The following is a 53,843-nucleotide window of genomic DNA, read 5'->3' as shown; positions in this document are numbered from 1 at the left end:
TAGACGCCATAATCTTCCGTCTGCGTATCACCCGGATCGTAGAAATTGGACGGATCGTCAAAGGCGGCCGGATAGCCGGGATAGACCGGATCATAAGCGTTAAATGAGCCGATACCGCCCGCATAGATGTAGCGGCTGCCGGTGGTCACGTCCTGATAGGCTACCCCGGCAAAGACTTCGTGTTCCAGCTGACCGGTGGAGAAGGTGTAACGCGCGCGAATATCGAGTGCCGATTGTTCGGAGGAGGCCTCGTTTCTGTAGAAGGTGCGCGTGCCGTTGCCGTCCGCGTCGATGCGCGGCGTCCCTGCGCCAAGGAAATCCAAATAGGACTGCCAGTAGTCGGCTTCACCGTCCTTATAACGGAAGATCCCGTCGACCGAGAAATTCGGTGTGAATTCATGGGAGCCAAGCAGGCTGACCAGAATTGAGTCGGTATTGTAGCGGTTGAAGCCGGGTTCCCCATGATAGGTCGAGGTATCGATTTCCTGGCCGTTTGCATTTGCGCAGACAATCTCAGGCGTGATGGTCACATCGCCGCTGACACAGCCGGTGCCTGTAAGCGGCAGGAACTGGGAGGAGGTGTCGCTGTCCCGGTCGGAATATTCCACCATGGCTGTCAGGCGGGTGGTGCCATTGTCATAGCTGATGGAAGGCATCAGGATCGTGGCGTCGTCATTGACCCGGTCGACCTGGGTGCCGCTCTCCCGGTAGACGCCGACAAGGCGGAAGAAGACATTCTCGGCAAGCTGCGCATTGAAATCGCCCGCGGCCTGGTAACGGTCATTGGTGCCGACGTCGAAGACGACTTCGTTGGACTTGTCGGGCCCTGCGAGTTTCGACACGGCGTTGACGATACCGCCCGGTGTGCCCTTGCCATAGAGGACCGAGGCCGGGCCCTTGAGGATCTCGACCTGTTCGAGGACATAAATATCCGTACGCGTGTTATTGTAATAACCGAACAGGACCTGCTGGCCATCCCGGTATTCAGCGGCGTCAAATCCCCGGACGCTTGCAAAATCCCCGCGTGTGGCCGGTCCATAAGTGCCGGCATCCACGCCAGCTGCATAATCGAAGGATGCAGCGAGGGTCAGCGCGCCCTTGTCGCGAAACTGCTCTTCGGTTTCGATGGAGATGGACCGCGCCGTCTCCAGAATCGGTGTTGTCGTCTTGGTCGCGCCGAAGTCCGATAGCTGGCCCGTGACCCGGATGGTTTCGAGCCGTTGTTCGTCGGGATTTTCGTCACTCATATCCTGGGCATAGGCTGCCCCCGCCGTCAGCATCGCTGCCGCCAGCACACTTCCAAATTTCCGCATTTCAGACCCCTTTTGAGATTGCGAGTGAGTCGCATTTACGGGATTGGGTCTGAGATGTAAATGATAATCGTTCGCAAATAGAGGCTTTGCTGCAGTCATCCGGTCAATGGCTGTCGCCGTTTGGGGGGAGGGCGGCGCTTTGCGTCGCGGACGGAGGTCTGGCTGAAGAGACGTGTCTTTGAGCCACAGGTGTCGGAAACGGGCAGAGGCCGGCTGCAGTCACCCGCAGCCGGCCCCCATCCGGAAGGAACAGGACTTACCAGACCATGTTCACACCGAACATCAGCTGCTGAGCGTCATAGTTCGGCGAGTTGTACTGGCCCCTGTATTCCAGTTCGAGGCCAATCCGGTCGTTCACCTTGCGACGGGCGCTGAACCCGTAATTGTAGGTGTCGAGACCGCGGTCGGTGGATTGCGTTTGCCAGACGGCGTCACCCAGCCAGACCTTCCGCTCTACGGTCGGATCGTTGCCGAGGTCACGGGTCCAGTCGGCGAACACGGCCAGGTCTGTCCCGGCAAATTTGCGGGTGACTTCCGCGCCGAGTTTTGACTGAAGCGTATCGCGGCCTTCACCTTCCAGGGTCAGACGCGTCTCGAGGGCTGTGCCTTCCTCAGCGTACTTGTGAACGTTGAGGGTCGCCGCGCGCAGGCCGCCGATGGCATAGACGCTGGTCTCTCCGAAGGTGACTGTTTTGTAGCGGGCTTCAAGCTGGGCATGCGTCATCGAGACCGGCTTGTCCGATTTCGAATAGGTGACGGCATTCGGGAACACCGTTGTACGGTTGGTTTTCACCGCGGCCTGCGTGTGGCCGACAAGACCGGACAGGGTCAAGCGCGTTGTCACCGCACGGCTGCCATAGAGGTAGGCAGACATCATCTGGCTGGTCGCACCGTTCGCCGTATCATTATAGATCTCGGCGGTCTTGTAGCTGCCGGCAACGCCGAGGCGCAGGTCATGACGGTTGATGAAGGTCGCGCCGATGGTGATGCCGTACACGTCTTCATCAAAACCCATACCAGCTGCATCCGGATCATAGCTGGCGCCACGCGCTTCGGCACGCGACCAGAGATGAATGCCGTTCTTCAGTTCGGTATCGACGCCGCCGATACCGGTATCGCCTTTAGCGGCAGACAGGATCATGCTGTCGGATCCACCGATGACGGATTCCATGCTTTCCAGAACATGGGCATGGATATCACCCGACAGGGACGCCAGGGCCGAATTGACCTGCGAGGCCGTCATGCCGTTGAAGTCCGAGAACAGGCTGGTGAGGACACCGTCGGTCGATTGACCATATGCCGTAGCCAGATCGAGCTCCGTCGCTGCAGCAACAGCGTTCGACCGCAGGCCACCTTCCTGGGCCAGAATACCGAGACTTTGTGCCACGAGTGCAAGCTGGATGGAGTTCTGATTGTAGATCAGGTTGAACCGGGTATTTTCCGGAATGCCCGCAGTCGGCTGGTCGATCATGTCGAACGCGCCAGCTATATTGTCGGCCACGACAACCGTGAACACGTCACCGATTACAGCATCGAAATCATTGTTTGCGTCACCCGAAATGCCCCGAAGGACCGGATTGATCGTACCGTTGGCCGTGAAGGTCACGCCCTCACCTGTCAGAACGAGCCGGTCGTACGATCCCGCCCCGCCAGCCGCGGAATAGGTGCGGCCGTCGATTTCTGTGTAGAAGAGCGACCCGTCATTGAGCGTGACATCGCCGGACACGAAGAGGGTGCCAGGTGAATTGCCGGGCTTCAGCATGCCGCCGGGCAGGACCACAACACTGCCGTCCACACCGCCCGTGCCGAGCAGGGAAGCGCCATCGACAACGGTCAGCAGGTTCGTGCCGAACATGCCGTTGACGTCCAGTGCACCGCCTTCGATATAGCTGTTGCCGCCAAGCCGGGAAATACCGGCAATCCGAAGGACGCCATCACCGAACTTGCGCAGGCCGCCAGATCCGTCGAGGGCGCCATCGAACGTTCCATCAGTAGACTGATTGAACTCGATCATGCCATTGTTCAGGATCTGGCCCTGAAGCGAGTTCGTTGAGCCGACGAGGGTGCCTTCCATGATGTTGGTACCGCCCGTGTAGGAATTGGCACCGTTCAGGATGAGACGGCCGGCACCTGCGAAGTTCAGCGCGCCGGTTCCGGAAATTTCACCTCCCCAGGTCAGCGCGCCCTGATATACGTCCACCGTGGAGTTGGTGTCGGCCAGAATCATCTGACGCGTCGAGCTCATGTCATTCCCGGTGACGAAGGCAGCATTTCCGATGGTCAGGGCACCTGTTCCCAGAGCGCCGTCACCGGTCACGAGCAATGAGCCGCCCTTGATGTGGGTGCCGCCTGTATATGTGTTGGTGCCCGATAGGAGGAGCCGACCAGACCCCAGCACGTTGAGTGTGCCATCGCCCGAAATTCCGCCTTGCCATTCAACGTCATGGTCCTGAACGTCTAAGCGGGAGTTGGAATGCTCCACGATCATCTGACGCGCAGACATCATGCTTGCACCCGACTGGAAGGTGGCATTTCCGATTGTCAGCGGACCGCCACCAAGGTTTTGGTCGTGCGATGCCCGCAGGGTGCCTTCCTCGATGGTGAAGCCGCCCTGATTGGTGTTCGTTCCGGACAGGATCAGCGTGCCGTTGCCGGTTTTCCTCATGTTGCCGACACCTGTGAAACCGCCGGTGACCGAAACCATGTTGCCTTCGGTGTCCATGGTGCCGCCCTGGGACTGGACGGTGAAGTCCGCACCAACGAACGTATCCATGTTGAACTGCAGCGTTCCGCCGACGAAATTCGGGTTCACCTGCGATGCGCCAAGCTGCGCAGCGGTGTAATAGGTGCTGCCGGTGTCAATGTCCGGGATGGCAGGGGGCTGGGCAGAAGGATTTTCCAGTCCGCTGCCGTCCACGACGGAAGAACCGGCCGGCACGCTGTTAAGCGCCACCGAAGAAAATGTCAGGTATCCGCCAACGCCGAAATACTCGCCATTGCCGGTCGCAATTACCGTGACCTTGTTGAAGAAGTTGGTGTCGTTGATCGCACCGATAAAATGTTCCGTACCGCCGATGCTGTTCGAGATGCCGCCGAGGAGGAGTGGGCTTGAGGTGCCGAAACGTAGGTAGACCTCTGAGGCGTTCGCCGTGCCGCCATCGGGCGTCGGGTTGCTGGACGTACAGCAGGTGCCCCAGTCATTCACCATCGTACCGAGCGCGTTCATGGAGAACGGAGTCGTGCCGTCGGACTCGAAGAACTGGTACGTGTAGCCAAGTGCCTCTGCACCGGCAAACGTTCCATCATGGCTGTTGCTCCAGTTGGTGAAACCGTCGCTGCCATTGTCGCCGTTCTGGTTATTGACGGCGGGGCTACCATTCCGGGTCGTCTTTACCGTGACGGATGGAGCGCCACCTGAACCGATCACCAGGAACGTGTCTCCTGTCGTGTTCAGAATGTCGAACTCATAGATATGGGACGTCTGCGTGGATCCTGGATTGTCCGCATTGTAGGCATTGTCGGCCGCGGTGATCGTGTCTTCGAACGTCTGAATACCGGCAGCCACATCGTCATTGAAATAGACAGCGGGGTCCGCTGCAGCGGTGCCTGAATAGAGCAACGCGGCGGCGATAGCGGTGAGGGATGCTGCTGTGAAAGAGCGTGCAAGCATCCGGTTGCGCCTGCCGAAGCTGGGCGCACTTATGGTGTATTTTTGCATGGATTAACTCCGGAAAAACTCAACCTTGAGGGGCATATTTGTTGTGTTTTCCATCATACCTTTAGGTAGAAGGAGTACGCCCGCATGGTGAATGACAGGTTACGGATTATCCACTTTGGCGTTCAGAAGGTTACGTGAAAAGTCTTCAAATTTAACGGGTAAATGAAGTCCAAACAAAATATCGGTGTGCCAGGCGTCATATGCGCGCTGCTTGTATCTGCAATAAAATATACGGTGTTGGGGGCGCAGCTCGGTGGCCTCTCAGGATCGCAGGTTGATGCGTCGGCTTGCCCCAAGGGCGCCATACTGCTTTACGGGATGTCCTGAACTATACATACCGCATCGCCATCTCCGCAACCAAAGGGAGGCGCGTGCGTGCGGGTCTGGGTAATGCTCAGAAAAGGTCTGTTTACAGATAATTACCGGGTCGGGACCGGTGCATCACCCGAATAGTCATAGAAGCCTTTGCCGACCTTGCGGCCGACCCAGCCAGCCTCGACATATTTCACGAGCAGGGGGCAGGGACGGTATTTCGTGTCGGCAAGGCCATCATGCAGAACCTGCATGATCGACAGGCAGGTATCGAGGCCGATGAAGTCCGCCAGGGTCAGCGGGCCCATCGGGTGGTTGGCACCGAGCCGCATCGCCGTGTCGATGCTTTCCACCGTGCCGACGCCTTCATAGAGCGTATAGACCGCTTCGTTGATCATGGGGACGAGAATGCGGTTCACGATAAACGCCGGATAGTCTTCGGCGTTTGTCGTCGTCTTTTCCAGCCGGTTCGCGAAGCCGATCGCCGTCTCATAAGTCTCCTGGCTGGTCGCCAGGCCCCGGATCACTTCCATCAGTTTCATCAGCGGCACCGGGTTCATGAAGTGCATGCCGATGAACATTTCCGGCCGGTCGGTGGTCGACGCCAAGCGCGTGATGGAAATGGAGGAGGTGTTGGTCGCCAGGTAGGTGCGGGGCGGAACGATTTCGCAGATGGAACGGAAAATCTGTTCCTTGACTTCACGCTTCTCGGTGGCTGCTTCGATGACCAGATCGTCGTTTTCGTGCGACTTGATCGAGGTGGACGTCTTGATGCGGGCCAGGGCCGCTTTCATTTCATCCATGCTGAACTGCTCGCGGGCGACCTGGCGAGCCATGTTCTTCTCGATGGACTCCATGCCGTGTTTCAGCGCGTCTTCCGAGATGTCCGTCATCACGACATCATAGCCGGCAAGAGCGCTGACATGTGCAATGCCGTTGCCCATCTGGCCTGCGCCAATCACGCCAATGGTCTGAAGCTCAATCATCCGCTCTCGCCCTGAGTCTTTTCGTCAATTGTCTGACATATCCTGTTTGTGCAGTGCGTCAAAGATCAAGTCAGCACATCAGATGAGCGGGGGCGGCGATGGCGAACTCGATGGAGATGTTGTTTCCGGACAACAAAAAGCCCGGCACAGGCCGGGCTTTTCGCTTATTGGGTGATCGCGGTTCGCCTAGAGCGCGTTCGTCAGTTCCGGAACGGCGACGAACAGGTCTGCAACCAGGCCATAGTCGGAGACCTGGAAGATCGGCGCTTCTTCATCCTTGTTGATGGCGACGATGACTTTGGAGTCTTTCATGCCAGCAAGGTGCTGGATCGCACCGGAAATGCCGATGGCGATGTAGAGTTCAGGCGCGACGATCTTGCCGGTCTGGCCGACCTGATAGTCGTTCGGAGCGTAGCCCGCATCCACAGCCGCACGCGATGCGCCGACAGCGGCGCCGAGCTTGTCGGCGAGCGGGAACATCAGCTCCTGGAACTTCTCTGCGGAGCCGAGGGCACGGCCGCCGGAGACGACGCGCTTGGCGCCAGCCAGTTCCGGGCGATCCGACTTGACCATTTCTTCCGAAACGAATTCCGACTTGAACGGGCCCGCCGGGGCGTCGATCGTTTCAACCGAAGCCGAGCCGTCATTGCCGGCTGCGTCGAAAGACGTGCCGCGCACGGTGATGACCTTCTTCGCGTCGGAAGATTTGACGGTCATGATCGCGTTGCCGGCATAGATCGGGCGCTCGAAGGTCTCTGCATCGATCACGGCGGTGATCTCGGAGATCTGCATCACGTCGAGTTTGGCAGCGATGCGCGGGGCGATGTTCTTGCCCGTGGTGGTCGCAGCGATGAAGACCGCGTCATAATTCGCCATCAGCGGCACAACGAGGGCTTCCATGGCTTCGGCCGTCTGCTTGCGCAGCGTCTCGCCTTCAGCCTGGAGCACCTTGCGGACACCGGAGACCTTGGCGGCTTCCGGAGCGACGGCAGCGGCGTTCTCACCGGCGACCAGCAGGTCGACGTCGCCCCCGAACTTGGCAGCGGCGGTCACGACCTTGTGGGTCGCGTCCGACAGGCCGCCATGATGATGTTCTGCAATAACGAGCACAGCCATATCAGACGACTCCTGCGGTTTTCAGTTTCGACACGAGGGTGGCGACATCCTCGACCTTTTCACCCGCCTGGCGTACCGGCGGTTCGGTGACCTGCACGACCGTCAGGCGCGGCGCAATATCGACGCCATAGTCGGCCGGAGCCTTCTCGTCGATCGGCTTCTTCTTTGCCTTCATGATGTTCGGCAGGGAAGCGTAACGCGGCTCGTTGAGGCGCAGGTCAACCGTCACAACGGCCGGCAGGGCCAGTTTCACGGTTTGAAGGCCGCCATCGACTTCGCGGGTCACGGTCAGCGCATCGCCGTCCTTTTCCAGCTTGTAGGCGAAGGTGCCTTGCGGCCAGTCGAGCAGGGCGGCCAGCATCTGGCCGGTCTGGTTGGAATCGTCGTCGATCGCCTGCTTGCCGACGATCACGAGATCGGGCTTTTCTTCCTCGACCACTTTGGCCAGCAGCTTGGCAACGCCCAGCGGCTCAACCGTTTCGTCGGTCTTGATCAGGATGCCGCGGTCACCGCCCATGGCGAGAGCCGTCCGGATGGTTTCCTGTGCCTGTTGCGGACCGATGGAAACAATGACGACTTCCGTGGCGGTGCCGGCTTCTTTCAGGCGGACAGCCTCTTCGACGGAAATTTCGTCGAACGGGTTCATCGACATCTTCACATTGGCGAGATCGACCCCGGTCTTGTCCGGCTTGACGCGGACTTTCACGTTGTAATCGATCACGCGTTTGACGGGCACGAGGACCTTCATGAGCAGCGCTCCACACGTTTCGAGGGATTGGACTTAATAGATGGGCGTTGCCTACAGGCACTGAAAAGCTTTCGCAAGTTTGACGTTGACGTAAGTGTCAATTTGGCGCGCAAAAATAAGTGATTTCTGGCCTTATGCGGTGCGATTCCTGCAATATGATACCCCAATGACGCGATCCGGACTGCTCCTGAGCCTACTTTTTGCCTTTGCGTCGCCCCTCGTGGTGGCTGCAGAAGGCATCTCTGCGCTGGATCCCGGCCTTTATGCGGTGAACACCGAAATTGAGACCAGCCTGCAGGATCCGGGGACCGGCACGCTTCTGGATACCTGGACTGAGCCTTTTGGCGGGGCGGCCTGCCTGGAAGGGGAGGAAGCCCGCCGCATTCGGCCTGACACTTTCATCGATGAGCGCTGCTACGTTTCGAATGTCCATGCAGATCCTTACGGAGAAGCATTCGATGTGGCTTGCACATTCCCCGAGGGCCTGCTGACCGGGACCGGGATCCTTCAGGTCGATCCAACGCGGCCCACCGAATTCCTGCAGCGGTTCACCTTGCGCAGCCCAGGCCCGGTGGCCTCCCAGCGCGTGACGATAAAGGGCCGCCTGGTCGGCGCCTGCCTGCCGGACGATCTGGCCGCGGGCCCCTAGAGCGCAGCGTCTACGTAGAATCCGCAATTGGCAATTTCGCCAGCCGGTCTGACATGGCAATAAGACGCGGCATTTTAACGGAGGACATCCATGTCGAACACGCCCCACGAACTTTCTGCAGAATTCCCGGATCTTGCCGACAAGATCCATGCGCTGAAAACCAGCGATGCGCATTTTGCGAAGCTTGCCGATGAGTATCACGAGCTGAACCGCCAGATTCACCGCATCGAAACGGACGTGGAGCCTGCCAGCGACGAGCACCAGACCGAGCTGCGCAAGCAGCGTATGGCTCTGAAGGACGAACTCTACGCCATGCTCAAGGCCTGAGGCCTTTCCGGCGAAGGCCATGGTGCACGGGTTTAGGTAGAATCCCGAATGGGGCGGCGAGTGTCCATCTGTCAGAAACGGCAGTGTAAAGGACGTAGCTAACCCGGGAGGAGGTGCCCGATGACCCAATTGCCCCATGGTCTCGTCGGAGACTTTCCGGACGCTATCGACCGTATTCTGGAACTGGAATCCGAGGCGGAGGATTTTGTCCGCCTGGCCGAGGCCTATGAGGCCGTCACCGCGGAATTGCAGGATATCGAATGCGGCATCGAGCCGGCTTGCCGGGCCTACATGGCCCAGCTGCGCCGCCAGCGCGATGCATTACGTCAAACCCTGTTTGCCCGTCTGAACGCCTGATCAGCGCCACAGCTTCGGCTGCGCTTCCTTCACCGTATCGCGGCATCCCTTGTCCCAGGGAAAAAGCCCGTCCAGCAGGCCGGGCCAGACGATCTGCACCAGTGCCGGATGCCCGCCCTGTCCGTTGCGTGCCCATAGCCAGTCGGCCAGCACAGCGTATTTCTCAAACGCATCGGCGTGGGAGACTTTGCGCGCCACGCAATCGAAATCCTCGTGCAGGCCTTTCCAGACCTGATTGTCTTCCAGTTTCCGGCCTGTCTTGATCTGGTCGTACACATTGGCCAGCATGTCGTACATCACGTCGCGGTGCAGACCGAAAACAATGAACTCCGGCGCGTTCAGCGTCTGCGAAAAGCCGACCGTGTACGTGTAGTTCGGGGTCTCCAGTTCCGGGTCGTAGCGATGAACGGCATACCAGCCATGGGCTTCAATGCTGCCCAGGATCCGCTTTTCTTCCTCGATCACGATACCGCCCGCCATGTCTGAATGACGCGCTGTGCCGGGCCTCGGGTCAAGCTGTTAATCTTCAGATGACGGAGATTTAAGCATGACAGGAAGTTCATGTGGGCAGGGGAGGAGGCGGCTCCGAAAAATCCCGCTTGCCGGAAACGCGGTTCCGGCGTAAATCGCGCGCCGCCGCCGACCGCTGCGACAGGCACAAACGGGTGGCTGGAGCCATTCTGCACCTCACATGTCCAATCCGTCGTTTGACTGCGTGTCCTGCGGCGCCTGCTGTTTCAGCAGGAATCCGCGTTATCTGCAGCTTTTGCCCTGGGACACTTCCCGCAACCTGCCCCCTGAGAGCCTCTTTACCGAAGACGGCCGCACCTATGTAAAGTTCGATTGCGGTCATTGCGTCCACCTCGACCTGTCGAACGGGAAGGCGGTCTGCCAGGTCTATGAAGCCCGGCCAGAAGCGTGCCGGGCTTTCCGGGCGGGCAGCTTCGAATGCATCAAGGCCCGCCGCGCCAACGGCATTATGGGCGCCAATGTGAGGGACCGGGAAGGGGCGCCAGCCTAGTCGTAGAAACATTTCTCCGTGCCGTCGCCCTGATCGTAGCAGTCGCGGCGGTTTGAAGGCGGAGCATTTGGTATCTGGTTCTGCGACTGGTTGATCATGTTGTTATAGGCCGCATCGGCAGCCTGCTGGCGATCCCGTTGCTCTGCAGCCTGTTTGGCGCGCTTTTCTGCGGCAATGGCGGCGCGTGCTTCCGCGCCGTCCTCATAGGCTTTCTGGAACATTTTGTTGCCGCGAACGGCGGCCTCGTACTGGCGTCGTTTTTCTTCCGCGACAGCGCGCGCAAACTCGGCGGCTTCGGCGCCGGCCTCATTGTCATTCAAAGCGAATTCATACGCCACGGCGGGGACGTACCCGCAAGCCTTGTCGTACCGGAACTCCAGCTGGGCCTTGCCCCAGCGATTGGTCGCCCAATCCGCCGTACCATAGTGTTCAACGTCCGGGCTGGCGGCGGCCGAGTTGCAGAATTCGGCCGTGAAGTCACCGCGCACCAGGCCGATCTCTTCGAAGTCGATACCCGCGCTGCGTTCGCCGAAACAGTCTCCGTAAAGCGTAATGGCTGCCACCATCGCGTCGTGTGGCGGATATTCCGGCACACGGTCCAGCGGTAGCGGTTTGTACTTCTTGATGGCTCGCTCCATCTTCTTGTCATAGGCGACGCCATACTCGTTCGTTTCGCCTTGCCTGACTTTCTTGGACGTGCGGGTCCATGGGCCGAAGGCTTGGGCGCCCCAGTCAGTACCCACGCGGCGCGTGATCATGGGAAGTTCCTGTTTGCCCTTCAGGGCCCACCACGCGATCACGGCGAGTGTGTTGTCCCTGTCGGAGAATGCCTGCGGGTTTTCCAGCTGTTCCGGCGTGAGATTGCAGGCGGAGACAGGAGCGGGGGGCGCCATGGATTGCTGCGAAACAGGTTGCGGCGACGGCGGCGCGGCCGCCATGATTTGCGGAGCCGGGACAGGGGCTGGAGCGGGCGGAGGCGCGTTGCGCTCTGCCCGCGTCGGCCCGGTCGTGCAGCCAAGGCGCTGTTCCGCCCATTTCAGCATGGCGGGCGGCGGCGCGTCGAAACCGGCATAGACCGGCTGCTTGTCGGAATAGCCGTTCTCGAGTTTGAATGTGTCGCTGTAATATTGCTTGTAAGCGGCGACTTCGGGGAAGTCTTCCCCGCCCGTATTGCAGAGGCCTTTGCGGCATTCGCTGAGCGAGGTGTAGATCTTGCCGAGATGATCGACCGCGCTGGCGCCGGTGTCCTGCCAGTAGAGGATCGCGCGGGCGCGCGTGTCGTTGGAGCTGGAATAGTCCTTCTCGAACGCGGCGTAGAGCGCGTCGCCCGTCGGGCAAGTCTGAGCGATGGCAGGCACAGACAGCCCACCAGCGGCAATGGCCGCGCAGGCGGCGAGTTTTCTGAAATGTCCCATAAGGTTGAGATACAGGGGATCGCCCAGCGTGCAAATTGTTTTGCGGGCGGGTGTCTATTCCTCTGCGTCTTCCGGCAGGAATGCGACCGTTGTGGCGCGCACTTTCCATGCCCCATCCACGCGCACGAGATAGTCCGTCCCGGCATAGCGCACCGTCCGCGGCGTGCCGTCGGCTTCCATCAGGGCTTCGGTGGCATTGAAGCGGGCAAGCGCCGTGTCGCCGAGCACTGCAATATCAGCGAATTCGGCCTCATAGCTGACGACTCGGGCGCCGCCGTCGATATAGTCCCGCACGAGTTGCATGTGCGGGATCTTGGCGCGGGGTTCGGCCTGACCGGCAAACCAGACCGTCCAGTCGTCGTGATACTCTGACGCCCACGCCTCGAAATCCGTTTCGATTCCCATCGGCCCGTTGGAGAGAAGGTCGGCAATGGCCTGCTGGTCGGCGGACCAGTCCTGCTCGCTGGCGAGGGCGGGCAGGGACGCGGCGCAAAGGGTGAAGAGGGCGGCGAGGCTGGCGGACCTGAAGGCGCGTTTCATGATTTAGTTCCTCGACGGATAAATGCCTTGCGCCACGATGCATTGCTTCAGGGCGAGATAAGGCTGCGGGTCGTCGCTGGCGTGGGCGCTGTTCCTGTTATTGTCAGGCAGGGCCCCGCTGGTGCCTTTCTGGCCAATCGCATAGTTCGGAAGGCCCGGGCCCTGGCCGGCGCCGATGATGGTGCGCCCCCGCAGGTCCGGCAAGGCGAAGGTCGTCCGGCCGTCTCCGCCATACTGGGTGCCGAGGAGAGAGAAGAGGGCGGTGTTCTCGCTGATCTGCAGCAGCCGCCCATCCGCCTCCAGCGTCCCCCTCGGACAGAAGTTGAACCCGACCGTGATGATCTCGCCGAGATACTCATCCGGCCCGGCATGCGCCGCAGGCGCCGCCGCCATGAGCGCGCCGGTGAGCGCTGCCGTGATCGCAAGTTTCCGAACCATCGCGTGTCCTCCCTTTTTGTACGGACGACCCTAGACCCTGGGGCCGGGGAGGCAAGGGCAGACGGTGCGCAGCGGAGCCGGGCGCGAACTTCAAAGACCGAAATGTTTGACTTGGCGCGGCTTCGCGCGGACAGTCGATTCCAAGGATCAGGGAGGACGAGAAAATGACAATCTTTAAATTGGGACTATTGGGCGCCGCCGCCATGACGCTGGCGGGCTGCGTTGTGGTCGACGAAAGGGCGGCGTCCGTGCCAGTGGCCGACGTGTCGCCGCCGACCGCAATGATGGCGGAAGAGGCCCGCGCCATTGTCGAGGTCCGCAATGACGATTTCGAGCGGCTGTTTGCGGCGGGCGAGACGATGGAACTCGCCTCGGATCTCTACACGATCGATGGCCGCATCGTGCCGCCCGACGCGCCGGACCAGGTGGGCGCCGAGGCGATTGGCGCCTATTGGACGGCGGCCCGTGCTGCGGTCGGATCGGTGGACCTCCAGACGGTCGAGGCCGTGCCGGTGGGCGAGGGCCATATCGCCGAGCGCACCCACGTCACCCTGTTCGCGCCGGACGGCACAACCATCGGCGGCGGCAAGGCCGTGATTCTCTGGACGCTCGAAGACGGCGTCTGGAAGATGCAATGGGACAGCTGGAACGACGGCCCGGTGGACTAGTCCCTTCGGGCGGCGGTAGAAAGGTCTAGTAATGCGGCGGGGGCGAGTTCGCCGGGGCCGCTTCGCTCACTGCCTGTTCGGTTTCGGCGACCCGTTCGCCCAGCCGCGCGACCTGACGCTCCAGCCGGTCGATCAGCTTCCATTGCGCCGTGATGGCCGCGTTCAGATCCTCAATCGTCTGGTCCTGATGGACCACACGCATTTCAAGCTCGTCGAGGCGAGCAGAGTCCGGTGAAGTGCTGTCAGTCATGATGGAGGGATTAGCGCTGCTGGTGGAGCGACGCAATGGCCTCGAAACGTTGAAACGTTGCGGGTGTCAGATCTTATTTTGTGGGTCAAGGATGAAACCCTCCGCACGCGAAACGCCCTTGACCCGCAAAATCAGCAATGTGCGGGGGATAACAGTTGCTAAGCTTGCTAGTCAATCGCCTTGCGTTTCTCACCGTTCTCCGAGAGATAAATCTCTCCGCCTTTGTCCATGAACTCCTTGCTCTTTTCCGCCATGCCCGCTCTTGCGGCGGCGGCTTGATTCTCGAGGTCGGCGCGTTCGTTGTCGGACATGCCAGCGGCGTATTCGCGGACTTCGGCGGTGATCTTCATGCTGCAGAATTTGGGGCCGCACATGGAGCAGAAGTGGGCGACTTTGTGGGCTTCCTTGGGAAGAGTCTGGTCGTGGAAGTCACGGGCGGTTTCGGGGTCGAGCGACAGGTTGAACTGGTCTTCCCAGCGGAATTCGAACCTTGCCCTTGAGAGCGCGTCGTCGCGCACCTGCGCGGCAGGGTGGCCCTTGGCGAGGTCTGCCGCGTGGGCGGCGAGGCGGTAGGTGACGACGCCGACTTTCACATCGTCCCGGTCCGGCAGGCCCAGATGCTCCTTGGGCGTCACATAGCAGAGCATCGCCGTACCATACCAGCCGATCATTGCCGCGCCGATGCCGGACGTAATGTGGTCGTATCCCGGAGCAATATCCGTGGTGAGCGGCCCCAGCGTGTAGAAGGGGGCCTCGCCGCATTCGTGCAGCTGCTTCTCCATGTTCACCTTGATTTTATGCATCGGTACATGGCCGGGCCCTTCGATCATCACCTGGCAACCTTTGGCCCAGGCGATCTTCGTCAGTTCCCCGAGCGTTTCCAGCTCTGCGAACTGGGCGGCGTCATTGGCGTCCGCAATCGCGCCGGGGCGTAGGCCATCGCCGAGGCTGAACGAGACGTCATAGGCGCGCATGATGTCGCAGATTTCTTCGAAATGCGTGTAGAGGAAGCTTTCCGTGTGGTGGGCCAGCATCCATTTCGCCATGATCGAGCCACCACGGCTGACGATGCCGCAGACGCGGTCCGCGGTCAGGTGGATATAGGCGAGGCGCACGCCGGCATGGATAGTGAAATAGTCGACGCCCTGTTCGGCCTGTTCGATCAGTGTGTCGCGGAAGACTTCCCAGGTAAGGTCTTCGGCGACGCCGTTCACTTTTTCCAGCGCCTGATAGATCGGTACCGTGCCGATGGGCACCGGCGAATTGCGGATGATCCATTCGCGCGTGTTGTGGATGTTGCGGCCTGTGGAGAGATCCATGACGTTATCCGCGCCCCAGCGGATCGCCCACACCATCTTGTCGACTTCTTCCTCAACAGAGGAGGCGACGGCGGAGTTGCCGATATTGGCATTGATCTTCACAAGGAAGTTACGGCCGATGATCTGCGGTTCCAGTTCGGCGTGGTTTATGTTGGCCGGGATGATGGCGCGCCCGGCGGCGATCTCGTCCCGCACGAATTCCGGCGTGATGTATTCCGGAATGTGCGCGCCGAAGCTTTCGCCTTGTTCGATCCGCTCTGCGGCGCCCTCGACGGCGGCGCGGCGGCCAAGGTTCTCGCGCGTCGCTACATAGATCATTTCCTTGGTGACGATGCCGGCCTTGGCGTATTCATACTGGGTGACGAGGGGCTGGCCGCGGTCATTCAGTGGCGGATCCATATCCATCGAGCAGGGGGAGGAGGTGACCTCCGTCTTCTCGATTCGCGCCATGCCGCGCAGCGGGCGGTGCTTCACCGGGAATTCGCGGGCGAGGTGTTTGCCGCTGGCACCACCATTGTCTTCCGGCTTTACATCGCGGCCATCATATTCCTCGACGCCGCCGCGTTCCAGTACCCAGTCACGCCGCGTGCGTGCGAGACCTTTTTCCACGTCGATGGTGACCGACGGGTCAGTGTACGGACCGGACGTGTCATAGACCGGTACCGGCGGCTCATTGGCGCTCGGGTGAAGGTCGATCTCGCGGTGCGGCACGGCGAGGTCGGGCAGGGGGTGGGTGTAGACCTTGCGGCTCGCGGGCAGCGGCCCGGTGGTGACCTGCGGCGTGGCGAATTCGGACTGGTTGGAAGGCTTGTTCATTGTGCAGGCTTTCTCTGGTGGTAGGTCAGCGCCATGGCAATGCAGTGGCGGATTGGGTCTTTGGGAAGCGGCTGGCCGAGCGGTAGGCGGATCTCGCGATTGCCGACAAGGTCAAGCACGCCGCTATAAAGGCTGCGCCACTCGTCTAGCAGCGTGGTCTGGCAATTAACGAATATGCCCGCCGTTTCGGGGCGTTTCGGTGACCAGGCAAGGCGGATCGTCGTGCCGCTTTTCGGGGCGCTGGTCAGGTAAGCAGGCTCGCCCCATTTCAGGGTTTCGGTGATCCGGCCCGCTTCCGGCAGGGCGGTGGCAGTCTCGTAGATCATCTCCCGGATGGCGAGCAGCAGCTTGCGCGCCGGGGCTGGATAGGTGGCAAACACGTTTCCGACTGTTGCGGGAAGGGCGGGGACAGGGAGGCTGGCCGTCTTCATGACACCAGCTTTCCCGCCTGTTCCAGCGTCAGTTCGATCCACAGCGTATCGGCCTGCGCCAGCAATGTGCCGTCGGCGGCGTGCAGGGCGGTTCCGGCAAAATGTTTCCGTCCTTTGGTCCATTCATGCCAGGCATGGATGATCACCGGCTCGCCGGTCGGGACGGGTTTGTGCTGCGCCGCAACCATCTCCCCCAATAGATAAGTCGTCTCGATCTCGGGCAGGGCAAAGCCGCCCGGGCAATCGAGCGCCGCCCAGACATATTCCGGGCGGACATGGCCATGCCCGTCATCGAAATTGGCATGCGGCGTCCAGACGGCCGCGGCTTCCAGATTGTCGCCAAGCCGTCCGCAATGGATGTGCAGGCCTTCGCCTTCCTTCCGGTTCCGTCCGCAGACGAAGCAGGTGGAGACGCCGCCCGCGCCGAAATAGGTCGGGGTTTCGGCGGCTTTGTGCGCCGCCTCAATGGAGGGTGGAGCAGGCGGGGTGAGCGTTACGTCGCCGGGCCGCGCTGCCAGGATCGGCAGGCCCTCGTGCTCAGCCACCAGGGTCTGATCCTGACGGGTCACGGGCAGCGGCGTGTCGAGCGGGATGGGGGCAGAGATGCGGATGATGTGCGGCGCGTCGAACAGGCGGGACAATACGCCGGCCGCATAGCCGCCATTGCCCGAATTGGGCGGCCCATTAAAGGCAGAAGCAATGGTGATGTTGCCGACCGGCTGCATGGTTTCCGCTCCGTCCCTCGCGCCGGCCACGCCGCTCTTCGCGGCATTCCCCGGATCAGGTTCAAAGGGTAAAGTCTCAGCCCTGCCGGCTCATTCCGGTCAGGACACCCCTCGGATGGCGCCACCCTAGTGAATCTGGCCGGACTTGGAAAGGGCGAAGCCGTATTGACGGAAGGTGTGCGCGTCCCGACATAACCCTTCTTTGATGAGCATGTGCCATGCACCTAAATGCCTATTTCGCGCGGATCGGATATGACGGAACGCCAGCCGCGGATCTGGAAACCCTTCGGGCGCTAAGCCACCTGCACCCGCGTGCCATTCCGTTCGAGAATCTCGATGTGCAGTTGAAGCGCCCGGTCAGCATGGCGCCGGAGGTTGTGTTCGACAAACTGGTCACCCGGCGCCGGGGTGGCTGGTGCTATGAGATGAATGGCCTGCTGGGATGGGTGCTCAGTGAGATCGGTTTTGACGTCCGGCGTGTCGAGGGCGGGGTGATGCGGGAGGCGACAGGCGATGGCGCACTCGGCAATCATCTCTGCTTGGTGGTCCGACTGGATGGTCAGGACTATCTGGTCGATGTCGGCTTCGGCGGCAGCCAGACTGCGCCGATGGTAATTACGCCGGGCAGTGACGTGCAGGTGCCGTTCGATCTGGAACTCGTACCACTGGAGAACGGCTATTGGCGCATGGTTCAGTACACGCTGGGCAAGCCGTTCTCATTCGATTTCCACCCTGACCGTTGCGACGAAGCCTTGCTGGCCGACAAATGCGACTGGCAGCAGAGCAATCCTGGGTCGGTGTTCGTGCAGAACCTTGTAGCACAGAGGCGGACAGGGGGTGCGCATATCAGTCTGCGCGGGCGAGTATTCACCCGGCTCGAATCCGGCGCAGAGGAGAGGCGCCTGCTGCAGTCAGGCGCTGAGCTGGTTGATGTGCTGAAGGACGAATTCGACATCGACGAGCCGGAAGCGGAAGCGTTGTGGCCCGCCATCTGTGCGCGGCACGAGGCATTGTTTCCGCAAGCCTGAGGGCAAGCTCAGACAGGGTGCGCCCCACCTTGGTGTCTATTCGTCTATTCCGCTGCTTTGGAAGCGAGCTTTTTGACCGCCTTGTCCCAGTCGCGGACCTTGCCCAACTGGTCATTGTAAATACGGATCTGGTCTTCCGGCGTGCGCAACAGTACGTCGATATGAGGCCGGGCCTTTTCGGCCAGCGGGCGGGCGATGGCGTCCAGTTCGGCCTTCTGCGCGCGCATCTGCTTGTCGTCATCGAAGGTCTTCTGCGGCAGGGCCGGATTGGTCCAGATCCAACCACCATTGCCGAAATTGATGTTCTCCAGATAGACGTGCTCCCAACGGGTCAGGCGTTCGACTTCCTGCCCGTAGAGGCGGGCAAGGTAGAAATCGAGCTCCAGCTTGTGGGCGGGGCAGGCGGCATAGAGCGACTGCAGGCGGTTCCCGGCCCAGCCAAAGCCCGGATGCTCGTATTTTGTCTTTATCGTGCGATCCCACAGGTTTGCCTCTTCCTGCAGGCGGAAGTCCGCATGATCTGCAAAGGGGCAGGTCGCATAGGCTGTGCCCGAAATCACCGGATGGACACGGCCCGCCTCCGCCAGCCGGATCATATAGGGCACAGCGTATTTCAGCAGCGATGTGGTCGCAGCATTGTAGCCGAAATAGGTCTGTTCACTGCCATCTGGCTGTTTCAGCACGCTCGGCTTCTGTTTCGTTTTCCAGGCATAATCGTTCTGCGTGATCGCGGTCAGGGTCAGCGTGATGTAGCGCTCCAGCGTGTCCAGGTCCGTGGCGGTGCCCATGACGGCGCTGGACAGGGTGGAGGCGATGGCCTGCGCATCCGGTCGGTCCGGGCAGGTCTCGATGGCCCATTCCGCCAGTTCCAGGATTGCGGCCGGGTCGGTCTGCGTCCCCTGCCGAATGGCCATTTCCATATCGTAGAGCGTCTGCTCGGCCCCGGCGGGGCAGGCCCGAGCGGATTCGGCGGCTGCAGGAACAAGGGTTGCGAAAGTGGCAAGGGCGAGAAGCGTGAGTGCGCGGATCAGTCTGGTCTTCATGGTGTCCCCGAAATGTCCGGGGTTTTGTGGCATGGATGAGGCGGCAGGCACACCTGCGCCGTGATTAACAGCCGCCGCAGTTCCATTAACCTTCTGTCGACCCGATTGGTCCATGTCTGGTGGCAGACTCTGAACACCCGGACGGGAGATCCGCCCATGGCCTTCGATGCTGCCCTTGCTGCTGCCCCAAAGACCGAGACGAAGCCAACCAAATGGCAACGTTTCAAGGTCGATCTGTGGCTGACAGACCTGAACCTGACCGAAATCGGGATCATGAAGCATACCCAGCATGAGGCGGAGTCTGACCAGTTCACCAAGGATATGGAAATCATCGGCCAGATCCGCGAAGACGGAAAACGCTCCGGCATCGTCGCCTACCGCAAGGAATTGTGGAAGGAAGGCAAAGACATGAAGCGCCGCTTGGTGATCAAGCTGTTCTCAGAGAACATGCACTGGCGCGGCACGATGGAACTGATGATGGGCCGCTCGCTGCAGCTCTCCATCGGCGCGCGCGGCGTGCCGGTCAGCGCCTTTTCGCTCAACCTGTCACGGTCGAAACAACTGATCCAGCTGGAACGGTCCGCACAGAAATGGCCGCTGTTCCCTGAGAAATTCTCCTTCTTTATCGAGACGTCCCGAGGTCCTCGCTTCTATCGATTGCGCCGGAACGTCATCGGCATCGGGGCCGACTACACGCTCTATGACGACAAGAACCGCAAGATCGGTTCGCTGGACCACCGGATCATCAATCTTGGCGGCAGTTGGATGGTGAAGCTCGACGCGGCACATTCCTATGCGGCGCTGGAATCTGTGCTGCAGATGTTCTGCACCATGTTGCGTTTCAACGGCGCCGTACGCCGGCACGTCTCGCACGAGGTGGAAATGATCGGTCGCGGCCGGGCCGTGCGCGAGCTGGATCATCAGGAGGCAGACCTTTACCTCAATCCGCGCCGCCGGCGCTGAGGTCTATTTGCCGTCCTTGAGGAACCCGAGTTCCCGCTGGAGCTTTTTTGTGAGGCCGGCGGCGACCAGCTGGTAAGAGCCTTCAAGATAGGCCTTAAGATCATCGTCGGAAAGTGTATCCGCGCTGTAGCGCTGGATCCACTTCATGCCGCGTGACGCCAGATGCGGCGCGCCCCGGCAGCCTGGCTGTTCTTTCAGGATGTCGAAGCTCATCTCCGAGACCTTGAACGAGCAGACCATGTCGCCGTCTTCCTCCCGGCCGATGGCGAAAACCTTTCCGCCTACTTTCCACACCGTCGCCTTGCCCCACTGGATGACACTGGTCGCGTGGGGAAGGCTGCCGCAGAATTTGTTGTAGGCCTTGAGTTTCATCGAGAGCGGGTCAGAGGCCTTTGGCCTTGTCGCACATGTTTGAGACGAGCGCTTCGGCGAAGGGGCGGGGCTGGTCCTTGCCGCCGAACTTCACTCCTGAGAGCGACAGTTCATCTCGCGCCTCGTTGTAGAGAACTTCTAGCGTGGCGGCCGTGTTGACGCCGACATAGAGGATCTCCCCTTCTGCCGTGACGCGTACCGTGTCCGGATCGTCGGTGCGATAGGCGGTCCACAAAGTCTTGGCGTCAAAGTCATTGATGAAATAGCCATTGACGATCCTGCCAAGCGACTGGCCCGGACATTCCGCCAAATAGGCATCCTTGGCATCATCGATGACCGAATGGTCACCACATGCAGCGAGCGCGCCGGCAAGCAGGCCAAAGGCTGCGAGTGTGCGTCGTTTCATCATTTCCCCCCGGAACTGATCAGTCGAAAGATCACGAACTATATGTCCGGAGGGACCGCCTTGGCCAGATGGAAGATTTGTTGCGACGCCCGGTTGGAAACGGGTTGCCCCGCCGGGTGCCCGGCACTCCGGCGGGAATAAGGAGCGTCAGCCCTGATAGGAATCGTTCAGCATCTTGAAGACCTGGTCGAAATTGCCCCCGGCTTCGGCGCCGCGCAGGAGCTTGGCGCGCTGGACGCAGACTTCCGCGGGCGTGTCTTCGATGCCGAAACTTTCCATCGTTTCGGCGATGAAATCCTTCAGCGGCATATAGCCTTCACGCGTTGACTGGCCGGGCGTGAGGCCCGTCTGGACACCCGGCGGCGCAAGCTCGATCACTTCGACGGCCGTCTCGCGCAGCTGGTAGCGCAGCGACTGCGTCCAGGCATGCATGGCGGCTTTCGAGGCACTGTAGGCAGGTGTATGGGCGAGCGGCACGAAGGCCAGGCCCGACGTGACATTGACGACCCGCGCGGTCGCTTGAGCCCTGAGGTGCGGGAGTAGGGCAGCGGTTAGCCGGATCGGGCCGAGAATGTTGGTCACAATGGTGGCCTCTGCGACGGAGAGATCCACCGGGTCGGCCAGCCAGTCTTCCTTCGCCATGATGCCGGCATTGTTGAACAGCACGTTGAGCGCCGGGAAATCGCGGGTCAGCTCCTTTGCGAAGCGGGCGATATCGGCGGCGTCCTGAACATCCAGCGTGCGCGCGTGCATGCCGCTGCGTCCGGCAATGGTTTCGTCGAGGGTTTTGGCGGTGCGGCCTGCGACGATTACTGTATTGCCGAGGGCATGAAATTCCCGGGCGAGCTCCCGGCCGATGCCCGATCCGCCGCCCGTCATCAGAATTGTATTGCCTGAAGTTTTCATGATCTCTCTCCTCATCCGCGGGTTGGTCCCGTCGCAGGTAGATAGGCCGAGACCCGCCGTCTGGAAGGGGCGCCGGGACGGTTATGCGTTCACAATAAAAGTGATTGGACAAGACGGATCGTGCTTCCGGCGGCGCTCTGTAATTCAGTGTACAGAAAAACTAGAGCGGCTTCTCAAGGAACATCGCCTGGCCCTTTTCCGGGTCGAGTTCGTAAGCCGCATAGCCGGCGGCTTCGTACACGCTGCGGGCGCGGGTGTTTCCGGAGAGGACTTCGAGCGTGAGTTTGCAGCAGCCGCGCCGGCGCGCTTCGGCCTCGACGGCATCCAGCAGCATCCTGCCGATTCCCTTGCCGCGGTGGTCGGCATGGACGGCAATATCGTGCACGTTCAGCAACGGCTTGCAGGCAAAGGTAGAGAAGCCCTCGAACGCATTCAGCACACCGGCTGGCGCGCCATCGTCAAAAGCGAGGAAGCTCACCGCGTGTGGCCGCGTCGCCAGTTCGGCGGCGAGATGGTCGCGCGTATGCGCGCTTAGCGGTTTGCCGCCGCCCATCGGGTCCCGCGCATAGGCGTCCAGCATGTCGACCAGTGCGGCGGCGTCCGCGGGATCGCTGTAATCGGCCTGCCGGATCGTGATACTCATAATCATCAGCCGAGCAGGGTGGCCTGCACGTCCTTGCCCCAGCCGACATGCACGGCGCTGCCATTTTCGATGACCGGGCGCTTGATCAGGGTCGGATGCTTGGAGAGCAGGGCCTTTTCGCCGTTCGTGCCGGCCTTTGCCTTTTCGGCATTGGACAGGCTGCGCCAGGTGGCGGAGCTCTTGTTGACCAGCTTGTCCGGCGCGGCCTTCAGCCAGACCGGCAGCTTTGCAGACAGGTCGGCCTCGTCACGGATGTCGACAAATTTTACCTTGCTGCCGGCAGCTTCAAGTTCGCGTTTCGCTTTGCGGCAGGTGTCGCAATTCTTGAGTCCATAGAGGACGACCGCCGATCCGGGCATGCTCTCTCTCCGGTTAGAAAGAGGCGAGTCCCTATCCCCAAAGGCGAGTAGGCACAAGCAGCCAAACGCGCTGCGGTGCAGCACCCGACAGTGTTTTTTCAGATCAGCGCGCGTTCCGGGCAGGGCTGCGCACAATCGCGACGATCGGACCCATATCGGTGCCGCCATCATCCCGTCCGAGAGATGGCGCATAGAGCCGGGAAACCACGCCATCGAGATAGAGCGCGTCGGGCGTGCCGAGCCGGTCGCGGAAGAGACGGGCGAATGTGTCGAAGTTCACCGGCGCGTCGCTGATCGCGAACCAGAGCGTGTCGCCATCGGCGCTGAGGCCGACTCCGTTGCGGCGCTTGCGGCTGGTGCCGCCCGGATTGAAGGCCGGATGCAGCGCGCCATCGATCACCAGCATCGGGCCGGATTGTGTGGCGAAGCGCGCGCCGGGGGAAAGGGCTTCATAAGCCAGAGTCTCGGTCACATGCGCGTGGCCTTCGGTATCCACCCAGAACACGCCGTTCGGCAGCAGGCCGAAATTGCCGGGCCCGGCATTGCTGATGAGGCGGGCGCTCTGCTGGCCGTCCTCGACATAGAGCCCGACCGGGCGGCGGTCCTCATGGTACATGCCGGCGTTCATCGCGAAGACGAGGTCTCCGCCATCGACTGTGACGGCGTCCGCCAGACGGTCGAAGTCCGCAAACGGCGCGCCATCGGAATGGGTGTGGAACAGGGCAAGGCCCGGATCGTCCGCCGCAAATTGGCAGACTGTGAAGGGCTGGTCCTCGAACCGGATCGCCTCGCAGGCTTGCACCGTCTCCTCCCGGCAGGCGGGAAGCAGGATCAGCAAGAGGAAGATCGACCAGGTGCGCATGAGCGCAACCTATCCATCCTCCTGAACGCCTTCCAGAGCCCGTTATCAGCCCGTCTCAAATTTTTCGATATATCTATATCTTGTATTTTCGATATATCTAAATTATATTCCGATCAGATATATCGAAAGGACACAAAATGAGATATCGAAACAGACATTCAAATCGCGGTGCCGGCGTGCACATTTTTGTCGACCAGGGCGAAGACTGTGTTGGCGGCTGTAATGACCGAAAGGGATGGGGCATGCGCCAGGGACGAGGTGGACGCGGATTCGGACGCGGGCAGGGGAGAGGCCCCGGCGGTGGCCGTGGTCGCCGCCGCCCGCTCGACCATGGCGATCTCCGCCTCCTGATCCTGAAACTGATCTCGGAAGAGCCGCGCCACGGCTATGAAATCATCCGCGAGGTCGAAGCCCGCACGGGCGGCGCCTATGTGCCGAGCCCCGGCGTCATCTATCCGGCGCTGGAAGCATTGCTGGATCTGGGCTGGGTGCATGCCGAGGCAGACGGATCGCGCCGGTCATTCAGGCTGACTGAGCAAGGCGAAGCCGAACTCGAAGCCGAAGCCGCGACGTTGGCACGGATCGAACTGAGGCTGGCGGACCTGCTGGACAGCGACCGGCCGGAAGACCCGCTGGACGTGCGCGGGGCCATGTGGCGTCTGCGCCATGCCGTGCGCGAAGCCGTTCGGGCGCACCCGGAGGATCTGGACCGCCGCAAGGCCGTTGCAGACATCCTGACCGAAGCGCAGGAGCGTATCAGCAAGCTGGACGAAGAATGATCGGAACGGGCCGGGAGGTGAAAGCTTCCCGGTCTCTTACGCCTCGGCGTCGCCAGCCTCGGCCGCGAGCGCTTCGCGGCGTTTTTCCGCGGCGGATTTCTTGACGCTTTCAGAGCGCAACTGGCCGCAGGCCGCAAGGATGTCACGGCCGCGCGGCGTACGGATCGGGCTGGCATAACCGGCCCGGTTCAGCACTTCGGCAAATTCCTCGATCGTCTCCCAGTCGGAGCATTCATACGGGCTGCCCGGCCACGGATTGAACGGGATGAGATTGATCTTCGCCGGAACACCCTTCAGCAGGCGGACAAGGTCACGCGCCTCAGCCAGCGTGTCGTTGACGCCTTTCAGCATGACATATTCAAACGTCACACGTTTCGAATTGCTGAGGTCCGGATAGGCGCGGATCGCGTCGAACAGGGTCTGCAAATCGTATTTGCGGTTAATCGGCACGATCTCGTTGCGCAGGTCATCATTCGTCGCGTGCAGCGAAATGGCGAGCGCGGCATTGGTGCGGTGGCCCAGTTCCGGGATCTTCGGCGCCACGCCTGCGGTCGACACCGTGATGCGGCGGCGGCCAATGGCGATGCCGTCACCATCGGAAATCGTGTCGATCGCCTCGGCGACATTGTCGAGATTGTAGAGCGGCTCGCCCATGCCCATGAACACGATATTGGTCAGGCGGCGGTTCTCGGTCGAGGTCGGCCATTCGCCGAGCTCGTCGCGCGCGATCAGCACCTGCGCAACGATCTCCTGAGCCGTCAGGTTGCGGACCAGTTTCTGCGTACCGGTATGACAGAAGGTGCAGTTCAGCGTGCAGCCGACCTGGCTGGAGACACAGAGCGCCCCCGCCTTGCCGACATCCGGGATAAAGACGCTTTCGCCTTCGATGCCGGGGCCGAACCGGGTCAGCCATTTCTGTGTGCCGTCGCGCGAGACCTGATGATCGGCGATTTCCGGGCGGTTGAGGATGTAGCGTTCCGCCAGCTGGGCGCGCAGTTCCTTTGCCACATCGGTCATGTCGGCGAAGTCCTGCGTGCCGAAATGATGAATCCAGCGGCGCAGCTGCTTGGCGCGCATGCCCGATTTCCTCGGATCGACGCCCATGGCCTCCATCTCCGCCTTCAGCGCAGGCAGGCTCAGCCCGGCCAGAGAAGACGGGGCAGCAGGGACCGCGTCAGGGCGGCGGGAGAGGTCCAGTTCGATCTTCATTTCGCGGGGCCTATATCACGGTTGGGTGACAGGCGGAAACCACCAGTACAGCTTTGGTTCACAAGGGGTTCATCCGATCGCCCTCAAAAAGCCACGAGCGGAACATATGTCTCCGCCGCGCGTTGATACGCGTCCCGAAAAGTGGGCTGATCCAGATATGGAGCTGATAATATGAAACGTCTCGCCATTGCCGTCTGTGCTGTCTCAATGCTCGCCGCCTGTGCGGAAGGGCCCAGCCGTAACGTTTGGACCGGCGCCGCTGCCGGCGCGATCCTCGGAGCCGGAGCCGGTACGCTCGCGGGCGGGGACGACGGCCGCAATGCTGCAATCGGTGCAGCAGTGGGCGCCATCGCCGGCGCTGCCGTCGGTGACTACATGGACAAGCAGGAACGCGCACTGCGCGAACAGACTGCTGGTACCGGTATCGGTGTTGAGCGCCAGGGCGACCAGATCGCGCTGACCATGCCATCCAACATCACATTCGATGTCGACAGCTCGACCATCAAACCGGGCTTCTATGCCACGCTGAACGATGTCGCCACGACGCTGGTCGACTATCCGTCGACGGCTGTGGACGTCATTGGCCACGCGTCTTCGGATGGCCCGGATGACTACAACATGCAGCTGTCTCAGCGCCGCGCGGCTTCCGTGCAGAACTACCTCGTCAGCCAGGGCGTTGCCTCGGTCCGCATGCGCGCCATCGGCATGGGCGAAACCCAGCCGATCGCCGACAACTCGACCGCTGAAGGCCGCGCTGCCAACCGCCGCGTCGAGATCATCCTGACGCCCGTGACGCAGGACAGCTACTAAGCTGCCTCACCCTATTGAGGGTGTGAGATAAAGGAAAGGCCAGCCAAAGCACACGGCTGGCCTTTTTCTTTGGCCGTTTTCCGGCCGGACTCTACGCGACTTCTGTGTCCGGAACGTCTATACACATATCCAGCAAGGGGACGCTCATGATCAACGAAGACGCCCCTGTGCATAACCCGCGCGGAAAATTCGGCAAATCCGGACCATATCGCGGCGCCGTTTCCGAAGGGATCCGGGGAATGTCCTGGCTGTTTCTGAAAGCGGCGGGCTGGCATGTCGCGACGGACTGGCCGGATGTGACAAAGTCGGTCGTGATCGCAGCCCCCCACACATCGAATTTCGACGGCCTTCTGATGCTCGCCATAGCAGGCTGGTATCGGCAGAAGCTCAGCTGGATGGGCAAGGCCTCGCTAGTGTCAGGCCCTTTCGGCGGGCTCGTGCGCCGGGCAGGGTGCGTACCGGTCGACCGATCGAAATCCGGCGATGTCGTCACACTGATGCGGGAAACCTTCGAGCAGGCCGACTCCCTCCACCTTGCCATTTCACCGGAAGGTACGCGGGATGCGAATGCAAACTGGAAAACCGGCTTCTGGCATATCGCGAAATCGGCCGGTGTGCCGATGCTGATCGCGGTGCTGGACTTCGGGACAAGGGAAATGCGGTTCGAAGGGCCGATGATGCCGGGCGAAGACATCGGCGCAGACATGGCCGAGATCGTCGCGCACTATCGCGATGCTGAAGGAAAGCACCCGGAAAAATTCGTTCTGCCGGAGTGAGGCATTAGCGGCAGGTGGCGGCGGCCTTGTCGATGGCGGCGGCAGATCCGCTGAGCGAGAAGTGATAGGCGACCTGCGTGTTCCGTGCTGACACGGCCTGTACGCGCAGTTCCGAACCTTTCTTCAGTGCCGTGACGATGCGGGAATCGTCGGAATCGTCGGCAAAGGCTTCGCGGCCCACGGCGAACAGCGTCCAACTGGACCGGCCGACCTGCGCTTTCGGGGCCATGTCTTCGCGCAGATTGTAGCCAACCTTGAGGCTTGGCTGGTTGCGGGCACGGCCGGATTTCCAGCTGGTCACATAGAACCAGACATCGCCATGGTCGGCATTCTTCGGCGCCTTGTCGGTGGCCGGGGTTGCCGCATAGCAGATCGTTTCGCCGCCGGTCGTGTCGGTGAAGACCGACCAGTCCTTGTAGCGGCCCACAGCTGCAGGCTCAGCTGAGGCGAGCGGGGCAGCGAGGAGAGCGGCGGCGGCTAGCAGGCCAGAAAAGCGGAGGCCAGAAAAGCGGAGGGAAGGGGTCATAAATGTATGCATCTTCTATACAGCGTCTCGTCCGGTTCGGTTTCTGCCGCCAGTCTAGGTGTCATAGAGTTAAGGCCAAACTTCGGCAAACTGAATGACGTGGCTGTGGCGGCCGATTTCTGTAACCGCACCTTTGCACAAAAGGTGTGAGCGCCGGATGAACCCCGCTGTTGTTTGCGGTTCAGGCGAGCGGGTCAGCCCGGCAGCTTGCCATCTCCCGGAACGCCGCCCGGCATGATGGGGCGCGGGGCATAGGCGCCGAGGGCGAGGTGGCGGTCATACATGACCATCGCGCCTGCGAGGCTGAGATTGATGCAGAACTTGGTCGGGATCTTCACGACATGGTCGCAGCGGGCGATCGTTTCCGGCGACAGGCTGCCGCGCTCCGGGCCGAGGATATAGGCCGCCTGCACCGGATGGCGGAAGGTTGGCAGCATCACGGCGTCGTCGGTCAGCTCCACGCCGACCAGCTGGCAGCCGCGCGGCAGCTGCATCTCGTCGATCGTGTCGTACTGGTAGTACGGGATGTGACCCGCCGTTTTGGACGTGTCGGCGGCATAGGCCGCCCGCAGGCGATGCTCTGCGTCGATAGAGAAGAAAAAGCTCGCCCCGAACGCGTTCGCCGTCCGCATCAGCGCGCCGAGATTCATGGCCTTGGAGATCCGCTCCGACCCGATGGCAAAATATCCGCGCATGGGCTCAGAATGCTCTCGCAATGAAGCGCAGATAGGCAAGAGAGAGAAGAATGGCCATTGGCGCTGTATAAGTCACCCGCCGGGCAAGGCGCAAATGCGAGATCGGGGCAGGGTAGGTCTTAGCCAGCCAGGCGGTGTGCTCGCCGATCTCTGCCGACGTGCCGACCGCCGCAATGGCGGCGCGGTAGATGGCATCGCGATAGTCACCGCCGAATTTCTCTGCCAGCGCCCGGCGCAGCGACACCGAGATCAGCATCCGCATCTGCGCCGCCAGCACCAGGGTGAAACCGGTTACGCCCAGAACGATCCAGCCAGCGACGATCATGCGAAGGTTGCCACTTCGAACCGGCCGTCGGCATCCATCAAGCCGCGCTTCAGGCCGCCGGAATTGGAGCCTGTGATCAGCGTTCCGTCGGCGCCGACGGCGATCATGCCGCCTTCGCCGCCGAGGTGTTTAACATCGTCCAGCGCGCCTTGCACGGCATCCTCCAGCGAGGCGCCGCCATAGCGGATCCGGGCGGAAACGTCCGCAGCGGCGGCCGCGCGGATGAAATACTCACCAAGGCCCGTACAGGAGATGGCGCAGCGCTCATCCGCCCAGGTGCCGGCCCCGATCAGGGGCGTATCGCCCACCCGGCCAGGGGTCTTGGACTTCACCCCGCCGGTGGAGGTGGCGGCCGCGAGGTCGCCATACTGGTCCAGCACCACCGCGCCGACCGTGCCCATGGCCCGGGCCGGTAGCAGGCAGCGCTCTTCCACCGGCTGGTAATAGGTATCGGGGTCGCGCACTTCTGGCAGGCCATATTCCGTCGCCAGCGCCCAGGCGCCTTCGCCCGCGATCAGCACGTGCGGCGTGCGCTCCATGACGATCCGGGCAGCGGCGATGGGGCTGATGATGCCGGAGAGGGCCGCAACGGCCCCGGCATTGCGGGTACGCCCGTCCATGATGGCCGCGTCCAGCTCATATCGCCCGTCCTTATTGGGCGCAGCGCCCTTTCCGGCCAGGTGCAGGCCGGACTCTTCGAGCGCCGCGACCATGGCCTCCACAACGTCCAGCGCGGCCACGCCTGAGGCCAGCCGTTTGCCGCCTTCGCGCAGCAGTTCGGCCATGTGCGCTTCTTCGCGTGAATAGTCGCGCCCGAAAACCGGTCCGGCGCCGCCATGCAGGGCGATGGCCCATTTCCTCGCCATAGCTGGTAATACTCCCTTACGTCAGGCTTGGATTATGAAGGCCACACCGCTACCGTCTGGCGCAGCAAACAACAAGACAGGAAGGGAAGCGCGCTCATGAAAGCTGTGCTGTCGAAAGAAGTCGGCGGACCGGAAACTCTGGTCCTCGAAGAGATCGCCTCGCCGGAATACGGCAAGAACCAGGTTCTGGTGCGGGTGAAGGCGTGCGGGGTGAACTTCCCGGACTCGCTGATGATCAAGGACATGTATCAGTTCAAGCCGCCGCGTCCGTTCAGCCCGGGTGGCGAAGTGGCCGGCTTTGTCGAAGCAGTCGGGGAAGGCGTCACCCATGTGAAGCCCGGCGACCGGGTTCTGGCGTCCATCGGCAATGGCGGCATGGCGGAACTGGCCGTCGCGGCGGCCCATTCCGTGATGCCCATCCCGGACGACATGCCGTTCGCCGAGGCGGCGGCGTTCATGATGACCTATGGCACGTCCTATTACGCCCTGAAGGACCGGGCGGACCCGAAAAAAGGCGAGAAGCTGCTCGTCCTCGGCGCGGCTGGCGGTGTCGGCATCGCGGCGGTCGAGCTTGGCAAGGCGATGGGCCTCGAAGTCATCGCGGCCTGTTCCAGCCAGGAGAAGGTGGATTTCTGCCTCGGCAAGGGCGCCGACAAGGGCCTCGTCTATGCCCGCGAGCTCGACAAGGACGGCATGAAAGCCTTCTCGAACGACATCAAGGAAATCTCCGGCGGCGGCGTGGACATCATCTATGACGGCGTCGGAGGCAATTATGCCGAGCCAGCACTGCGCGCGATGAACTGGGAAGGCCGTTTCCTCGTGATCGGTTTCCCGGCCGGCATTCCGAAGATCCCGCTGAACCTGACCCTCTTGAAAAGCTGCGACATCCGCGGCGTGTTCTGGGGCGCGGCGGTGGCCCGCGATCCGAAGGCGCATGCGCAGAACGTCAAGGAACTGTTCGAGCTCTACACCGCTGGCAAGATCCGTCCGCACGTCTCCAACACCTATCCGCTGGAGAAGTCGGCCGATGCCATCCTTGAACTGACGGAACGCCGGGCCCAGGGCAAGGTCGTCATCGTCATCGACTAAGCGGCAGTCCATGGCTTTCCCGGTACCGGCCTCCTGATCTAGAGAAGGGGCTGGTACCGGAGAAACGCCATGACAGACTTGCGCACGCTTTACCCCGAAATCGAACCCTTCGAGACCGGCTTCCTCGATACCGGGGACGGCCACAGCGTCTATTGGGAACGCGTCGGCACAAAAGGCGCAAAGCCGGCTGTCTTCCTGCATGGCGGGCCGGGCGGCGGCTGTTCGGCCAGTCACCGGCGCCTGTTCGATCCGGCGCTTTACGACATCATCCTGTTCGACCAGCGCGGCTGCGGGCGGTCGACACCATTCGCCAGCCTCGACAACAATACGACCTGGCACCTCGTCGCGGATATCGAACGCCTGCGCGAGATGGCCGGTGTGGACCAGTGGCAGGTCTTCGGTGGGTCCTGGGGCTCGACGCTGGCGCTTGCCTATGCCGAAACCCATCCGGAGCGGGTGAGCGAGCTGGTGCTGCGCGGCATCTATCTGCTGACCAAGGCGGAGATGGACTGGTACTACCAGTTCGGCGTGTCCGAAATGTTCCCGGAAAAGTACGACGCCTTCATCGCCCCGATCCCGGAAGCGGAACGCGGCGATCTCGTCACCGCCTACCGCAAGCGCCTGATCGGCGATAACCGGGAGGAGCAACTGCGCTGCGCCAAGGCGTGGAGCGTGTGGGAAGGGGAGACCATCACCCTGCTGCCGGAACCGTCCACCTCGGACCAGTTCCACGAGGCCGAATTTGCACTCGCCTTCGCGCGGATCGAGAACCACTATTTCATTCATGCAGGCTGGTTCGAAGACGGACAATTGCTGCGCGATGCGGGACGGCTGAAGGACATTCCCGGCACGATCGTGCACGGCCGCTATGACATGCCGTGCCCAATGCGGCAGGCCTGGGAACTGCACAAGGCCTGGCCGAAAGCGGACTTCTATCCCATCGAAGGGGCGGGCCACGCATATTCGGAGCCGGGCATCCTCGACCAGTTGATCCGCGCGACCGACAAATATGCCGGCAAGGCCTGAGGGCGCTGACGGACACTGCTAGTTGAGTCTCAAATGAAAAGCCCGCCGGTGCGATCCGGCGGGCTTTGTCTTTTCCGTTATCTGACGGATTATTTCTTGTCGTCGTCGACTTCCTCGAAGTCGGCATCGACCACATCGTCGCCATCTGCAGCGGCGTCCGCTGCCGCGTCAGCATGAGCGGTCGACTCCTGCTGGCTGGCGTAGATGGCTTCGCCGAGTTTCATGGCGGCCGACATCAGGGCCTGATGCTTGGCCTGGATGTCTGCGAGATTGTCCGTTTCGCGGGCTTCTTTCAGCTCGCCGACGGCTTTCTCGATCTCGCCTTTGACGTCCTCGGAGACCTTGTCGCCATGCTCTTCGAGCTGCTTCTCGGTCTGGTGCACCAGGGCTTCGGCGTGGTTCTTCGCTTCCACCAGTTCGCGGCGGGCCTTGTCGGCACCTGCATTGGCTTCAGCGTCTGCCATCATGCCTTTGATGTCGTCTTCCGAGAGACCGCCATCGGCCTGGATGGTGATGACCTGTTCCTTGCCGGTGGCCTTGTCCTTGGCGGACACGGACACAATGCCGTTGGCGTCGATGTCGAAGGTCACTTCGATCTGCGGCACGCCGCGCGGGGCCGGCGGGATGCCTTCGAGGTTGAACTGGCCGAGCATCTTGTTGTCAGCGGCCATTTCGCGCTCACCTTGGAAGACCTTGATCGTCACGGCGGGCTGGTTGTCGTCAGCCGTCGAGAAGACCTGGGACTTCTTGGTCGGGATCGTCGTGTTGCGGTCGATCAGGCGGGTGAACACGCCGCCGAGCGTCTCGATACCGAGCGACAGCGGGGTCACGTCGAGAAGGACCACATCCTTCACATCGCCCTGCAGCACGCCGCCCTGGATCGCGGCGCCGATGGCGACCACTTCATCCGGGTTCACACCTTTGTGCGGTTCACGGCCGAAGAATTTCTTCACCGCTTCCTGGACAGCCGGCATACGGGTCATACCGCCGACCAGAACCACTTCGTCGATCTCGGAAGCCGACTTGCCGGCATCCTTGAGTGCTTTCTCGCACGGCGCGATGGTGCGCTTCACGAGGTCCTCGACCAGGGTTTCGAACTTGGCGCGTGTCAGCTTGATGTTGAGGTGTTTCGGGCCAGTCGCATCCGCCGTGATGAAAGGCAGGTTCACTTCGTATTGCGAAGCGGACGACAGCTCTTTCTTGGCCTTTTCGGCTTCTTCCTTCAGACGCTGGAGGGCCAGCTTGTCCGTCTTCAGGTCGATGCCCTGATCCTTTTTGAACTCTTCGGCGAGATAGTCGACGATGCGAAGGTCGAAGTCTTCACCGCCGAGGAAGGTGTCGCCGTTCGTCGACAGAACTTCGAACACACCGTCGCCGATTTCCAGCAGCGAGACGTCGAACGTACCACCGCCAAGGTCGTAAACGGCGATCGTCTTGTTCTCGCCTTTGTCGAGGCCATAGGCGAGGGCAGCTGCCGTCGGTTCGTTGATGATGCGCAGCACTTCGAGACCGGCAATCTTGCCGGCGTCTTTCGTGGCCTGACGCTGGGCGTCGTTGAAGTAGGCCGGGACCGTGATGACGGCCTGGGTCACTTCGCTGCCCAGATAGGCTTCTGCGGTTTCCTTCATCTTGGTGAGGATGAAGGCGGAAATTTCCTGCGGGGCGTAGTCCTTGTCGCGGCCTTTGACCCATGCATCGCCATTCGGGCCCTTGACGATCTCGAAAGGCGAGATGGCCTTATCCTTCTGCGCGGTCGGATCGTCGAACTGACGGCCGATCAGGCGCTTGATGGCGTAGAATGTGAAATCCGGGTTGGTCACGGCCTGCCGGCGTGCCGGCATGCCGATGAGGCGCTCGCCGCCTTCGGTGAAGGCAACGACGGACGGGGTCGTGCGCGCGCCTTCTGCGTTCTCGATGACCTTCGCCTGGCCGCCTTCCATGACGGCAACGCAGGAGTTCGTGGTCCCGAGGTCGATACCGATAATCTTACTCATTTTGTGTCTCTCTCTCCTTTAGCCGCCACCCGCCCAGTTTCGCGCGGTCTGCTTAGCAGCCCCGCAAGGCAGATGGCTCTGCAAGTGACGTTTTGAGTAGGCGAATGGAGGGTTTGAACCTGTTCGCCCGTTCGGTCTGGGATATGGGGAAATTTCAACGCGTCACAAGAGGCCTGCGACGCCTTTTCCATGTCTCGCTGTGCTTTGCGGCCATAGACCGCGCCTATGGCAGCGAATTGCAGGATTTATTTGAGAATCATTCGCACTTGGGCCAGATTGGCCGGTGGAACAGGCGCTATTCATGGTCCTTACATGGTCTGTTCCTGGTGTTCTTCATGGTCTGGAGCGGGAGTTATCCAACAGATGTCATTGCAAGCGTTCAAGACGATGACCTACAGCCTGATGCACCTGTCAGTGGCGATGACGGTGGCCCTCATCCTGACCGGCAGCTGGCACGCCGCGCTGGCCATCGGCCTGATCGAACCGCTGGTGCAGACGGCCGCCTACACGCTGCACGAACGCGCCTGGGCCCGCGCCACGCCCGTCCGGTAACGTCTCAAAGCGTTCATGTGCGGGCGGGGGCGAACCGTGCTAGGCCTCTACCTGAAGGCGCATGACGAAAAGGCGGGGCGATGCAGCTGGAAGTCATCAGCACGGTGAACGACCCCGGCGTGCCGGGCAAAACAGGTGATGACCGGGCCGGATTCGACGCTGCCGCAGGCACCGCCTGGGTGTTGGACGGGGCGACCGATGTGACCGATTTGCGCCCGTTCCCGGCCTGCGAAAGCGGCGCGGCCTGGATCGCCGAAGCCCTGTCAGACCGGCTGATGCAGGGGCCTCAGAGCGGCGAGACACCCGAGGCCTATTTCGCCGCCGTCCTCGCTGATGTGCGTCAGCGCGCCGAAGCCGAAAGCCGGATTCCATTGGAGAAATTACCGGGCGAGGCCCTGCCAATCGCTGCAGGTATCTGGATGTGGCTGCAGGGCGACGAGGCGGTTTTTGTCTTCATGGGCGACTGCATGGCGCTCGTCCGGTCCGGGTCAGAGGTGCGCCTGATCGGTCATGCGGAAAAGGTGGAAGACGAGACCGCCGCAGCCCGCCGCGTGATGGCCCTGACGCCGGAAGAACGCATGGGTTGGCTGCGTCAGAGCCGGCGGCTCTCTAACGAAGTCGGAGGTGTTTTCGGTCTAGGCCCGGCGGTCGCCGGCAACCTCCAAATCCAGCGTGCGACGGTGAAACCGGGCCACGAAGTCTGCCTGGTGAGCGACGGCCTCTACCGGCTCATCTCGCCCTACGCGACGCACACGTTGGAAAGCCTGATGGCGGACCTGTCTGAGCGGGGTCTGCCCGCCCTGATCCGCGTGCTGCGCGACTTCGAAGACACGCCCCACGAAGACATCCCCCGCATCAAGCGCAGGGACGATGCTTCAGCGGTTTACCTGAAAATCGAAGTCTAGTTCGTGGAGCCTGCGCTGACGGCGACCATGGCGGCGCGCAGGACACGGTCGCCGATCTTCCAGCCGGTCTGGAACACGTCGTGGATCGTGCCCGGCGCCTGCGGGGAGGGGACGTTCGCCACGGCCTGGTGCAGGTTCGGGTCGAACGCGTCGCCGGGCAGGGCCGCGATCACGGACACGCCGTTGCGGGCCAGCGCCGTGTGCAGTTCTTTCTCCGTCATCTCGATGCCGCCGAGCAGGTTCTTGCCGGCTTCCGAGAGCGCGTCGCGATCCCCGTCCGGCAGGGCGGCGAGGGCGCGGGCGAGATTGTCGGAGACGCTGAGCAGGTCTGCCGCGAACTTCTCGATCGCATAGACCCGCGCATCGGCGACCTCTTTCTGGGCGCGCTTGCGGGTGTTGTCGAGATCAGCCAGCGTGCGCAGCAGCTGGCCGCGCATCTCTTCCTTTTCCGCTTCGAGGCGGAGGATCGTATCTTCCGGCGTCGCCTCTTCCGGGGCGGCGTTTTCAGGCGTTTCGACAGATTCCGTGTCTTCAGTCTTCGCTTCGTCGCTCATCATTTTCCGTCCTTGGCGCGGCGGCGGGAGAGGATCTCGCCCACGACCTTCGCTGTATAGTCTACCATCGGGATCACTCTTGCATAATTGAGCCGCGTCGGCCCAATCACGCCAAGGGCGCCGATGACCTGTTTTCCGCCTCCCATATAGGGCGCGACGATCACACTTGAACCTGATAGCGGGAAAAGCTGGTTTTCAGAGCCGATGAAGAGTCGCACCCCACCGGCTTCCCGTGTCGTATCGAGGATATCCAGCACGTTCTGTTGGCGCTCCAGCTCATTGAATAGCTGGCGTACGCGGTCGAGATCCTCGGCGGCTTTGGCATCTTCCAGCAGGTTTGCGCGGCCTCGCACAATCAGGGACCGGCCCCGGCCGGGTGTTTCGCCGCTCCATTGGGCGAGCCCCTGTTCGACAAGGCCGGCGGCAGTCACATCAAGCTGCGCACGGCGGGAGCTCAGCTCCTCCCGCACATCCTGTGCCGCTTCCGCGAGTGTGCGGCCCTTCATGCGGGTGGAGAGGTAGTTGCCCGCTTCGATCAGTGCCGTGGAAGGCAGGCCCTCGGGCACCTGGATGAAGCGGTTTTCGACATCGCCATCCTCGGTCAGCAGGATGCAGATGGCATCGCGCGGGCCGAGCGGCAGAAATTCGACATGGCGCACGGCGGCGTCGCGCTTCGGAGAGGAGACAAGGCCCGCGCCGCCCGCAAGGCCCGAAAGGATATCGGAGGCTTCGGACAGCACGTTCTCGAAGTCGGCGCCGGCCGATTTCAGGCGGTCGTCGATCGTCTGGCGGTCGGCCCGGGCGGGTTCACCGATCTCCAGGAAACCGTCCACAAAGAGGCGCAGGCCCATATGGGTCGGTGCGCGCCCGGCGGAGATGTGCGGTGCGTCCAGAAGGCCGAGCTCGGTCAGGTCCGCCATCACGTTCCGGATCGACGCAGGGGAGAGGGCGATGCTGCCCTTGGACAGGGTGCGCGAGCCGACAGGTTCCCCGGTCGCCAGATAGCCCTCGACGATCTCGCGGAAAATGTCCCGCGAGCGCTGGTCGAGGCGCTGCATCAGCGATTGTGTGTCCGGATGCGTTTGCATACCAAAATGGATAGGGGGCCGATGGCCCGCATTCAATAGGCCTCACACCGTGAGGTTGGTGCCATGTTCCCGATCCTGGGCGCTGCGCCATGCGAAATAGGAATAGATTACCGAAATGATCGCGGCGAGCCCGACCCAGGCGGTCAGCTGGACGGCCAGTAGCAGACCATCAAAAATGAACGCCCCGGCAAGGCCCAGCGCCCCTGCTGCCATGAACAGCGGCCCCGCCACCCGGTGCGTCTTTTCCCAAGCCGTATCGGACGACAGCGTTCACGGCGTGCGGATGCCAAAGAAGAAGCTGGACCGGGTCTTGGGCAGGTAATTTCCTACGATGATGAACAGGACCGAGGCCCCAGCGATGATCCAGCGAACCATCTGACCGGATCCCTCGGCAGCTTCTCCGACGCGGGTCATCTGAAGGGCGACACCGCCATGGATGCAGGTCAGCAGCACCATGACCGCCAGCCAGATCGCGACATAGCCGCGCCGGCCGGTTTCGATATTGCCCTTCCGCGGATCGATCGAGGGCAGGGCCGCCATTAGCAGGCCGACCGCCAGCGTGATCACCGGCAGGGTCCAGAGAAAGCGGATGGCTCCGGCTCGGTCAGTCCAGCGGTCGGGGGCGCCCGAAGGCCCCCAATGGATTGGAAATTCTCCGGAGGCCGGAAGCGCATGGATGGCTGCCACCGAGATGGCAACGCTGGCAGCTGTCGCCCCTAGGGTGATCAGAAGACCGTTACGGACAAAGGGTTTCATTCGGCTGCCTCCTTGATGGGGTCATCACCGTCATCCCGGCCGATCAAGCCGAGCAAGGCGGTGGCGGCGTCTTCCAGGACGCTGGTGTTGATACGGTAGAGGATCTGGTTGCCCTGCCGGTCGGCGGTCACCAGTTCGGCGTCCTTCAATACGGCGAGGTGGCGGCTCATGGTCGGCCAGCTCGTGTCGAATTCGGCAGCAAGATCGCCTGCAAGCTGCGGCCCCTTGCGCAGAAGCGCCAGGATCTGCCGGCGGGCAGGATGGGACAGGGCCTTGAAGACAGCGTTTTGCATTTCTGCTAATTAGCAAAAATGCTAATTAGGGTCCATTATGAAATTTCTGCGGGCAGAGCAGGGAGCTGTCACATTAGTAGAGGCCGTCGATTTCGCCGTCGGTATTGAGGGAAATGCCCTCGGCGGCCGGATGCCTGGGCAGGCCGGGCATGGTCATGATGTCCCCGCAAATGCCCACGACAAATCCGGCGCCTGCCGACAGGCGCACTTCCCGCAATTGCAGAACGTGTTTCTCCGGCGCCCCGACCAGTTTTGGATTGTTGGAGAAACTGTACTGCGTCTTGGCCATGCAGACCGGCAGATGGCCAAAGCCGGCCTCTTCCATTCGCCGGAGCGCCGCGCGGACATTGTCCGACGCCTCGACCTTTTCGGCACGATAGATTTCACGCGCCACGGTTTCGATCTTTTCGAGCAGGGGTGCCTCGTCCCGGTAGAGCAGTTTGAATTCTGCAGGCTTGGTATCGATTGTCTCGACGACCTTGCGGGCAAGGTCTTCTGCGCCGCGGCTGCCTTCAGCCCAATGCGTGCAGACCGACACCGGCACGCCCAGATCGTGGCAGTAGGCTTCAACCGCTGCCAGCTCGCTGGATGTGTCGGAGGTAAACCGGTTGATCGCCACCACCACCGGCACGCCGAATTTCTTCAGATTCTCGATATGTCGGCCAAGGTTGGCGAGCCCGGCTTCCAGCGCGCCATAGCCGACAGAGGCAGACTCCTTCAACGACAGTCCGCCATGCATTTTCAGGGCACGGACAGTAGCGACCAGCACGGCGGCAGATGGTGCGAGCCCGGCCTGGCGGCATTTGATGTTGAAGAATTTTTCGGCGCCGAGGTCTGCCCCGAACCCGGCTTCGGTGACGACATAGTCCGACATCTTCAGCGCGGCCTTTGTCGCGATGACCGAGTTGCAGCCATGCGCGATGTTCGCAAACGGCCCGCCATGGATGAGGACGGGATTGTTCTCCAGTGTCTGCACAATATTCGGCAGCAGGGCGTAGCGCAGTAGCGCCATGATCGCGCCCACAGCGCTGATGTCCTTCGCGGTGACTGGCACCCGGCCGCGCTTGTAACCGACCACGATCCGTTCCAGCCGTTCTTCCAGATCGTGGGCATCTTTGGCGAGGCAGAGAATGGCCATGATCTCCGAAGCGACCGTGATGTCGAAGCCGGATTCCATCGGCGAGCCGTTGCCGGAGCCGCCAAGTCCGGTCACGATCTGGCGCAGATTGCGGTCATTCATGTCCAGCACACGGCGCCAGGCAACACGGGTCGGTTCCAGTCCGGTTTCCGCGCCCCAGTGCAAATGGTTGTCGATCATCGCCGCCAGCAGATTGTGCGCTGACGTGATGGCGTGGAAATCACCCGTGAAGTGCAGGTTGATGTCGTCCATTGGAACGACTTGTGCACGGCCGCCGCCTGTGGCGCCGCCCTTCATACCAAAGCAAGGGCCGAGCGAAGGCTCGCGCAGGCAGAGCAGGGCGTTCTTGTCCAGACGGCGCAGCGCATCGGCGAGGCCGATGGAGGTCGTGGTCTTGCCTTCACCCGCCGGCGTCGGGTTGATCGCCGTCACCAGGATGAGCTTGCCATCCTTCTTTTGTTTCAGGCTGGCCAGGTAGTGGCTGCTGATCTTTGCCTTGTCGTAGCCGAAGGGGATGAGGTCCTGTGCGCCAATTCCCAGACGCTGACCGATCTGTCCGATAGGCAGTTTCTTCGCACCCCGCGCAATCGTGATGTCGCTGGTCATGGACCCCCGCTTTCTGTTCCCTAGGCGATCCGGTGTAGACAGGTGCGGCAAAACCCGCAATCAGGCGTGGCACCAAACAGGAGGTCCCCCATGAGCCAGCTCGTCCGCCCGTCAGGCCGCCCCTTTGACCAGATGCGCGAGATCGTCCTCGAGACCGAAGTGACCCGCTATGCGGAAGGCTCTTGCCTGGCGAAGTTCGGCAATACGCATGTCCTGTGCACGGCGAGCTGGGAAAACCGGGTACCGGGCTGGATGAAAGGGCAGGGGCGCGGCTGGGTGACGGCGGAATACGGCATGCTGCCGCGTGCGACGCACACCCGCGGTCGACGCGAAGCCGCGGCTGGAAAGCAGTCCGGCCGGACGCAAGAGATCCAGCGCCTGATCGGTCGCTCACTGCGCTCGGTCTGCGATCTTGCTGCCCTTGGCGAGAACCAGATCACGATCGATTGTGACGTGCTGCAGGCCGACGGCGGCACGCGGACAGCGTCCATCACGGGCGGCTTTGTCGCCTTGTCGCTGGCCTGCAAATACCTTGTCGATGAGGGCGTGATCCCGGCGAACCCGATCGTGAAACAGGCCGCCGCCATCTCGGTCGGCGTCTATCAGGATCATCCCGTTCTGGACGTGGATTACCCGGAAGACTCGGCAGGCGAGGCTGACATGAATGTTGTCATGAGTTCTGACGGCGGCTTCATCGAAGTTCAGGGCACCGGCGAGGAGCGTCCGCTGACACGCGTCGAGCTGGATGAAATGCTGCGTCTTGCCGAGAAGGGCTGTAACGAACTGTTCGCCGCCCAGCGTGCGGCGCTCGCCTAAGCAGGCAGCTCAATAGCGCGGCTTCGGCCCGCCCAGCATGTCGCCGAGTGTTCGTACGGTGGCTGTCGCGACCTGCATCGGGGTCGGCTTGCGGCGGTGCGCGTGGCGGACGAAGTGGCCGCAATTGGACCCGAACAGGTCATATTCCTTGCCGAGATGGCGCCGGGCACGCAGCTCGACATGATACCCTTCGAGATCGCTGTAGCGGCCATGCAGGCGCACATCACGTCCGGCTGAAAAAGCTTCGAAGCTTTGTTCCACCACGCCGCCATGCAGGCGCGAATTGCAGATCACGGTCCCGCGTGAAGTCACGACGCCATAATGTCTGAGCACACCGCCAAAGCGGATCGAGACGACATCTCCTGAATCGTAGAGACCGTCCCGCATCGCTATTCCGCCGCGACGCGTTCGGTGGCGCCGTCATCTTCGGAGTCAAAGATGAGGATGTCTCCCGGCTGACAGCCGAGTTCCCGGCACAGTGCTTCCAGGGTGGAGAAGCGAATGGCTTTCGCCTTGCCGGTTTTGAGGATGGAAAGATTGGCGAGCGTCACGCCGACACGTTCCGACAGTTCCGTCAGGGACATGCGGCGGTCTAACAGGACACGATCGAGGGTTACGCGAATAGACATGGCTACCCTCCTATATGGTCATTTTTTCTTCGTCGCGAAGGCGTGTGCCTTCCCGGAAGACTTGGCTGAGAATGAACAGGGCGGCCACAGACGCCCAGGCGATAAGGTCAACGGAAAATTCAAGCGATGTACCGGTGACCATCAGCCCCACGAAGATGGCGATGACGTACCGCATCAGCTGGGTAATGGCGATTGCGATGGCGATGCGGGTGAGGCGAACGGCATTTTCCGGCACGAACGGATCGCCCGCCGCGAGAGTTGCCAGTATCTTGCGCAATTCGAGGCTCACAAAAACCACCGCACAGACCACGACCAGCACACCGACCAGGCCGGCGGCAAGTTCGGGAACGGAGATATCGTGATCGTCGACCTTGATGGCGCCGATGCTGATGGGAGACCCGGAGAGCATCGAAACGAGTTCAATACCGCCGGCCAGGAGAACGATGGCGCCGATGGCAGCCGTCATCCACATGACGACAGTGACGAGGACTGTCATGATCGCCGCCATGGAATTGCGCGTTTTACCTGTCATGCCTTCTTCTCTTCATCCTTTCCGCTGGATGATCTATGCCGGACTGAGCGTTGCTTCTCTACAAGCTCTTACCGAATAACGATATAGGAATTTGTGACGAAAGCAAGAATGGAACCATTTCAGAAGGGCGAAATATGACACATCGCACCCTGTCCTCCGGCAGGTTGATCGCCGCCACACACAACAAGGGAAAAGTGAGGGAACTCAAGGACTTGTTCGAGCCCTTGGGTCTCGAAGTTGTCTCTGCTATTGATCTGGACCTGCCAGAGCCTGAAGAAACTGAGAGCAGTTTCACCGGCAATGCGCTGCTGAAAGCGCGGGCCGCGGCGGCCGAAACGGGCGCACCGGCCCTGTCGGACGATTCCGGGCTGTCGGTCACTTTGCTAGACGGAGCCCCCGGCATTTACTCCGCAAGGTGGGCAGGCGAGCCGCGCGATTTTGGTGTTGCCATGGCCCGGGTGGAGCAAGAGCTGCAGGCGGCCGGCAATTCAGACCGGTCTGCCAAATTCGTCTGCGCGCTCGCCGTCGCCTGGCCGGATGGGCATGAGGAAGTCTTCGAGGGCGAAGTGCATGGACAGCTTGTCTGGCCGCCGAGAGGGCAGAAGGGCTTCGGCTATGACCCGATCTTCGTCGCCGATGGAGAAACGATCACCTTCGGCGAAATGGATCCGGACCGGAAACATGCGATGAGCCACCGCGCCGATGCTTTCCGCAAATTGAAGGCGGCGCTTCTGTCGTGACGGACGACGCCCTGCATCCTTTCGGTCCGCATTTCGGGTTTGGCCTCTATGTGCATTGGCCCTATTGCGCGCGCATCTGCCCGTATTGTGATTTCAATGTGTATGCCGCAAAGGACCGTGATCCGTCCTTGCTGGTCGACGCGATCTGCACCGATATTCGCGAGCACCGCCAGCGCATGCCGGAGCATGGCGCGCTGGACTCTGTCTATCTCGGCGGCGGGACGCCATCGCTGCTGGCGCCAGAAGATGTCGAGCGCATCCTGATAGCTGCGGATGATGTGTTCGGTGTGAAACCGGGCGCGGAAGTCACGCTGGAAGCGAATCCGAACGATGTGATGCGGGCCGATCTTACGGGCCTGAAAAGTGCCGGCGTGAACAGGCTTTCCGTTGGTGTCCAGTCATTGCGCGATTCAGCGCTGGCCTTTCTCGGCCGTGATCATGATGCCGACGGCGCGCGGGCGAGCGTTGCGCGGGCGATGCGCGTGTTCCGGTCTGTCAGCGTCGACCTGATCTATGCCCGGCCCGGTCAGCAGACGGATGACTGGCAGAACGAACTGGAAGACGTGCTGGCCATGGGCATGCCGCACCTGTCTCTCTACGAGCTGACCATCAAGGAAGGGACGGCGTTTGGGCTTGCCGTCGGGCGGGGCCAGATCAACCCCATGCCCGACGATGATCAGGCCGACATGTTCGAGCTGACACAGGATCTTCTGGAGAAGGCAGGATTGCCGGCCTATGAAGTATCCAATCATGCCATGTCGCCGGAATACCAATCCGTGCACAATCTCATCTACTGGCAGGGCGGGGACTGGATCGGAGCAGGGCCCGGCGCGCATGGCCGCGTGACCGTGAGCGGGCATCGCTATGCCTATGAGGCGCACCGCCGCCCCGAAGTCTACATGGCCAATGTCCAGGCGCTCGGCTCCGGCTGGGGCGATGCTGAGCGGCTGGATGCAAATGCGATCGCGCAGGAGTTGCTGGCCATGGGGCTACGTCCCGCGAGCGGCATTGACGTGGCGCGGATCGAGGCCGTGTCCGGCAGGCCGGTATCGCGTGAAAAAATTGCCGTCTTCGTCGATCAGGGCTGGGTCAATTTCGACCAGGGCGTCCTGTCGCTGACGCCATCGGGCCGATTGCTGGCCGACGCGCTGACAGCCCAGCTAGCGTCCTGATCCCGCGGGTCGGCCTTATGCGGGAGGCTGGCGCCCCATTCTTTCTTCCCAGTGCCGTCGGCACAGCGAGACATAGACCGATTTTCCGATGGAGACCTGGTCGCCTTCGGTCAGGGCTTTCCCGTTCGGACCCAGACGCGCAACCATGGTCGCCTTGCGCCCGCATTCGCAGATCGTACGGACTTCGCGCAGTGAGTCTGCGATCGCGAGCAGGGCAGCGGAGCCCTCGAACAGTTCGCCGCGGAAATCCGTGCGCAGGCCGTAGGCCAGAACCGGCACATCCAGGCGGTCAGCTACACGGGCGAGCTGCCAGGCCTGATCTTTCGTCAGGAACTGGGCCTCATCGACGAAGATCGCATCGATGCGGTGTTCGGCCTGCCTGTTCTTCACCAGGGAGAAGAGATCTGTTTCGTTCGTGTACAGTGTGGCATCGGCGCTGATGCCGATGCGGGACGAAATATGGCCGGCGTCGTCGTCCTTGTAGAGGGCCGACGTGAGCAGGAGGACATCCATTCCCCGCTCACGATAATTATACGCCGCCTGAAGCAGAATCGTCGACTTTCCTGCATTCATGGCGGCGTAGGAAAAATAGAGCTTGGCCATAGGAGATGAGGCGTTGTCGTCTATTCGAGGGCGCGTGCAACCCCGTCACGGCGCGGGTCCGCCCCGCCTTCCAGGCCATCTTCGCGCACGATGATGACATGCAGACCGGAATTCTCGCCCTGACGTTCTTCGACATTGTAGCCCATCTCACGCAGGGCTTCGGCCGCTTCCGGTCCACCTTCGCGGTCGACTTCCACGCCAACCACATCGCCGCGGGCGATAATGTTCGGCAGGTCGATGGATTCCTGCGCCGACTTGCCCCATTCGAGCACACCGACCAGCGTCTTGGCGACATAGGCGACAATGGAGTTTCCTCCCGGCGAACCGGTGACCATGAACAGATCACCATCCGGATCGAAGACGAGCGTCGGCGACATGGACGAACGCGGGCGCTTGTTGCCCGCAACGGCGTTGGCGACCGGCTTGCCGCCTTTCGTAGGCTCACGCGAGAAATCGGTCAGCTGGTTGTTCAGCACGAAGCCGTGAACCATCACCGAGTTTCCAAAGGCTGATTCCACGGTCATCGTCATGGAGACGGCATTGCCGTACGGGTCGATGATCGAGAAATGCGTCGTGCCCGGACGATGATCAGTCGGGTCCTCACCCCACATCTGGCGCATCGGGCCACGGCCGAGTGCGATCCCCGGATCGCCCGGCGTTGCATGCTCGTCCGGTGCGAAGACTTCAGTCGCGCGCACGTCGAGATATGTCGGATCGATCAGTTCTGCGGCCGGGACCGGGACGAAATCGGCGTCGGCGACATAATGGTCGCGGTCGGCATAGGTCAGGCGCTGGGCATCAACGAAGGCTTTCAGGAAACCTTCCTCGGTTGCGTCTTCTTCGCTGGTCGGCTTGAGCCGGTCGTACAGGCCGAGGATCATGTTCTGCGTCACGCCGCCGGAAGATGGCGGCGGGGCTGAACATACCTTGTAGCCATCTGGCTCCACACCGCAGAGCGCTGGACGGACAGCGACCTCATAATTGGCGAGGTCCTCTACCGTCATTGCACCTGGCAGGGACGGGTCGTGGGATACGGCATAGGCGATCGATTCAGCGATCTCTCCGGAATAGAAGGCGGCCGGGCCTTCGGTTGCAACGCGCTTCAGCGTTTCGGCGTAGGCTGGATTTGTCTTGATCGCCCCCTCCGCCAGCGGTACGCCATCCGGATAGAAGTAGGCTGAGGATTCCGGGAGATCATCGAGCCGGACGTATTGTTGAAGGCGGTCGCTGGCGAGCGTGGCAGCGAGCTTGCGTTCTACCACGAAACCGTCTTCGGCGAGCTTGATCGCAGGCTGGAAGAGTTCGTCCCAATCCAGTTTGCCAGCAGCATCATGGGCGGATTTGTACAGTGCGACTGCGCCCGGTACGCCCACCGACCGACCGGACTGCCAGGAGGAGATGTAGTCCATCACCTCGCCGTCTTTCATGAAATATTCCGGTGTGGCTGCGGCCGGCGCGCGCTCACGTCCGTCGAACACGGTGATCTCGTCGCTCGCATGGTCATAATAGACCATGAAACCACCACCGCCGATGCCGGAGCTCTCCGGTTCCACAAGGCCAAGCGCGGCATGCACCGCAATTGCCGCATCGACCGCTGTGCCACCCTTGCGCAGCATCTCCAGACCAGCTTCGACGGCTTCAGGATTTGCCGCCGCTACCATGGCGCCTTTGGTCCAAGCAGTTGCGTCGACGGCTTCCGGCGCCGCTTCCGAAGTCTGGCTGGCGGCTGCGTCTGCCGCGCTCTGAGCCGCTTCGGATGCCGAGACATCCTGCTTCCCGTTCGGTGCCGCGCAGGCTGACAGGAGGAGGGCGGCAAGGAGGGGGCGGGCGATCTTCATGGCAGTGTCCTTGGCTTGCGTGAGTCGCGGCGGACCTTAAGAGAGTGAATCCCAAAGGGAAAGACCGACAGGACATTGCAATGGCCACAGCAGCCGGGAAACGGAATCTCATCACTGATGTCGCAGGTGTGCGTGTCGGACAGGCACAAGATGCCCGCATCGATACAGGTGTCACAGTGATCCTGCCGGACACTCCCGTGATTGCCGCCTGTGCTGTCGCCGGGGGAGGGCCGGGAACTCGGGAAACGGACCTGCTTTCAGCTGGCGCAATGGTGGACCATGTCGATGCAATTTTCCTTTCCGGCGGGAGCGCATTTGGACTGGGTGCAGCTGATGGCGTGATGGCGGGTCTCAAAGAGGCGGGACGCGGGTTCAGCCTGGTCGAACGGCCCGGTGTGCCGCCCACGCCCATCGTGCCCGGAGCCATTCTGTACGATCTGGCGAATGGGGGCGACAAGAACTGGACCGGTATTGCGCCTTATGCGGCGCTTGGCCTTGAGGCTTTCAAAACCGCTTCGAAAGATTTCGACCTCGGGCGCGCTGGGGCGGGGCACGGCGCGCGCGCGGGCCAGCATCCGGGCGGCACGGGCTCGGCCAGTGCCGTGACGGCGGAGGGGTTCACCGTTGGAGCGCTCGCGTGTGTGAACGCCTTCGGTTCGGTCTTGATGCCCGGAACTGACGTTTATTGGGCCTGGCCGTATGAACTGGACGGTGAGTTTGGCGGAGTGCGGCCTCCGGCAGATTTCGCGATGGATCCGGACGATTGGGGTGCGGCGAAGGTCAATCCGGTCCTCGGCCAGAACACAACGATCGCCTGTGTTGCAACAGACGCTCCGCTGACGCCTGCCCAGGCCAGCCGGATTGCTCAGATGGCTTTATCGGGATTCTCCCGTGCAATCCGGCCGGTATTTGCACCCTTCGACGGAGACGCGGTATTCGTGCTATCAACCGCAAGTGAAGCCTTGCCGGCTCCGGACCCGTTGACTGTGACCCGGATCGGAGAGTTAGCTGCCTCGACTTTGGCCCGGGCGATTACGCGCGGCGTGCATGAGGCGCGGCGGCAGTCCGGCGCAGTGGCCTGAGGGGACGAAGCAGGGGGAGGACGTTTCCGCATGAGACCAACCTGGAAATGGGGGTTCGCCCTCGGTGCAGTGGCGCTTGCCACGGCTTGTGTGGTGGGTGGACGTGAAGCGAATCCAGATGACTGGCCGGGTATCGTTTCGCTCCAGTCTCAGCAGGGCAGGAATATCTATCATGAATGCGGTGCCTCGATGATTTCTCCGGAATGGGCCCTGACGGCGGCCCATTGCGTGGAAACAGTGCGGATTGAATCAGAAACAGGACGAGCCGCCCAATACCTTCCGGATGACCGGGGTGATCTTAAGCGCTTCGGACCGCTGTACGCCGTTGTCGGCGCAGGAACGCTGCTGGAGACGCCAAAGGACGCATCCTTTCCGGTAGACCGGATCGTCATCCACCCAGGCTATCGGTCCGGGCATGCCGAGTTGGGGGACGACCTTGCCCTCCTTCACATTGTCGGGCGCTGGGATGGCCCGCTTTCCCGCCTGGACGGGTTGACGGGCCGGGCACCCGACCCGGACTCGGCGCAAACCGAAGTCGTTGTGGCCGGATACGGGAACACAGAGGAACAGGGCAGCCAGGAAGAAGGCTTCAACCGGACAGGGCGGCACGTCAGCGCGCCAAGTCTCGCGCTGATGGAAGGCTTGGTGCCGCCGGTCGCCCCGGAGACGTGCAAACAGCAAATTGCCACGCTGATTGATAAATACGGGCTGGACCAGGAATTTGCCGGGGTCAGCGTTGATCCGGCGCTGCAGATCTGTGCCGGTAGCGGCGGAACGGATTCCTGCCAGGGTGACAGTGGCGGCCCGCTGGTGGCGCGGACATGGGAAGAGGGCCCCGTGCAAATCGGTGTGGTCAGTTGGGGGCTCGGCTGCGCTCGGCAGGACAGTCCTGGCGTTTATTCCCGCGTTTCTGCCTATGCGGAATGGATTTCCGGTGAAACGGGAATCGAACCGGACCTTGAGACACCCTCATCCCATCGCCCGGAATATGATTTGCCGCCTGGAGGGGAGAACGGCTCAGGCCACACCGAAGAATAAATTCATCCGATATTGCTGCAGAAGGCGGGGAAAACAGGCTTGCATCCCTTTTGGGCTGACTGTATGTGTCCGCCTTCCTTTTGGCAGGCACCCGTAGCTCAGCTGGATAGAGCACCAGACTACGAATCTGGGGGTCGGGCGTTCGAATCGCTCCGGGTGCGCCATTTTCCTTTAAACAATGAATCGGTTTCGGCGGTATCCCGTTCATTTGGGGCGCTGAAGACTATGTTGCGGCCCCGCATCCCCAATTCATTGGGGTCAGGTTTTGGAAACAAGAAATCAGTGACAAACGCATTGTCGTGCGTTTGCCACCGATCCGGTCTGATGGAAGCTTTCCGCTATGCTGCGGAGCTGACCTTCATGGCTTCTTGCGGCTCACTTTCCGAGGTGGCCAGCCCGGAGGATTGATAGTCCCGGGCCTGCTGTTTTACGAGCCGGGCGCCGATAAAATACAGGATGGGCATAATCAGCTCGACGCCAATCTGCTGCACCTTGTAGCTGCGACCGATAATCGGAATACTCCGGATGATCGGCTTGGCGACCCCGGCGCGATAGCGCCAGTCCCTCTTGCCCATATAGTTCTTGAAGTACGGATCGTTCTCCAGTTTCCATTTTTTCTGAAGATGGTTCAGGCTTTGGCGCTGCCAGTCCGGTGACCAGCGCAACATGAAGAAGGCGCGGTCCATCGGCTCAACAGCGTATGTGTTGCTTGGTACACAGAAGGAAACGACGGAGGATGGCTCCAGCATGATCCGGCCGCCTTTGGCCCAGACATTGATGCTGAAATCAATATGATCCTTGGAGCACGGCATGTTCTCATCAAACTCGCCAAGCCACGCAAAGGCGTTACGCCGTACCAGGAAGCAATGAACCTCGGTCACCTGAATTTCGGTGCGCTTGAGGTCGACATCCTTGATCTTCTCGCCCTGGTGTTTGAGGTGGCTGTCCGTGAGACGATGTTGTTCCTCTGTGCCATTGAAGAACGCATCCATGTCTTCTGCGAAGTCACCACCGGCCTGGTGAATTTCCGTGAACATGGGCAGTCCCTGGCAGATCAGGGGCTGGACGACTTCTGCGCCGGTTTCTTCTGCGCAGGTCACCGCGTTTACCAGCCAGTCTTCAGAGACCATCACGTCGTTTTCACAGTATGCGACGTAGGGTGTCGTCGCGAGGCGCAGACCGATATTCCGGGCCTGGCAGGGCGCCAGAAAATGATCATAGCGCAGATACCGGAACCCGTTTTTCTCGCAGATGGCACGGATTTCTTCCGCAACAGCTTTAGGGCTGCCGGCATCCACATAAATCAGGTCATAGGGACCGGTCGTCTTCTCGACGAGATTGTTCAGTGAGCGGGACGCCAGACTGAACCGGTCACGTGCGGTGACGATGACGGTGGCCTTGGTCTCAGTGTTCGTTGTCGAAGTCATTTCAGGCAGCTTCCTTTGCAAGACCGGCAGCATCACCGGGAGTGGAGGAGGGGGGCATCAGAATGGAGTTGTAAACGTCGATCAGGGCATCGGTCGTTCGCGGCAGCGCATAGGTGGTCTCAACGACCTGGCGGGCATTGGTGAGCATTTGCGGCCAACGGGCCTGCATACCGAGGATGCGGTGGATGGCATGCTCAAGCGCATCGACACTGCCTTCTTCGCACTGCACGCCGGTCTCACCGTCGATCACGAGTTCCGAGATGCCGCCATGACGGGTTCCCACGACCGGACGGCCGATCGCCATCGCTTCCTTCAGTGTGTTGACGGGTCCGTCCTGGCTGCCTTTTGAGCAGGTCATGGACGGCGCGAGGAAAACGTCACACTGGCGAATGAATTCCGCGATGGCCTTGTGACTTTGAGCGCCATGAAACGTCACGGCTTCGCCAAGCCCGCAATCGCGCGCCCGTTGCTCCAGTTCGGCACGCATGTCGCCGTCACCCACTATGTCGACAGCGATGCCGCGTCCGCTTGCCCGCGCGTATCGTGAGAGCGCAGCCAAAGCGACGTGAAATCCCTTACGCTCGATCAGGCGCCCGACCATGAGAAACCGGATGTCGCCATTGGAAACTTCGCTAATCGGCTGGAATGGGAAGCTTTCGAGGCGCATGCCCGACTCGACGATGCTGATCCGGTCTTCCGGACAGCCGATCGCGATTGCGCGTTGGCGGAAATATTCGGAATTTGAGATGAAGGCGTCAGCTTCCGGCCAGATATGATCGTACAGATGCTCACCCTGGGACGTAACCAGTTCGGAAATGTCATATCCCCGGAAATTGACAACCAGGTGACCGGACAGGAAACCCGCCCGGCGGTGTTTTATGACATGCTCTGCAAGCGGCGCGAATTGACAGTGGATGATGTCGTAATGCGCGTCTGACGGCAACTGAGCGGCCTGGTAAACGGCGGACAGGTTCAGGAATGTCCGCCGGTAAATGCCCGGCTGCATTCTGACCAGGCTGCCCATGCCATGCCGGGATACCAAATCCTTCAGAGTGCCGGGCAGCTTGCGCCAGCGATCAGAGAGATTGTCCGGCCAACGCATGTTTATCGTCGATTGTTCGAGGTGCAGGGGTTCGACTTCCGGAACAGAAAGTCCGGTCGCGTCGACATTCCCGATTCCGTACAGGTCAACGTCGTGCCCGGCTTCTACCAGGGCAGCCGCACTGTTCGCGATAAAGGCCTCCGACATCATCGGAAAAGCGTTTGTAAAGAACGCGATTTTCAATGCGAACTCCTCTCGGTTGCGCCGCTGTCGCTCTTTGATGGTGTTCGCTGCGTTTCGTGCCGTTTGGCATGCAGGTTGCAGGTTTGGAGACCAACGACGGAGCCACTTTTCAGTCTGATCCCAAGCAAGTCCGATGCCAGTCGAAAACGGCCGAAGACCAGGAAAGCGCTCAAGCAGAAGGAAGACCAATGCCCCCGAATTCGGTCACCGTTCTCGTTCCGACCTTCAATCGGGCCGAGTTGCTGCTGGAAGCGTTGGATTCCATCCTGGCGCAGACGAGGCGGCCGGATGAGATCATCGTCATCAATGATGGATCGACGGATGACACGATTGATCGCCTGAAAGCTTATCGAAATGACGTTTCAATCCTGAATCAGGAAAATGCCGGAAAATCGGCGGCGCTCAACAAGGCTTTGGAAGTTGCGAGAGGCGACCTGATCTGGGTGTTCGACGATGATGATATCGCCGAACCTGACGCGCTCGAGATCCTGCTTGAACTTCTGGAAGCAAACCCTGAGGCCGACTTTGCGTACGGCCGGCACGATCGATTTACAATTGCGCCGAACGGTCATGTGAAATGGAGCGACACAGGCTACTGGAGCGAAAGCCTGCCGGAAGATTTTCTTTTTGAGACGCTCCTCGACATGTTTGCGCACCAGCCAGGCATGCTGGTTCGGAAATCCTTGTACCGTAAAGTCGGTCCCTTTGATGAGACGCTGATCCGGTCTCAAGACTACGACATGCTGCTGCGGCTTGCCCAGCATGGCCGCCCCGCGTCCACAGAACTCGTCGTGTTCCACCAGAGGCAACACAATCGGCCACGCGGAACCGCCAGCAATGTGGTGGACGCAGCGGACCGCGATTCAAACTGGCGGCGCTTTGACAGGGAAATTTTCTCCCGGATCGATAAGGCCCTTCCTCTTGGCAAATACCTGCCAGCGGATTGCTCTCTGATCGAAACGGGGATGACCCGGTGGGCATTGATTCGCCGGGGGGTCGTCATGATCAGGAAGGGTATGTGGGAGGAAGCCAGCAAGGATCTGCATAGCGCCGCCTCGATATCCGGCGACCCGCTCGCCAGGGTTGAGATTGCGGATCTGCGCAAGGCTCTGATGATGAAGTATGGCGGAGAGGAGCGGTTTATCGATGAAGAAGCGAGTGCTCTGCTCTTTGATATCAAGCAATCGTCGCCTGTTGGTGCTCAAATTGCGCGCGCTGTCGCCCGGGCAATGGTGTGGCGCATCCGTCTTTCCTTGCAAACCGGGAAATTCTCACAAGCATTCAGGCTTGCTTCACTTGTGTTGCGTCTGAGTGTGCCCAGCGGGCTCGCTCCTCGGGAGGTTCCGTCCTCCTATGCCGGAAGGTAGACCTGTTATGGCCCGGAGTTTTTCATGAGCCCTAACCTGCTTAAAAAAGCTGGACAGGCTGTCGCGCTCAACGCGATTGCAAACTGGGTCACACTGATCGGGTCCCTGCTTTCAATCGTCGTTATCGCCCGCATCCTGACGCCGGACGACTACGGCGTGTTTGTGATGGCGCTTGTGATCGTGACCCTGCCGGATGCGATCGCATCCGGAACGTTGGGTGACGCCCTCGTTCAGCGCAAGGAATTGCGGCCGGGACATCTGAACTCGGTTTTCCTTCAGTCGTTCCTGTTTTCGATCGTCTCATGGGGAGTGCTCATCCTTCTGGCACCCCTGATCGCCAGGGCCTACGGCGAGCCATCTGTGGTGCCGGTTTTGATCACTACTGGCGCTGTTCTGCCGATTGGTGCTGTAATTGCTGTCCCGGCTGCGATGTTGCGGCGGGAGTTACGATACAAGGAAATCACGATCGTTGATATTCTTGGCACCGTAACGGCCGCTGTGATCGGGGTCGTCATGGCCCTGATGTGGCGAAACGAATGGGCGCTGGTGGGAATGGAGCTGTCCCGACGCATCGTGCGCCTGGTCGGTTTTCTTTTCTTCGCGCGATGGGTGCCCAAAGTGCAATCCAGCTGGCTGGATTTCAAAGAGCTGATCAATTTCAACCTCGTCAATGGCACAGGGAATATCCTTCAGACATTCGACCAGATGCTGCCAAAAACCCTGATCGGCATGACACTCGGATCCCATGCGGTTGGCGTGTTCAATTTGCCGACCCGTCTGTTCCAGCAGGCCAACCAGGCCTTGATTGCACCGTTCGCCGCTGTTGCAATGCCAGTTGCGTCGGCCATGCAGGATAGCCGTGAAAATCTGCATCAGGCCATGGATAGTGCAATCCGGATGTCTGCGTTGCTGGCGTATCCGACCTTCATGGGCGCTTTTGTGGTCGCACCTGTCGCTATACCGGTTGTATTCGGCGAACAGTGGACGCCGAGTGTACCGATTTTCCAGATCTATATGGTGATTGGCTTGCGCGCGCCCATCACAGCGATTGTGATGGGGGTCTTCCGTGGCGTAGGCCGGCCGGATGTCGTCGCGTGGATCACTCTGACATCCATTATCGCGACATCTGTGCTGCTCGCCCTTACTTATCAGTATGGTCTGGTTGCCATTGCTTTCGCCTTGCTTGCGAAACAGGTCATCACGTTCATCCTCAGTACCTGGATGATCCAGCGCGTTGTCGGCTTCAGCGTTGTTCGCCAGCTGGTGGCCGGTTCTTCCGCTTTCTTCGCCTCTTGTGTCATGGGCGTGGTGGTTTGGCTCTTCATGGATTTTATGCCAGATGGTGCGAACCCGCTGCTTCATGTCATCGCCACGGTAGTAGTCGGCGCGCTGGTCTATCCTGTGGCGCTTTACTTCTTCATGCCAAGGCTTGGGCGGCATATCCTGCGAGCGGTGCGTATACTCTTGTCAGGCCAGCCGCGCGAAGCATTGAAAACCGTTCGCGGTGCCCTGGCAGGGCAGGGCGGCTGACCGTCGGCAAATACATCGCCGAATTTTCGATCTGGAATGAGCGGCTCGAGACATGGGTGACAGATT

General features: G+C 61.2%; 60 protein-coding genes, 1 tRNA gene and 1 riboswitch (1 of these 62 running past the window's edge). Of the genes, 22 read left to right on the top strand and 39 right to left on the bottom strand.

Annotated features, from left to right (window positions below; genetic code table 11):
* The 5 genes from HY26_RS09485 to HY26_RS09465 form a co-directional block, all read right to left on the bottom strand.
* Positions 1 to 1,313, bottom strand: the 5' portion of a protein-coding gene (locus tag HY26_RS09485) for a TonB-dependent siderophore receptor (RefSeq protein WP_034765291.1). 811 nt of this gene lie to the left of the window's left edge; 1,313 of the gene's 2,124 nt are visible here — the first part of the coding sequence; the start codon lies at positions 1,311 to 1,313; the stop codon falls past the left edge of the window.
* A gap of 256 nt (positions 1,314 to 1,569) precedes the next feature.
* On the bottom strand, positions 1,570 to 5,031 hold the full coding sequence (locus HY26_RS09480) for an autotransporter outer membrane beta-barrel domain-containing protein (protein ID WP_081813037.1): 3,462 nt from the start codon (positions 5,029 to 5,031) through the stop codon (positions 1,570 to 1,572).
* Between the two features lie 419 nt (positions 5,032 to 5,450).
* Positions 5,451 to 6,329 carry a 3-hydroxybutyryl-CoA dehydrogenase gene (locus HY26_RS09475; RefSeq protein ID WP_034765299.1) on the bottom strand — a complete coding sequence of 293 codons (879 nt, stop codon included), beginning with the start codon at positions 6,327 to 6,329 and terminating at the stop codon, positions 5,451 to 5,453.
* A 186-nt stretch (positions 6,330 to 6,515) separates the two neighbouring features.
* Complete coding sequence (locus HY26_RS09470) at positions 6,516 to 7,445, bottom strand: electron transfer flavoprotein subunit alpha/FixB family protein (protein ID WP_034765302.1); 930 nt, start codon at positions 7,443 to 7,445, stop codon at positions 6,516 to 6,518.
* 1 nt (position 7,446) lies between these two features.
* On the bottom strand, positions 7,447 to 8,193 hold the full coding sequence (locus HY26_RS09465) for an electron transfer flavoprotein subunit beta/FixA family protein (RefSeq protein ID WP_034765306.1): 747 nt from the start codon (positions 8,191 to 8,193) through the stop codon (positions 7,447 to 7,449).
* Positions 8,194 to 8,359: 166 nt separating this feature from the next.
* Between HY26_RS09465 and HY26_RS09460 the strand changes: the two genes are divergently transcribed.
* From HY26_RS09460 to HY26_RS09450, 3 genes are all read left to right on the top strand, one after another.
* Positions 8,360 to 8,842 carry a DUF3617 family protein gene (locus HY26_RS09460; RefSeq protein ID WP_034765308.1) on the top strand — a complete coding sequence of 161 codons (483 nt, stop codon included), beginning with the start codon at positions 8,360 to 8,362 and terminating at the stop codon, positions 8,840 to 8,842.
* Between the two features lie 90 nt (positions 8,843 to 8,932).
* Entirely contained in the window at positions 8,933 to 9,169 is a 237-nt protein-coding gene (locus HY26_RS09455; protein ID WP_034765311.1) for a YdcH family protein, read from the top strand.
* A gap of 120 nt (positions 9,170 to 9,289) precedes the next feature.
* Positions 9,290 to 9,526, top strand: coding sequence for a YdcH family protein (locus HY26_RS09450; RefSeq protein WP_034765314.1), 237 nt, complete (start codon positions 9,290 to 9,292; stop codon positions 9,524 to 9,526).
* Here the strand turns inward: HY26_RS09450 and HY26_RS09445 are convergent, their stop codons facing one another.
* Positions 9,527 to 10,006 (bottom strand): DUF4262 domain-containing protein, encoded by a 480-nt coding sequence (locus HY26_RS09445; protein WP_034765315.1) that lies wholly within the window; start codon positions 10,004 to 10,006, stop codon positions 9,527 to 9,529.
* Between the two features lie 211 nt (positions 10,007 to 10,217).
* On the opposite strand from HY26_RS09445, the gene HY26_RS09440 reads away from it, so the two are divergent.
* Entirely contained in the window at positions 10,218 to 10,547 is a 330-nt protein-coding gene (locus HY26_RS09440; RefSeq protein ID WP_034765317.1) for a YkgJ family cysteine cluster protein, read from the top strand.
* Here the strand turns inward: HY26_RS09440 and HY26_RS09435 are convergent.
* Genes HY26_RS09435 through HY26_RS09425 form a run of 3 tightly spaced genes read right to left on the bottom strand, consistent with a single transcriptional unit; the run spans position 10,544 to position 12,940 of the window.
* On the bottom strand, positions 10,544 to 11,962 hold the full coding sequence (locus HY26_RS09435) for a hypothetical protein (protein WP_034765319.1): 1,419 nt from the start codon (positions 11,960 to 11,962) through the stop codon (positions 10,544 to 10,546). The two genes, HY26_RS09440 and HY26_RS09435, sit on opposite strands and share 4 nt — an antisense overlap.
* Before the next feature lie 54 nt (positions 11,963 to 12,016).
* Positions 12,017 to 12,502 (bottom strand): nuclear transport factor 2 family protein, encoded by a 486-nt coding sequence (locus HY26_RS09430; protein ID WP_034765322.1) that lies wholly within the window; start codon positions 12,500 to 12,502, stop codon positions 12,017 to 12,019.
* A 3-nt stretch (positions 12,503 to 12,505) separates the two neighbouring features.
* The gene (locus HY26_RS09425; RefSeq protein ID WP_034765327.1) at positions 12,506 to 12,940 is read right to left on the bottom strand and encodes a phage tail protein; all 435 of its coding nucleotides are present in this window, start codon (positions 12,938 to 12,940) and stop codon (positions 12,506 to 12,508) included.
* Between the two features lie 164 nt (positions 12,941 to 13,104).
* On the opposite strand from HY26_RS09425, the gene HY26_RS09420 reads away from it, so the two are divergent.
* Entirely contained in the window at positions 13,105 to 13,608 is a 504-nt protein-coding gene (locus HY26_RS09420; protein ID WP_139068773.1) for a nuclear transport factor 2 family protein, read from the top strand.
* 25 nt (positions 13,609 to 13,633) lie between these two features.
* On the opposite strand, the gene HY26_RS09415 is transcribed toward HY26_RS09420, so the two are convergent.
* The 4 genes from HY26_RS09415 to HY26_RS09400 all read right to left on the bottom strand — a co-directional run bounded on the left by HY26_RS09415 (position 13,634) and on the right by HY26_RS09400 (position 17,179).
* Positions 13,634 to 13,858, bottom strand: coding sequence for a SlyX family protein (locus tag HY26_RS09415; RefSeq protein ID WP_034765332.1), 225 nt, complete (start codon positions 13,856 to 13,858; stop codon positions 13,634 to 13,636).
* A gap of 167 nt (positions 13,859 to 14,025) precedes the next feature.
* Entirely contained in the window at positions 14,026 to 15,993 is a 1,968-nt protein-coding gene (thiC, locus tag HY26_RS09410; RefSeq protein WP_034765334.1) for a phosphomethylpyrimidine synthase ThiC, read from the bottom strand.
* Positions 15,990 to 16,424 carry a DUF1801 domain-containing protein gene (locus HY26_RS09405; protein WP_034765336.1) on the bottom strand — a complete coding sequence of 145 codons (435 nt, stop codon included), beginning with the start codon at positions 16,422 to 16,424 and terminating at the stop codon, positions 15,990 to 15,992. Before HY26_RS09405 ends, thiC begins: the two co-directional genes overlap by 4 nt.
* A complete protein-coding gene (locus HY26_RS09400; protein WP_158531462.1) occupies positions 16,421 to 17,179 on the bottom strand; it encodes a hypothetical protein in 759 nt (252 codons plus the stop codon). The genes HY26_RS09405 and HY26_RS09400 overlap by 4 nt, the downstream gene beginning before the upstream one ends.
* Positions 17,146 to 17,271, bottom strand: a riboswitch (TPP riboswitch). (Overlaps the previous gene by 34 nt.)
* Positions 17,272 to 17,367: 96 nt before the next feature.
* Here HY26_RS09400 and HY26_RS09395 point away from each other — a divergent pair.
* Positions 17,368 to 18,177 carry an arylamine N-acetyltransferase gene (locus HY26_RS09395; RefSeq protein WP_051599819.1) on the top strand — a complete coding sequence of 270 codons (810 nt, stop codon included), beginning with the start codon at positions 17,368 to 17,370 and terminating at the stop codon, positions 18,175 to 18,177.
* Between the two features lie 44 nt (positions 18,178 to 18,221).
* Here the strand turns inward: HY26_RS09395 and HY26_RS09390 are convergent, their stop codons facing one another.
* On the bottom strand, positions 18,222 to 19,220 hold the full coding sequence (locus HY26_RS09390) for a hypothetical protein (RefSeq protein ID WP_051599820.1): 999 nt from the start codon (positions 19,218 to 19,220) through the stop codon (positions 18,222 to 18,224).
* Between the two features lie 156 nt (positions 19,221 to 19,376).
* Between HY26_RS09390 and HY26_RS09385 the strand changes: the two genes are divergently transcribed.
* A complete protein-coding gene (locus HY26_RS09385; protein ID WP_051599821.1) occupies positions 19,377 to 20,183 on the top strand; it encodes a hypothetical protein in 807 nt (268 codons plus the stop codon).
* 3 nt (positions 20,184 to 20,186) lie between these two features.
* Here HY26_RS09385 and HY26_RS09380 read toward each other — a convergent pair whose 3' ends face one another.
* From HY26_RS09380 to HY26_RS09355, 6 genes are all read right to left on the bottom strand, one after another.
* The gene (locus tag HY26_RS09380; RefSeq protein ID WP_034765341.1) at positions 20,187 to 20,555 is read right to left on the bottom strand and encodes an MmcQ/YjbR family DNA-binding protein; all 369 of its coding nucleotides are present in this window, start codon (positions 20,553 to 20,555) and stop codon (positions 20,187 to 20,189) included.
* A 10-nt stretch (positions 20,556 to 20,565) separates the two neighbouring features.
* Entirely contained in the window at positions 20,566 to 20,961 is a 396-nt protein-coding gene (locus HY26_RS09375) for a hypothetical protein (protein WP_065383164.1), read from the bottom strand.
* Between the two features lie 147 nt (positions 20,962 to 21,108).
* Positions 21,109 to 21,867 carry an SDR family oxidoreductase gene (locus HY26_RS09370; protein ID WP_034765347.1) on the bottom strand — a complete coding sequence of 253 codons (759 nt, stop codon included), beginning with the start codon at positions 21,865 to 21,867 and terminating at the stop codon, positions 21,109 to 21,111.
* 160 nt (positions 21,868 to 22,027) lie between these two features.
* Complete coding sequence (locus HY26_RS09365) at positions 22,028 to 22,510, bottom strand: GNAT family N-acetyltransferase (protein ID WP_034765439.1); 483 nt, start codon at positions 22,508 to 22,510, stop codon at positions 22,028 to 22,030.
* 5 nt (positions 22,511 to 22,515) lie between these two features.
* On the bottom strand, positions 22,516 to 22,869 hold the full coding sequence (locus HY26_RS09360; RefSeq protein WP_034765350.1) for an ArsC/Spx/MgsR family protein: 354 nt from the start codon (positions 22,867 to 22,869) through the stop codon (positions 22,516 to 22,518).
* A 103-nt stretch (positions 22,870 to 22,972) separates the two neighbouring features.
* Entirely contained in the window at positions 22,973 to 23,731 is a 759-nt protein-coding gene (locus HY26_RS09355; RefSeq protein WP_034765352.1) for a phosphodiester glycosidase family protein, read from the bottom strand.
* 242 nt (positions 23,732 to 23,973) lie between these two features.
* Between HY26_RS09355 and HY26_RS09350 the strand changes: the two genes are divergently transcribed.
* Positions 23,974 to 24,510, top strand: a complete 537-nt coding sequence (locus HY26_RS09350; protein WP_034765444.1) for a PadR family transcriptional regulator — start codon at positions 23,974 to 23,976, stop codon at positions 24,508 to 24,510.
* Between the two features lie 36 nt (positions 24,511 to 24,546).
* On the opposite strand, the gene rlmN is transcribed toward HY26_RS09350, so the two are convergent.
* Positions 24,547 to 25,719 carry a 23S rRNA (adenine(2503)-C(2))-methyltransferase RlmN gene (rlmN, locus tag HY26_RS09345; RefSeq protein ID WP_034765355.1) on the bottom strand — a complete coding sequence of 391 codons (1,173 nt, stop codon included), beginning with the start codon at positions 25,717 to 25,719 and terminating at the stop codon, positions 24,547 to 24,549.
* 171 nt (positions 25,720 to 25,890) lie between these two features.
* Here rlmN and HY26_RS09340 point away from each other — a divergent pair, with 171 nt between their 5' ends.
* Together HY26_RS09340 and HY26_RS09335 are read left to right on the top strand one after the other, a co-directional pair.
* Entirely contained in the window at positions 25,891 to 26,529 is a 639-nt protein-coding gene (locus HY26_RS09340; protein WP_034765357.1) for an OmpA family protein, read from the top strand.
* Between the two features lie 146 nt (positions 26,530 to 26,675).
* Positions 26,676 to 27,305 carry a 1-acyl-sn-glycerol-3-phosphate acyltransferase gene (locus HY26_RS09335; protein WP_051599823.1) on the top strand — a complete coding sequence of 210 codons (630 nt, stop codon included), beginning with the start codon at positions 26,676 to 26,678 and terminating at the stop codon, positions 27,303 to 27,305.
* A gap of 4 nt (positions 27,306 to 27,309) precedes the next feature.
* Here HY26_RS09335 and HY26_RS09330 read toward each other — a convergent pair whose 3' ends face one another.
* The 4 genes from HY26_RS09330 to HY26_RS09315 all read right to left on the bottom strand — a co-directional run bounded on the left by HY26_RS09330 (position 27,310) and on the right by HY26_RS09315 (position 29,717).
* Positions 27,310 to 27,831: an invasion associated locus B family protein gene (locus HY26_RS09330; RefSeq protein WP_065383163.1), complete on the bottom strand. Its 522-nt coding sequence runs from the start codon at positions 27,829 to 27,831 to the stop codon at positions 27,310 to 27,312.
* A 194-nt stretch (positions 27,832 to 28,025) separates the two neighbouring features.
* Positions 28,026 to 28,526 carry an RNA methyltransferase gene (locus HY26_RS09325; protein WP_034765359.1) on the bottom strand — a complete coding sequence of 167 codons (501 nt, stop codon included), beginning with the start codon at positions 28,524 to 28,526 and terminating at the stop codon, positions 28,026 to 28,028.
* Between the two features lie 4 nt (positions 28,527 to 28,530).
* Positions 28,531 to 28,851 carry a hypothetical protein gene (locus HY26_RS09320; RefSeq protein WP_034765361.1) on the bottom strand — a complete coding sequence of 107 codons (321 nt, stop codon included), beginning with the start codon at positions 28,849 to 28,851 and terminating at the stop codon, positions 28,531 to 28,533.
* Positions 28,848 to 29,717, bottom strand: a complete 870-nt coding sequence (locus tag HY26_RS09315; protein WP_034765364.1) for an isoaspartyl peptidase/L-asparaginase family protein — start codon at positions 29,715 to 29,717, stop codon at positions 28,848 to 28,850. The genes HY26_RS09320 and HY26_RS09315 overlap by 4 nt, the downstream gene beginning before the upstream one ends.
* Positions 29,718 to 29,813: 96 nt before the next feature.
* Between HY26_RS09315 and HY26_RS09310 the strand changes: the two genes are divergently transcribed.
* Complete coding sequence (locus HY26_RS09310; RefSeq protein WP_034765367.1) at positions 29,814 to 30,806, top strand: NADPH:quinone oxidoreductase family protein; 993 nt, start codon at positions 29,814 to 29,816, stop codon at positions 30,804 to 30,806.
* 69 nt (positions 30,807 to 30,875) lie between these two features.
* Positions 30,876 to 31,832, top strand: coding sequence for a prolyl aminopeptidase (gene pip / locus HY26_RS09305; RefSeq protein WP_034765370.1), 957 nt, complete (start codon positions 30,876 to 30,878; stop codon positions 31,830 to 31,832).
* A gap of 89 nt (positions 31,833 to 31,921) precedes the next feature.
* Here the strand turns inward: pip and dnaK are convergent, their stop codons facing one another.
* On the bottom strand, positions 31,922 to 33,826 hold the full coding sequence (gene dnaK / locus HY26_RS09300; protein ID WP_034765372.1) for a molecular chaperone DnaK: 1,905 nt from the start codon (positions 33,824 to 33,826) through the stop codon (positions 31,922 to 31,924).
* Between the two features lie 363 nt (positions 33,827 to 34,189).
* Here dnaK and HY26_RS09295 point away from each other — a divergent pair, with 363 nt between their 5' ends.
* Positions 34,190 to 34,378: a DUF2061 domain-containing protein gene (locus HY26_RS09295; RefSeq protein WP_034765374.1), complete on the top strand. Its 189-nt coding sequence runs from the start codon at positions 34,190 to 34,192 to the stop codon at positions 34,376 to 34,378.
* An 80-nt stretch (positions 34,379 to 34,458) separates the two neighbouring features.
* Positions 34,459 to 35,283, top strand: coding sequence for a protein phosphatase 2C domain-containing protein (locus HY26_RS09290; protein WP_034765376.1), 825 nt, complete (start codon positions 34,459 to 34,461; stop codon positions 35,281 to 35,283).
* On the opposite strand, the gene grpE is transcribed toward HY26_RS09290, so the two are convergent.
* From grpE to HY26_RS09260, 6 genes are all read right to left on the bottom strand, one after another.
* Complete coding sequence (grpE, locus tag HY26_RS09285) at positions 35,280 to 35,837, bottom strand: nucleotide exchange factor GrpE (RefSeq protein WP_034765379.1); 558 nt, start codon at positions 35,835 to 35,837, stop codon at positions 35,280 to 35,282. The two genes, HY26_RS09290 and grpE, sit on opposite strands and share 4 nt — an antisense overlap.
* A complete protein-coding gene (hrcA, locus tag HY26_RS09280; RefSeq protein ID WP_034765381.1) occupies positions 35,837 to 36,925 on the bottom strand; it encodes a heat-inducible transcriptional repressor HrcA in 1,089 nt (362 codons plus the stop codon). The genes grpE and hrcA overlap by 1 nt, the downstream gene beginning before the upstream one ends.
* Before the next feature lie 42 nt (positions 36,926 to 36,967).
* On the bottom strand, positions 36,968 to 37,192 hold the full coding sequence (locus HY26_RS09275; protein WP_081813039.1) for an SdpI family protein: 225 nt from the start codon (positions 37,190 to 37,192) through the stop codon (positions 36,968 to 36,970).
* Positions 37,193 to 37,195: 3 nt separating this feature from the next.
* A complete protein-coding gene (locus HY26_RS09270) occupies positions 37,196 to 37,681 on the bottom strand; it encodes a DUF1648 domain-containing protein (RefSeq protein ID WP_034765383.1) in 486 nt (161 codons plus the stop codon).
* Entirely contained in the window at positions 37,678 to 37,974 is a 297-nt protein-coding gene (locus HY26_RS09265) for an autorepressor SdpR family transcription factor (protein WP_034765385.1), read from the bottom strand. The genes HY26_RS09270 and HY26_RS09265 overlap by 4 nt, the downstream gene beginning before the upstream one ends.
* Before the next feature lie 73 nt (positions 37,975 to 38,047).
* The gene (locus tag HY26_RS09260) at positions 38,048 to 39,718 is read right to left on the bottom strand and encodes a formate--tetrahydrofolate ligase (protein ID WP_034765387.1); all 1,671 of its coding nucleotides are present in this window, start codon (positions 39,716 to 39,718) and stop codon (positions 38,048 to 38,050) included.
* Positions 39,719 to 39,808: 90 nt separating this feature from the next.
* Between HY26_RS09260 and rph the strand changes: the two genes are divergently transcribed.
* Positions 39,809 to 40,534 carry a ribonuclease PH gene (gene rph / locus HY26_RS09255; protein ID WP_034765391.1) on the top strand — a complete coding sequence of 242 codons (726 nt, stop codon included), beginning with the start codon at positions 39,809 to 39,811 and terminating at the stop codon, positions 40,532 to 40,534.
* Between the two features lie 9 nt (positions 40,535 to 40,543).
* Here the strand turns inward: rph and HY26_RS09250 are convergent, their stop codons facing one another.
* The 3 genes from HY26_RS09250 to HY26_RS09240 are packed head-to-tail and all read right to left on the bottom strand — an operon-like array spanning position 40,544 to position 41,695.
* Positions 40,544 to 40,921 carry a hypothetical protein gene (locus HY26_RS09250; protein WP_034765393.1) on the bottom strand — a complete coding sequence of 126 codons (378 nt, stop codon included), beginning with the start codon at positions 40,919 to 40,921 and terminating at the stop codon, positions 40,544 to 40,546.
* 2 nt (positions 40,922 to 40,923) lie between these two features.
* Positions 40,924 to 41,163: a helix-turn-helix transcriptional regulator gene (locus HY26_RS09245; protein ID WP_034765395.1), complete on the bottom strand. Its 240-nt coding sequence runs from the start codon at positions 41,161 to 41,163 to the stop codon at positions 40,924 to 40,926.
* Between the two features lie 10 nt (positions 41,164 to 41,173).
* A complete protein-coding gene (locus tag HY26_RS09240; RefSeq protein ID WP_051599824.1) occupies positions 41,174 to 41,695 on the bottom strand; it encodes a DUF2975 domain-containing protein in 522 nt (173 codons plus the stop codon).
* A gap of 134 nt (positions 41,696 to 41,829) precedes the next feature.
* Here HY26_RS09240 and rdgB point away from each other — a divergent pair, with 134 nt between their 5' ends.
* On the top strand, positions 41,830 to 42,435 hold the full coding sequence (rdgB, locus tag HY26_RS09235; protein WP_034765398.1) for an RdgB/HAM1 family non-canonical purine NTP pyrophosphatase: 606 nt from the start codon (positions 41,830 to 41,832) through the stop codon (positions 42,433 to 42,435).
* A complete protein-coding gene (gene hemW / locus HY26_RS09230) occupies positions 42,432 to 43,607 on the top strand; it encodes a radical SAM family heme chaperone HemW (protein ID WP_051599825.1) in 1,176 nt (391 codons plus the stop codon). The genes rdgB and hemW overlap by 4 nt, the downstream gene beginning before the upstream one ends.
* Positions 43,608 to 43,622: 15 nt before the next feature.
* Here the strand turns inward: hemW and HY26_RS09225 are convergent, their stop codons facing one another.
* Together HY26_RS09225 and ggt are read right to left on the bottom strand one after the other, a co-directional pair.
* The gene (locus HY26_RS09225) at positions 43,623 to 44,210 is read right to left on the bottom strand and encodes a thymidine kinase (protein WP_034765400.1); all 588 of its coding nucleotides are present in this window, start codon (positions 44,208 to 44,210) and stop codon (positions 43,623 to 43,625) included.
* A gap of 20 nt (positions 44,211 to 44,230) precedes the next feature.
* On the bottom strand, positions 44,231 to 46,048 hold the full coding sequence (ggt, locus tag HY26_RS09220; RefSeq protein WP_034765402.1) for a gamma-glutamyltransferase: 1,818 nt from the start codon (positions 46,046 to 46,048) through the stop codon (positions 44,231 to 44,233).
* Between the two features lie 80 nt (positions 46,049 to 46,128).
* Here ggt and HY26_RS09215 point away from each other — a divergent pair, with 80 nt between their 5' ends.
* The 3 genes from HY26_RS09215 to HY26_RS09205 all read left to right on the top strand — a co-directional run bounded on the left by HY26_RS09215 (position 46,129) and on the right by HY26_RS09205 (position 48,332).
* A complete protein-coding gene (locus tag HY26_RS09215) occupies positions 46,129 to 47,130 on the top strand; it encodes a P1 family peptidase (protein ID WP_034765404.1) in 1,002 nt (333 codons plus the stop codon).
* A 30-nt stretch (positions 47,131 to 47,160) separates the two neighbouring features.
* Complete coding sequence (locus HY26_RS09210; protein ID WP_034765406.1) at positions 47,161 to 48,168, top strand: trypsin-like serine protease; 1,008 nt, start codon at positions 47,161 to 47,163, stop codon at positions 48,166 to 48,168.
* Positions 48,169 to 48,255: 87 nt separating this feature from the next.
* Positions 48,256 to 48,332: transfer RNA gene (locus HY26_RS09205), tRNA-Arg, on the top strand.
* A 174-nt stretch (positions 48,333 to 48,506) separates the two neighbouring features.
* On the opposite strand, the gene HY26_RS09200 is transcribed toward HY26_RS09205, so the two are convergent.
* Both HY26_RS09200 and HY26_RS09195 read right to left on the bottom strand, forming a co-directional pair.
* Complete coding sequence (locus HY26_RS09200; RefSeq protein WP_051599826.1) at positions 48,507 to 49,595, bottom strand: glycosyltransferase family 2 protein; 1,089 nt, start codon at positions 49,593 to 49,595, stop codon at positions 48,507 to 48,509.
* 1 nt (position 49,596) lies between these two features.
* Positions 49,597 to 50,880: a glycosyltransferase gene (locus HY26_RS09195; RefSeq protein ID WP_065383161.1), complete on the bottom strand. Its 1,284-nt coding sequence runs from the start codon at positions 50,878 to 50,880 to the stop codon at positions 49,597 to 49,599.
* Between the two features lie 68 nt (positions 50,881 to 50,948).
* On the opposite strand from HY26_RS09195, the gene HY26_RS09190 reads away from it, so the two are divergent.
* On the top strand, positions 50,949 to 52,247 hold the full coding sequence (locus tag HY26_RS09190) for a glycosyltransferase (protein ID WP_081813041.1): 1,299 nt from the start codon (positions 50,949 to 50,951) through the stop codon (positions 52,245 to 52,247).
* Positions 52,248 to 52,271: 24 nt separating this feature from the next.
* The gene (locus HY26_RS09185; RefSeq protein WP_034765411.1) at positions 52,272 to 53,777 is read left to right on the top strand and encodes a lipopolysaccharide biosynthesis protein; all 1,506 of its coding nucleotides are present in this window, start codon (positions 52,272 to 52,274) and stop codon (positions 53,775 to 53,777) included.
* Positions 53,778 to 53,843: the final 66 nt, after the last annotated feature.

The sequence above is a fragment of the Hyphomonas sp. GM-8P genome (genome assembly GCF_003263315.1).
Taxonomy (GTDB): domain Bacteria; phylum Pseudomonadota; class Alphaproteobacteria; order Caulobacterales; family Hyphomonadaceae; genus Hyphomonas.
Note: the sequence above shows the minus strand (reverse complement) of the source record. Positions and strands in the feature narration are given on the sequence as shown.

Excerpts from the sequence above, each read along its gene's own strand:
- HY26_RS09480 (WP_081813037.1), bottom strand. The coding sequence starts at position 5,031 with ATGCAAAAATACACCATAAGTGCGCCCAGCTTCGGCAGGCGCAACCGG.
- HY26_RS09475 (WP_034765299.1), bottom strand. The coding sequence starts at position 6,329 with ATGATTGAGCTTCAGACCATTGGCGTGATTGGCGCAGGCCAGATGGGC.
- HY26_RS09470 (WP_034765302.1), bottom strand. The coding sequence starts at position 7,445 with ATGGCTGTGCTCGTTATTGCAGAACATCATCATGGCGGCCTGTCGGAC.
- HY26_RS09465 (WP_034765306.1), bottom strand. The coding sequence starts at position 8,193 with ATGAAGGTCCTCGTGCCCGTCAAACGCGTGATCGATTACAACGTGAAA.
- HY26_RS09460 (WP_034765308.1), top strand. The coding sequence starts at position 8,360 with ATGACGCGATCCGGACTGCTCCTGAGCCTACTTTTTGCCTTTGCGTCG.
- HY26_RS09455 (WP_034765311.1), top strand. The coding sequence starts at position 8,933 with ATGTCGAACACGCCCCACGAACTTTCTGCAGAATTCCCGGATCTTGCC.
- HY26_RS09450 (WP_034765314.1), top strand. The coding sequence starts at position 9,290 with ATGACCCAATTGCCCCATGGTCTCGTCGGAGACTTTCCGGACGCTATC.
- HY26_RS09445 (WP_034765315.1), bottom strand. The coding sequence starts at position 10,006 with ATGGCGGGCGGTATCGTGATCGAGGAAGAAAAGCGGATCCTGGGCAGC.
- HY26_RS09440 (WP_034765317.1), top strand. The coding sequence starts at position 10,218 with ATGTCCAATCCGTCGTTTGACTGCGTGTCCTGCGGCGCCTGCTGTTTC.
- HY26_RS09435 (WP_034765319.1), bottom strand. The coding sequence starts at position 11,962 with ATGGGACATTTCAGAAAACTCGCCGCCTGCGCGGCCATTGCCGCTGGT.
- HY26_RS09430 (WP_034765322.1), bottom strand. The coding sequence starts at position 12,502 with ATGAAACGCGCCTTCAGGTCCGCCAGCCTCGCCGCCCTCTTCACCCTT.
- HY26_RS09425 (WP_034765327.1), bottom strand. The coding sequence starts at position 12,940 with ATGGTTCGGAAACTTGCGATCACGGCAGCGCTCACCGGCGCGCTCATG.
- HY26_RS09420 (WP_139068773.1), top strand. The coding sequence starts at position 13,105 with ATGACAATCTTTAAATTGGGACTATTGGGCGCCGCCGCCATGACGCTG.
- HY26_RS09415 (WP_034765332.1), bottom strand. The coding sequence starts at position 13,858 with ATGACTGACAGCACTTCACCGGACTCTGCTCGCCTCGACGAGCTTGAA.
- thiC (WP_034765334.1), bottom strand. The coding sequence starts at position 15,993 with ATGAACAAGCCTTCCAACCAGTCCGAATTCGCCACGCCGCAGGTCACC.
- HY26_RS09405 (WP_034765336.1), bottom strand. The coding sequence starts at position 16,424 with ATGAAGACGGCCAGCCTCCCTGTCCCCGCCCTTCCCGCAACAGTCGGA.
- HY26_RS09395 (WP_051599819.1), top strand. The coding sequence starts at position 17,368 with ATGCACCTAAATGCCTATTTCGCGCGGATCGGATATGACGGAACGCCA.
- HY26_RS09390 (WP_051599820.1), bottom strand. The coding sequence starts at position 19,220 with ATGAAGACCAGACTGATCCGCGCACTCACGCTTCTCGCCCTTGCCACT.
- HY26_RS09385 (WP_051599821.1), top strand. The coding sequence starts at position 19,377 with ATGGCCTTCGATGCTGCCCTTGCTGCTGCCCCAAAGACCGAGACGAAG.
- HY26_RS09380 (WP_034765341.1), bottom strand. The coding sequence starts at position 20,555 with ATGAAACTCAAGGCCTACAACAAATTCTGCGGCAGCCTTCCCCACGCG.
- HY26_RS09375 (WP_065383164.1), bottom strand. The coding sequence starts at position 20,961 with ATGAAACGACGCACACTCGCAGCCTTTGGCCTGCTTGCCGGCGCGCTC.
- HY26_RS09370 (WP_034765347.1), bottom strand. The coding sequence starts at position 21,867 with ATGAAAACTTCAGGCAATACAATTCTGATGACGGGCGGCGGATCGGGC.
- HY26_RS09365 (WP_034765439.1), bottom strand. The coding sequence starts at position 22,510 with ATGAGTATCACGATCCGGCAGGCCGATTACAGCGATCCCGCGGACGCC.
- HY26_RS09360 (WP_034765350.1), bottom strand. The coding sequence starts at position 22,869 with ATGCCCGGATCGGCGGTCGTCCTCTATGGACTCAAGAATTGCGACACC.
- HY26_RS09355 (WP_034765352.1), bottom strand. The coding sequence starts at position 23,731 with ATGCGCACCTGGTCGATCTTCCTCTTGCTGATCCTGCTTCCCGCCTGC.
- HY26_RS09350 (WP_034765444.1), top strand. The coding sequence starts at position 23,974 with ATGCGCCAGGGACGAGGTGGACGCGGATTCGGACGCGGGCAGGGGAGA.
- rlmN (WP_034765355.1), bottom strand. The coding sequence starts at position 25,719 with ATGAAGATCGAACTGGACCTCTCCCGCCGCCCTGACGCGGTCCCTGCT.
- HY26_RS09340 (WP_034765357.1), top strand. The coding sequence starts at position 25,891 with ATGAAACGTCTCGCCATTGCCGTCTGTGCTGTCTCAATGCTCGCCGCC.
- HY26_RS09335 (WP_051599823.1), top strand. The coding sequence starts at position 26,676 with ATGATCAACGAAGACGCCCCTGTGCATAACCCGCGCGGAAAATTCGGC.
- HY26_RS09330 (WP_065383163.1), bottom strand. The coding sequence starts at position 27,831 with ATGACCCCTTCCCTCCGCTTTTCTGGCCTCCGCTTTTCTGGCCTGCTA.
- HY26_RS09325 (WP_034765359.1), bottom strand. The coding sequence starts at position 28,526 with ATGCGCGGATATTTTGCCATCGGGTCGGAGCGGATCTCCAAGGCCATG.
- HY26_RS09320 (WP_034765361.1), bottom strand. The coding sequence starts at position 28,851 with ATGATCGTCGCTGGCTGGATCGTTCTGGGCGTAACCGGTTTCACCCTG.
- HY26_RS09315 (WP_034765364.1), bottom strand. The coding sequence starts at position 29,717 with ATGGCGAGGAAATGGGCCATCGCCCTGCATGGCGGCGCCGGACCGGTT.
- HY26_RS09310 (WP_034765367.1), top strand. The coding sequence starts at position 29,814 with ATGAAAGCTGTGCTGTCGAAAGAAGTCGGCGGACCGGAAACTCTGGTC.
- pip (WP_034765370.1), top strand. The coding sequence starts at position 30,876 with ATGACAGACTTGCGCACGCTTTACCCCGAAATCGAACCCTTCGAGACC.
- dnaK (WP_034765372.1), bottom strand. The coding sequence starts at position 33,826 with ATGAGTAAGATTATCGGTATCGACCTCGGGACCACGAACTCCTGCGTT.
- HY26_RS09295 (WP_034765374.1), top strand. The coding sequence starts at position 34,190 with ATGTCATTGCAAGCGTTCAAGACGATGACCTACAGCCTGATGCACCTG.
- HY26_RS09290 (WP_034765376.1), top strand. The coding sequence starts at position 34,459 with ATGCAGCTGGAAGTCATCAGCACGGTGAACGACCCCGGCGTGCCGGGC.
- grpE (WP_034765379.1), bottom strand. The coding sequence starts at position 35,837 with ATGAGCGACGAAGCGAAGACTGAAGACACGGAATCTGTCGAAACGCCT.
- hrcA (WP_034765381.1), bottom strand. The coding sequence starts at position 36,925 with ATGCAAACGCATCCGGACACACAATCGCTGATGCAGCGCCTCGACCAG.
- HY26_RS09270 (WP_034765383.1), bottom strand. The coding sequence starts at position 37,681 with ATGAAACCCTTTGTCCGTAACGGTCTTCTGATCACCCTAGGGGCGACA.
- HY26_RS09265 (WP_034765385.1), bottom strand. The coding sequence starts at position 37,974 with ATGCAAAACGCTGTCTTCAAGGCCCTGTCCCATCCTGCCCGCCGGCAG.
- HY26_RS09260 (WP_034765387.1), bottom strand. The coding sequence starts at position 39,718 with ATGACCAGCGACATCACGATTGCGCGGGGTGCGAAGAAACTGCCTATC.
- rph (WP_034765391.1), top strand. The coding sequence starts at position 39,809 with ATGAGCCAGCTCGTCCGCCCGTCAGGCCGCCCCTTTGACCAGATGCGC.
- HY26_RS09250 (WP_034765393.1), bottom strand. The coding sequence starts at position 40,921 with ATGCGGGACGGTCTCTACGATTCAGGAGATGTCGTCTCGATCCGCTTT.
- HY26_RS09245 (WP_034765395.1), bottom strand. The coding sequence starts at position 41,163 with ATGTCTATTCGCGTAACCCTCGATCGTGTCCTGTTAGACCGCCGCATG.
- HY26_RS09240 (WP_051599824.1), bottom strand. The coding sequence starts at position 41,695 with ATGACAGGTAAAACGCGCAATTCCATGGCGGCGATCATGACAGTCCTC.
- rdgB (WP_034765398.1), top strand. The coding sequence starts at position 41,830 with ATGACACATCGCACCCTGTCCTCCGGCAGGTTGATCGCCGCCACACAC.
- HY26_RS09225 (WP_034765400.1), bottom strand. The coding sequence starts at position 44,210 with ATGGCCAAGCTCTATTTTTCCTACGCCGCCATGAATGCAGGAAAGTCG.
- ggt (WP_034765402.1), bottom strand. The coding sequence starts at position 46,048 with ATGAAGATCGCCCGCCCCCTCCTTGCCGCCCTCCTCCTGTCAGCCTGC.
- HY26_RS09215 (WP_034765404.1), top strand. The coding sequence starts at position 46,129 with ATGGCCACAGCAGCCGGGAAACGGAATCTCATCACTGATGTCGCAGGT.
- HY26_RS09210 (WP_034765406.1), top strand. The coding sequence starts at position 47,161 with ATGAGACCAACCTGGAAATGGGGGTTCGCCCTCGGTGCAGTGGCGCTT.
- HY26_RS09200 (WP_051599826.1), bottom strand. The coding sequence starts at position 49,595 with ATGACTTCGACAACGAACACTGAGACCAAGGCCACCGTCATCGTCACC.
- HY26_RS09190 (WP_081813041.1), top strand. The coding sequence starts at position 50,949 with ATGCAGGTTGCAGGTTTGGAGACCAACGACGGAGCCACTTTTCAGTCT.
- HY26_RS09185 (WP_034765411.1), top strand. The coding sequence starts at position 52,272 with ATGAGCCCTAACCTGCTTAAAAAAGCTGGACAGGCTGTCGCGCTCAAC.